The sequence below is a fragment of the Longispora urticae genome (assembly GCF_053902585.1).
The window spans coordinates 1-57671 of the sequence record NZ_JAQZSH010000004.1; the positions used below are offsets into that span (position 1 = coordinate 1).

General features: G+C 70.2%; 45 protein-coding genes, 1 tRNA gene, 2 rRNA genes and 5 pseudogenes. 46 read left to right on the plus strand and 7 right to left on the minus strand.

Going from position 1 to position 57671, the window contains the following annotated elements; translation table 11 throughout:
- The 4 genes and pseudogenes from PT931_RS02490 to PT931_RS02505 form a co-directional block, all read left to right on the plus strand.
- A 23S ribosomal RNA gene (locus PT931_RS02490) occupies positions 1-146 on the plus strand; the annotation flags it as partial.
- 108 nt (positions 147-254) lie between these two features.
- Positions 255-371, plus strand: a 5S ribosomal RNA gene (rrf, locus tag PT931_RS02495).
- Between the two features lie 1974 nt (positions 372-2345).
- Positions 2346-3476, plus strand: coding sequence for a hypothetical protein (locus PT931_RS02500; RefSeq protein ID WP_456244073.1), 1131 nt, complete (start codon positions 2346-2348; stop codon positions 3474-3476).
- Positions 3473-4255, plus strand: a pseudogene (locus PT931_RS02505) (HAD-IIA family hydrolase); the annotation flags it as partial. The gene PT931_RS02500 and the pseudogene PT931_RS02505, both read left to right, overlap by 4 nt.
- A gap of 11 nt (positions 4256-4266) precedes the next feature.
- Here the strand turns inward: PT931_RS02505 and PT931_RS02510 are convergent.
- Positions 4267-4605, minus strand: coding sequence for an SCP2 sterol-binding domain-containing protein (locus tag PT931_RS02510; protein ID WP_363732906.1), 339 nt, complete (start codon positions 4603-4605; stop codon positions 4267-4269).
- A 103-nt stretch (positions 4606-4708) separates the two neighbouring features.
- Here PT931_RS02510 and PT931_RS02515 point away from each other — a divergent pair, with 103 nt between their 5' ends.
- From PT931_RS02515 to PT931_RS02585, 15 genes and pseudogenes are all read left to right on the plus strand, one after another.
- The gene (locus PT931_RS02515; RefSeq protein WP_456244074.1) at positions 4709-5368 is read left to right on the plus strand and encodes a phasin family protein; all 660 of its coding nucleotides are present in this window, start codon (positions 4709-4711) and stop codon (positions 5366-5368) included.
- Positions 5361-5510, plus strand: a complete 150-nt coding sequence (locus PT931_RS02520) for a hypothetical protein (RefSeq protein WP_456244075.1) — start codon at positions 5361-5363, stop codon at positions 5508-5510. Before PT931_RS02515 ends, PT931_RS02520 begins: the two co-directional genes overlap by 8 nt.
- A complete protein-coding gene (locus PT931_RS02525) occupies positions 5510-6418 on the plus strand; it encodes a TlyA family RNA methyltransferase (protein ID WP_456244076.1) in 909 nt (302 codons plus the stop codon). The genes PT931_RS02520 and PT931_RS02525 overlap by 1 nt, the downstream gene beginning before the upstream one ends.
- The gene (locus PT931_RS02530; RefSeq protein ID WP_456244077.1) at positions 6415-7308 is read left to right on the plus strand and encodes an NAD kinase; all 894 of its coding nucleotides are present in this window, start codon (positions 6415-6417) and stop codon (positions 7306-7308) included. The genes PT931_RS02525 and PT931_RS02530 overlap by 4 nt, the downstream gene beginning before the upstream one ends.
- Positions 7309-7545: 237 nt before the next feature.
- Positions 7546-9303 (plus strand): DNA repair protein RecN, encoded by a 1758-nt coding sequence (recN, locus tag PT931_RS02535; RefSeq protein ID WP_456244078.1) that lies wholly within the window; start codon positions 7546-7548, stop codon positions 9301-9303.
- A 368-nt stretch (positions 9304-9671) separates the two neighbouring features.
- A complete protein-coding gene (gene steA / locus PT931_RS02540) occupies positions 9672-10853 on the plus strand; it encodes a putative cytokinetic ring protein SteA (protein ID WP_456244079.1) in 1182 nt (393 codons plus the stop codon).
- A complete protein-coding gene (locus PT931_RS02545) occupies positions 10850-11779 on the plus strand; it encodes a copper transporter (RefSeq protein WP_456244080.1) in 930 nt (309 codons plus the stop codon). The genes steA and PT931_RS02545 overlap by 4 nt, the downstream gene beginning before the upstream one ends.
- A gap of 21 nt (positions 11780-11800) precedes the next feature.
- Positions 11801-12670: pseudogene (locus PT931_RS02550) on the plus strand (hypothetical protein); the annotation flags it as partial.
- 603 nt (positions 12671-13273) lie between these two features.
- Positions 13274-14317: a glycosyltransferase family 4 protein gene (locus PT931_RS02555; RefSeq protein WP_456244081.1), complete on the plus strand. Its 1044-nt coding sequence runs from the start codon at positions 13274-13276 to the stop codon at positions 14315-14317.
- Complete coding sequence (locus PT931_RS02560; protein WP_456244082.1) at positions 14317-16482, plus strand: hypothetical protein; 2166 nt, start codon at positions 14317-14319, stop codon at positions 16480-16482. The genes PT931_RS02555 and PT931_RS02560 overlap by 1 nt, the downstream gene beginning before the upstream one ends.
- A 79-nt stretch (positions 16483-16561) precedes the next feature.
- Positions 16562-18256 (plus strand): CTP synthase, encoded by a 1695-nt coding sequence (locus PT931_RS02565; RefSeq protein ID WP_456244083.1) that lies wholly within the window; start codon positions 16562-16564, stop codon positions 18254-18256.
- On the plus strand, positions 18253-18828 hold the full coding sequence (locus tag PT931_RS02570; RefSeq protein ID WP_456244084.1) for an NUDIX domain-containing protein: 576 nt from the start codon (positions 18253-18255) through the stop codon (positions 18826-18828). The genes PT931_RS02565 and PT931_RS02570 overlap by 4 nt, the downstream gene beginning before the upstream one ends.
- 124 nt (positions 18829-18952) lie before the next feature.
- Positions 18953-19444 (plus strand): cysteine dioxygenase, encoded by a 492-nt coding sequence (locus PT931_RS02575; RefSeq protein ID WP_456244085.1) that lies wholly within the window; start codon positions 18953-18955, stop codon positions 19442-19444.
- Positions 19441-19848, plus strand: a complete 408-nt coding sequence (locus PT931_RS02580) for a rhodanese-like domain-containing protein (protein ID WP_456244086.1) — start codon at positions 19441-19443, stop codon at positions 19846-19848. Before PT931_RS02575 ends, PT931_RS02580 begins: the two co-directional genes overlap by 4 nt.
- Positions 19830-20393, plus strand: a complete 564-nt coding sequence (locus PT931_RS02585; RefSeq protein ID WP_456244087.1) for a GNAT family N-acetyltransferase — start codon at positions 19830-19832, stop codon at positions 20391-20393. Before PT931_RS02580 ends, PT931_RS02585 begins: the two co-directional genes overlap by 19 nt.
- Positions 20394-20409: 16 nt before the next feature.
- Here the strand turns inward: PT931_RS02585 and PT931_RS02590 are convergent, their stop codons facing one another.
- Positions 20410-20712, minus strand: a complete 303-nt coding sequence (locus tag PT931_RS02590) for a hypothetical protein (RefSeq protein WP_456244088.1) — start codon at positions 20710-20712, stop codon at positions 20410-20412.
- Positions 20713-20824: 112 nt separating this feature from the next.
- Positions 20825-21040 (minus strand): hypothetical protein, encoded by a 216-nt coding sequence (locus tag PT931_RS02595; protein ID WP_456244089.1) that lies wholly within the window; start codon positions 21038-21040, stop codon positions 20825-20827.
- 357 nt (positions 21041-21397) lie between these two features.
- Between PT931_RS02595 and ald the strand changes: the two genes are divergently transcribed.
- The 8 genes and pseudogenes from ald (at position 21398) to PT931_RS02635 (ending at position 28960) form a co-directional block, all read left to right on the plus strand.
- A complete protein-coding gene (gene ald / locus PT931_RS02600; protein ID WP_363731360.1) occupies positions 21398-22513 on the plus strand; it encodes an alanine dehydrogenase in 1116 nt (371 codons plus the stop codon).
- A gap of 151 nt (positions 22514-22664) precedes the next feature.
- The gene (gene xerD / locus PT931_RS02605; RefSeq protein WP_456244090.1) at positions 22665-23603 is read left to right on the plus strand and encodes a site-specific tyrosine recombinase XerD; all 939 of its coding nucleotides are present in this window, start codon (positions 22665-22667) and stop codon (positions 23601-23603) included.
- A 144-nt stretch (positions 23604-23747) separates the two neighbouring features.
- Entirely contained in the window at positions 23748-24656 is a 909-nt protein-coding gene (locus PT931_RS02610; RefSeq protein WP_456244091.1) for a ParA family protein, read from the plus strand.
- 91 nt (positions 24657-24747) lie between these two features.
- Positions 24748-25044: a YciI family protein gene (locus PT931_RS02615; RefSeq protein WP_456244092.1), complete on the plus strand. Its 297-nt coding sequence runs from the start codon at positions 24748-24750 to the stop codon at positions 25042-25044.
- 50 nt (positions 25045-25094) lie between these two features.
- Positions 25095-25625 (plus strand): NUDIX hydrolase, encoded by a 531-nt coding sequence (locus tag PT931_RS02620; protein ID WP_456244093.1) that lies wholly within the window; start codon positions 25095-25097, stop codon positions 25623-25625.
- Between the two features lie 171 nt (positions 25626-25796).
- Positions 25797-26621 (plus strand): annotated as a pseudogene (locus tag PT931_RS02625) (segregation and condensation protein A); the annotation flags it as partial.
- 358 nt (positions 26622-26979) lie between these two features.
- Positions 26980-27852, plus strand: a complete 873-nt coding sequence (gene scpB / locus PT931_RS02630) for an SMC-Scp complex subunit ScpB (RefSeq protein WP_456244094.1) — start codon at positions 26980-26982, stop codon at positions 27850-27852.
- 382 nt (positions 27853-28234) lie between these two features.
- Positions 28235-28960, plus strand: coding sequence for a pseudouridine synthase (locus PT931_RS02635; RefSeq protein ID WP_456244128.1), 726 nt, complete (start codon positions 28235-28237; stop codon positions 28958-28960).
- Here PT931_RS02635 and PT931_RS02640 read toward each other — a convergent pair.
- Positions 28937-29812: a serine hydrolase gene (locus PT931_RS02640; protein ID WP_456244095.1), complete on the minus strand. Its 876-nt coding sequence runs from the start codon at positions 29810-29812 to the stop codon at positions 28937-28939. The two genes, PT931_RS02635 and PT931_RS02640, sit on opposite strands and share 24 nt — an antisense overlap.
- A gap of 240 nt (positions 29813-30052) precedes the next feature.
- On the opposite strand from PT931_RS02640, the gene cmk reads away from it, so the two are divergent.
- The 7 genes and pseudogenes from cmk (at position 30053) to PT931_RS02675 (ending at position 35005) form a co-directional block, all read left to right on the plus strand.
- Positions 30053-30718 (plus strand): (d)CMP kinase, encoded by a 666-nt coding sequence (gene cmk, locus PT931_RS02645; RefSeq protein ID WP_456244096.1) that lies wholly within the window; start codon positions 30053-30055, stop codon positions 30716-30718.
- Positions 30715-32079, plus strand: coding sequence for a ribosome biogenesis GTPase Der (gene der / locus PT931_RS02650; RefSeq protein ID WP_456244097.1), 1365 nt, complete (start codon positions 30715-30717; stop codon positions 32077-32079). Before cmk ends, der begins: the two co-directional genes overlap by 4 nt.
- Before the next feature lie 340 nt (positions 32080-32419).
- Positions 32420-32493: transfer RNA gene (locus PT931_RS02655), tRNA-Pro, on the plus strand.
- Between the two features lie 187 nt (positions 32494-32680).
- A pseudogene (locus PT931_RS02660) lies at positions 32681-32836 on the plus strand (glycosyl transferase family 1); the annotation flags it as partial.
- A 214-nt stretch (positions 32837-33050) separates the two neighbouring features.
- The gene (locus PT931_RS02665) at positions 33051-33380 is read left to right on the plus strand and encodes a hypothetical protein (RefSeq protein WP_456244098.1); all 330 of its coding nucleotides are present in this window, start codon (positions 33051-33053) and stop codon (positions 33378-33380) included.
- 312 nt (positions 33381-33692) lie between these two features.
- On the plus strand, positions 33693-34094 hold the full coding sequence (locus tag PT931_RS02670) for a hypothetical protein (RefSeq protein WP_456244099.1): 402 nt from the start codon (positions 33693-33695) through the stop codon (positions 34092-34094).
- 338 nt (positions 34095-34432) lie between these two features.
- Positions 34433-35005, plus strand: a complete 573-nt coding sequence (locus tag PT931_RS02675) for a hypothetical protein (RefSeq protein ID WP_456244100.1) — start codon at positions 34433-34435, stop codon at positions 35003-35005.
- Positions 35006-35195: 190 nt separating this feature from the next.
- Here the strand turns inward: PT931_RS02675 and PT931_RS02680 are convergent, their stop codons facing one another.
- The gene (locus tag PT931_RS02680; RefSeq protein WP_456244101.1) at positions 35196-36347 is read right to left on the minus strand and encodes a hypothetical protein; all 1152 of its coding nucleotides are present in this window, start codon (positions 36345-36347) and stop codon (positions 35196-35198) included.
- Between the two features lie 392 nt (positions 36348-36739).
- On the opposite strand from PT931_RS02680, the gene PT931_RS02685 reads away from it, so the two are divergent.
- From PT931_RS02685 to PT931_RS02695, 3 genes are all read left to right on the plus strand, one after another.
- On the plus strand, positions 36740-37267 hold the full coding sequence (locus tag PT931_RS02685) for a hypothetical protein (protein ID WP_456244102.1): 528 nt from the start codon (positions 36740-36742) through the stop codon (positions 37265-37267).
- Between the two features lie 123 nt (positions 37268-37390).
- Complete coding sequence (locus tag PT931_RS02690) at positions 37391-37804, plus strand: OB-fold nucleic acid binding domain-containing protein (protein WP_456244103.1); 414 nt, start codon at positions 37391-37393, stop codon at positions 37802-37804.
- A 1080-nt stretch (positions 37805-38884) separates the two neighbouring features.
- Positions 38885-40864 (plus strand): hypothetical protein, encoded by a 1980-nt coding sequence (locus PT931_RS02695; protein ID WP_456244104.1) that lies wholly within the window; start codon positions 38885-38887, stop codon positions 40862-40864.
- A 1888-nt stretch (positions 40865-42752) separates the two neighbouring features.
- Here PT931_RS02695 and PT931_RS02700 read toward each other — a convergent pair.
- Together PT931_RS02700 and PT931_RS02705 are read right to left on the minus strand one after the other, a co-directional pair.
- Positions 42753-43619 (minus strand): substrate-binding domain-containing protein, encoded by an 867-nt coding sequence (locus tag PT931_RS02700; RefSeq protein ID WP_456244129.1) that lies wholly within the window; start codon positions 43617-43619, stop codon positions 42753-42755.
- A 93-nt stretch (positions 43620-43712) separates the two neighbouring features.
- Positions 43713-43904, minus strand: a pseudogene (locus tag PT931_RS02705) (DeoR family transcriptional regulator); the annotation flags it as partial.
- 116 nt (positions 43905-44020) lie between these two features.
- Between PT931_RS02705 and PT931_RS02710 the strand changes: the two are divergent.
- The 9 genes from PT931_RS02710 to PT931_RS02750 all read left to right on the plus strand — a co-directional run bounded on the left by PT931_RS02710 (position 44021) and on the right by PT931_RS02750 (position 57269).
- Entirely contained in the window at positions 44021-45328 is a 1308-nt protein-coding gene (locus PT931_RS02710; RefSeq protein ID WP_456244105.1) for an ABC transporter substrate-binding protein, read from the plus strand.
- Positions 45325-46212, plus strand: coding sequence for a carbohydrate ABC transporter permease (locus PT931_RS02715; protein WP_456244106.1), 888 nt, complete (start codon positions 45325-45327; stop codon positions 46210-46212). The genes PT931_RS02710 and PT931_RS02715 overlap by 4 nt, the downstream gene beginning before the upstream one ends.
- Complete coding sequence (locus PT931_RS02720; RefSeq protein ID WP_456244107.1) at positions 46209-47141, plus strand: carbohydrate ABC transporter permease; 933 nt, start codon at positions 46209-46211, stop codon at positions 47139-47141. Before PT931_RS02715 ends, PT931_RS02720 begins: the two co-directional genes overlap by 4 nt.
- A 23-nt stretch (positions 47142-47164) precedes the next feature.
- A complete protein-coding gene (locus tag PT931_RS02725; RefSeq protein WP_456244108.1) occupies positions 47165-48133 on the plus strand; it encodes a hydroxyacid dehydrogenase in 969 nt (322 codons plus the stop codon).
- Positions 48134-48167: 34 nt separating this feature from the next.
- The gene (locus PT931_RS02730) at positions 48168-50183 is read left to right on the plus strand and encodes an outer membrane protein assembly factor BamB family protein (protein ID WP_456244109.1); all 2016 of its coding nucleotides are present in this window, start codon (positions 48168-48170) and stop codon (positions 50181-50183) included.
- A 17-nt stretch (positions 50184-50200) separates the two neighbouring features.
- Positions 50201-50872 carry a sugar phosphate isomerase/epimerase family protein gene (locus tag PT931_RS02735; protein ID WP_456244110.1) on the plus strand — a complete coding sequence of 224 codons (672 nt, stop codon included), beginning with the start codon at positions 50201-50203 and terminating at the stop codon, positions 50870-50872.
- Positions 50873-50903: 31 nt separating this feature from the next.
- Positions 50904-51269 (plus strand): hypothetical protein, encoded by a 366-nt coding sequence (locus PT931_RS02740; protein ID WP_456244111.1) that lies wholly within the window; start codon positions 50904-50906, stop codon positions 51267-51269.
- A 591-nt stretch (positions 51270-51860) separates the two neighbouring features.
- Positions 51861-54659: a M4 family metallopeptidase gene (locus PT931_RS02745; RefSeq protein WP_456244112.1), complete on the plus strand. Its 2799-nt coding sequence runs from the start codon at positions 51861-51863 to the stop codon at positions 54657-54659.
- A 222-nt stretch (positions 54660-54881) separates the two neighbouring features.
- Positions 54882-57269 carry a DUF4365 domain-containing protein gene (locus tag PT931_RS02750; RefSeq protein WP_456244113.1) on the plus strand — a complete coding sequence of 796 codons (2388 nt, stop codon included), beginning with the start codon at positions 54882-54884 and terminating at the stop codon, positions 57267-57269.
- The last annotated feature ends 402 nt before the right edge of the window (positions 57270-57671 follow it).

Below are 57671 nucleotides of genomic sequence, written 5' to 3' on the forward strand. Positions count from 1 at the left end.
TCTAAGCGGGAAGCCTGCTTCAAGATGAGGTATCCCACCCCTAGAGGGTTAAGGCCCCCAGCTAGACGACTGGGTTGATAGGCCAGAAATGTAAGCCCGGTAACGGGTTCAGTTGACTGGTACTAATAGGCCGAGGACTTCACCACCAACATTCCTAAAGTAATGTCGCGTCCACTATACGGTTCACAGAAAACAACACCCACCATTCTCATCCCCGGATGAGAACAGTGCGGGTGCTGTTGTTCTGAGAGAGTTACGGCGGTCATAGCGAAGGGGAAACGCCCGGTCACATTCCGAACCCGGAAGCTAAGCCCTTCAGCGCCGATGGTACTGCCCTGGGGACGGGGTGGGAGAGTAGGACGCCGCCGGACAATTTTTCCCAACAGGGGCTGCCTTCGGGCAGCCCCTGTTGGCGTTTCTGGACAGCTCACCTGGCGATCGATGCAGGCCAGGTAGGGTTGTTCACTGGATTGGCAAGTGAACAGTGACTGCCACGGAGCCGCCCGCGGGCGGCTGAGGTGGATACGCAGGTCGACGCGAACCGCGTCGGGAAGGACATACCAGTGAGCTCCGAGTCTCCGAACCAACGCGACGATCGCGGCAATGACCGACGGGGTGGGGCCGCTGGCCGACCCGACAGGACCGGGGGCGGACGCCCGGAGCGCCGCGACGGCGGCGGTGGCCGTTTCGAGCACGGCAGCTCCGGTGGGCACCAGTCCCGCCCGCCGGCCGGTGACCGCCCGGGGTGGCAGGACCGTGGCCGTCCGAGCCAGGGTGGGGACCGTCCGCCGTTCCGTGGCGGCGATGACCGTCCGCGTCGTGATTCCGGTGACCGGCCCACTGGCGGTGGCTTCCGTGGCGGTCAGCAGGGTGGGGACCGTCCGGGTTGGCAGGATCGTGGGCGCCCCAGTGGCGACCGGCCTGGCTTCCAGGACCGGGGACGCCCGAGTGGGGACCGTCCGCCGTTCCGCGGTGGAGACGACCGTCCGCCGTTCCGTGGGGGCGATGACCGTCCGCGTCGTGACTTCGGTGACCGGCCCTCCGGTGGCGGCTACCAGGGCCGTCCCAGTGGCGACCGGCCCGGCTTCCAGGACCGTGGGCGCCCCAGTGGGGACCGTCCGCCGTTCCGTGGTGGGGACGACCGTCCGCGTCGGGACGGCGACCGGCCGACCGGTGGCGGGTTCCGTGGTGGTCAGCAGGGTGGGGACCGTCCGGGTTGGCAGGACCGTGGGCGCCCGAGCGGCGACCGGCCCGGCTTCCAGGACCGGGGACGCCCCAGCGGCGACCGCCCGCCGTTCCGTGGCGGCGATGACCGTCCGCGTCGTGACTTCGGTGACCGGCCGACCGGTGACCGTCCGCCGTTCCGGGGTGGGGACGACCGGCCCCGTCGTGACTTTGGTGACCGGCCCTCCGGTGGCGGCTACCAGGGCCGTCCGAGCGGTGACCGTCCGGGCTTCCAGGACCGGGGCCGGCCGACGGGTGACCGTCCGCCGTTCCGGGGGGGCGATGACCGGCCGCGCCGGGACGACCGTCCGGGTGGGGACCGTCCGCCGTTCCGTGGCGGGGACGACCGTCCGCGTCGGGACTTCGGTGACCGGCCCTCCGGTGGCGGCTACCAGGGTCGTCCCAGTGGCGACCGTCCCGGGTTCCAGGACCGTGGGCGCCCCAGCGGCGGCCAGGGTGGGGACCGTCCGGGTTGGCAGGACCGGGGGCGCCCCAGCGGCGACCGGCCCGGCTTCCAGGACCGGGGGCGCCCCAGTGGCGACCGCCCGCCGTTCCGGGGTGGAGATGACCGGCCCCCGTTCCGTGGCGGTGATGACCGTCCGCGTCGGGACTTCGGCGACCGTCCGACTGGTGGCGGCGACCGTGGCGGCTACCAGGGCCGTCCGAGCGGTGACCGTCCGGGCTTCCAGGACCGGGGCCGGCCGACGGGTGACCGTCCGCCGTTCCGTGGTGGGGACGACCGTCCGCGCCGCGAGGGTGACCGGCCGGGTGGGGACCGCGGCGGCTTCGGCAACCGCGAGGACCGTCCGCGTCGGGACTTCGGTGACCGGCCGACCGGTGGCGGCGACCGTGGCGGCTACCAGGGCCGTCCCAGTGGCGACCGGCCCGGGTTCCAGGACCGTGGGCGCCCGAGTGGCCCCGGTGGCGAGCGTGGCTTCCGTGGCGGGGACGACCGTCCGCGTCGCGACGGTGACCGGCCCGCCGGTGCGGGGTACCGGGGTGGCGACGACCGTCGTCCGACCGGCGACCGTGGCGGCTTCGGTAGCCGGGACGACCGGGCGCCGCGGCGTGACGACCGGCCCGCTGGCGACCGTCCGGCGTACAACAACGCGCAGGGTGCCGTGCCGCGCACCGAGCGCCGGTACGACGGGGATGACGGCCCCAAGGCGGAGACGCTGCCGTTGCCCGAGGGCATCGACCCGGCGGACCTCGACGACGAGGTGCGCGACGAGCTGAAGTCGCTCGGCAAGGGGCTCGCCGACGCCGTCGCCGCCCGTCTGGTCGCCACCGGCGAGCTGGTGGACGTGGACGCGAAGCAGGCGCTGGAGCACGCCCTCGTGGCCCGGCGGCTGGCCGCCCGGATCCCGGCGGTGCGCGAGGCGGTCGGCATCGCGGCGTACCTGTGCGCGGAGTGGCAGTTGGCGATCGCCGAGCTGCGGACGTACCACCGGTTGAGTGGCAAGCAGACGCACATCGCGATGATCGCGGACTGCGAGCGGGCCCAGGGCCGGCCGGAGCGCGCGATCGACCTGTACCGCAACACCGACCAGTCGGTGCTGGACCGCAGCGAGCAGATCGAGCTGCTGATCGTGGCGGCCGGCGCGCGGCTGGACATGGAGCAGGCCGACGCGGCGCTCGCGATGCTGCGGGTGCCCGAGCTCGACGGCGCGGACGACGCGCTGGAGGCGGGCCCGCTGCGGTACGCGTACGCGGACATCCTGCTGGCCACGGGCGAGCGGGACCAGGCGTACGAGTGGTTCGCGAAGGCGGCGGTGGCCGACACCGAGGGCGAGACCGACGCGGCCGACCGGCTGCTCGAACTCGACGGGGTCGAGCTGAACGACGACGAGGACGACGACTTCGACCCGGACGGCCCCGAGGCGCTGTCCGACGCGGAGATCGCCGAGCAGGAGGAGCTCCTCGCCGACGACGAGGACCTCGACGATGTCGCGGGCTCCGACGAGGACGAGGCCGACGAGGACGACGACGAGCTCGACGACGTCGCCGGCCAGGACGCCGACGGGGCCGGGGACGACGAGGAGGCCGACGAGGAGGCCGCCGAGCAGGTCGAGGCGCCGGCCGCGGTGAAGAAGCCGGTCGCCGAGGTCTCCGCGCAGAAGCCGTTCGCCGGTGGGGAGGAGGAGCCCGTGGAGGCTCCCCGCGCCAGCGGCCCGCCCAGCACGTCGCCGTTCCTGGCCCCCGAGGTGGTCGCGGACCCGACGGATGAGGTGAAGAAGCCCGAGTCGCGGTGACGACTCTGGTGGAGGGGTACGACGCCGTCCTGCTGGACCTGGACGGCGTCGTGTACCTGGGGGAACAGCCCGTACCGGGCGCGGCCGAGGCGATCGCCCGGCTGCGCGCGGCGGGGGTGCCCGTCGGGTACGTGACGAACAACGCGTCGCGCGCGGCCGCCGAGGTGGCCGCGCTCCTCAACCGGCTCGGGGTCGCCGCCGACGTGGACGAGGTCGTCACCTCGGCGCAGGCGGCGGCGCGGCTGTTGGCGGAGCGCTTCCCGCCCGGTACCCCCGTGCTGGTCGTGGGTTCCGCGGCGCTGCGCGCCGAGGTGGCGGCCGTGGACCTGGTGCCCGTCCTGGAGGCGGGACTGGCCGAGGCGGTCGTGCAGGGCTACGCGCTGACGGTCGGGTGGACCGACCTGGCCGAGGCGAGCGTGGCGATCCGGGGCGGCGCGCTGTGGGTGGCCACGAACACCGACGCCACCCTGCCGTCGCCGAGGGGACCTCTGCCCGGCAACGGCGCGCTGGTCGCCGCGCTGGCCACGGCTCTCGGTCGGGGGCCGGACGTGGTGGTGGGCAAGCCCGAGCCGACGCTGCTGCTCGCGGCCGCCGCGGCCCGGGGCGCCCGCCGGCCGCTGTTCGTCGGCGACCGGCTGGACACCGATATCGCGGGTGCGCACCGGGTCGGCTTCGACAGTCTGCTCGTGCTGACCGGGGTGCACGGTCGGGCGGATGTGGAGAGCGCGCCGGCAGATCAGCGTCCGACGTACGTGGGCGAGGATCTGGGCGCGCTGTTCTCCAGTACCCGTTAGAGCAGTGTCCTGAGTTTGAGCAGGTCGGTGAAGCTCGCCTTCACCGAGAGCCGGTTGCTGGCCCAGGCGCTGGCGAACGGGAGCTCGCCGTCGACCAGGGCGATCAGGTCGTCGCTGGTCGCGGTGAGCCGGATCTTGGCGTTCGGGTCGTCGCCGTCGGCGATGTCGTGCAGCCGGCCCTCGGCCAGCCGGCAGTGGAACGAGACCCCCAGGTCCTTGATCGTGCAGGCCATCGGGCGGTCGAGCGCGACCTTCTGCGCCACCTTCTCCGCGTTGGCCGCCAGCTTGGCGTCGAGCCGCCCCAGTGCCGCGCGGCACTCGTCCACGGTCGCCATGAAACCCCCCTTGATCCGACAACTCACCGATCGGTGACGCTACCGGAATGACTCTTCGGTAGCGTGGCGGGTGATGACCCGAGACTTGAGGGAGGTGGCCGCTGTGCAGGATGCTGTGCGTGCGTACCTGGAACTGGCGCTCGGCTTGACCGAGGCGTCCAAGAAGAAGGCGACGAAGATCGCCAAGAAGCTTGTCGCGGAGAGTGGCGCGAAGGCCGGTGCGGCCCAGTCGGTCGCGGAGGAGCTGATCTCCACCAGTCTGGCGAACCGGGAGGCTGTCGGGAAGCTGGTCCGGTACGAGCTGGACCGGGCCCTCGGCCGGGTGGGGCTGGCGACGGCCGAGGAGGTCGCGGAGCTGACCGACCGGGTGCAGGAGCTGGAGCGGAAGTTGCGGGCGGCGACGGCCGGTGGCGGGGCCGCGGCTTCGGAGGCTCCGGTGGCCGCTGCTCCGGTCGCGGCTCCCGTGAGGAAGGCCGCTGTGGCGAAGAAGGCTCCGGCCGCGAAGAAGGTTTCCGCCGCGAAGAAGGCGCCCGCTGCCAAGACGGGTCTGGCGGCCGCGAAGAAGTCCGCGACGGGTCCGGTGAAGCCGGCCGCGGTGAAGCCGTCCGCCGAGACGAAGGCCGCGGCGAAGAAGGCCGGGCCGGCTCCGGTGGCCGCGTCTGCCGCTGCGAACGGCTCCGCTGCCGCGCCGGCCAAGAAGGTCGCCAAGAAGACCGTGGCCAGGAAGACCGTCGCGAAGAAGGCCGCTGCCGCCGATGTCTGAGAGCACGGGTGACGCGCGCGTCGACCAGGCGTTGACACTGCTCGACGACGCGGCCACCCAGCCGCTCGCCGAGCAGGTCACCGCGTTCGAGGCCGTGCACCGGGCGCTGCAGGACACCCTCGCCAGCGTCGACGAGAGCTGATGGCCAGGCGCGCGCGGCTCGACGCCGAGCTGGTCCGCCGGGGCCTGGCCCGGTCCCGGGAGCACGCCGCCGAGCTGGTGGCGGCCGGTCGGGTCGAGGTGCGGGGCGGGGCGGCGACCAAGCCGGCGACGTCCGTGGACCCGGCCGACGCGATCCGGGTTTTGGAGGGCGGCGGGGTGGAGTACGCCTCGCGGGGCGGGCACAAGTTGGCCGGCGCCCTGGCGGCGTTCCCGGCGTTGACGGTCGAGGGGAAGCGCTGCCTGGACGCGGGCGCCTCCACGGGCGGGTTCACCGACGTGCTGCTGCGGTCGGGGGCGGCCCGGGTGGTGGCCGTGGACGTCGGGTACGGGCAGCTGGTGTGGGCGCTGCGCACCGACGACCGGGTGCAGGTGCACGACCGGACCAATGTGCGGACCCTGACGCCGGAGGACATCGGGGGGCAGGTGGACCTCACGGTCGCCGACCTGTCCTTCATCTCCCTGCGACTGGTACTGCCGGCGCTGGCCGCCTGCACCCTGCCCGACGGCGACCTGGTGCCGATGGTCAAGCCGCAGTTCGAGGTGGGCAAGGACCGGGTCGGCCCGGGCGGTGTGGTGCGGGACCCGAAGCTGCACGCGGAGGTGGTGCTCGACGTCGCGGCGTCGGCGGCCGCGTTGGGGCTGGGGGTGGCCGGGGTCGGGCGGAGTCCGCTGCCGGGGCCTTCGGGGAATATCGAGTTCTTCCTGTGGTTGCGTAGGGGGGCGCCTCCGGTGGATCCGGAGGAGGTGGCGCGGGTCGTGGGGCTGGTCGGGCCGGAGGAGGCCGGGGCCGGTGCGGCTGGTTCTGGTGCCGGGGCCGGCGGCGGGCCTGGTGGCGCGGCCGACGGGTCCGTGGACGGTTCGGGGTCGATCGAGGGCGGGGAGTCATGAGAGAAGCGCTGCTCGTCACGCACACCGGCAAACGGACCAACACCGAACACGCCCGGACGGTGGCGCAGGACCTGGGCGCGGCCGGATTCCGGGTCCGGGTCCTGGTCGAGGAGGCCGGGGACCTGGAGCTGCCGGGTACGGTCGCGGTGCCGGCGGACGCGGGGGCCGCCGACGGGGTGGAGATCGTGTTCGCGCTCGGCGGGGACGGAACCCTGTTGCGGGGCGCGGAACTGGCCCGGCCGGTGGGCGCGCCACTGATGGGGATCAACCTGGGCAAGGTGGGCTTCCTCGCGGAGGCCGAGATCGGGGACATCGACCAGGCGGTCAAGGACGTGGTGACCCGGTCGTACACGGTGGACGAGCGGATGACCATCGACGTCACCGCGAGCCTGCACGGGAAGGTGATCGCCGAGTCCTGGGCGCTCAACGAGGTCAGCGTGGAGAAGGGCGACCGCGCGCGGATGCTCGAGGTCATGCTGTCGGTGGAGGGCCGGGCGCTGTCGCGGTACGGCTGCGACGGGATGGTGGTGGCCACGCCGACGGGTTCGACGGCGTACGCGCTGTCGGCGGGCGGGCCGGTCGTGTGGCCGGACGTGGAGGCGATCATCGTGTGCCCGATCAGCGCGCACGCCCTGTTCAGCCGGCCGTTGGTGGTCGCGCCGACGTCGACGATCGGGATCGGCGTGGAGCCGTACACCACGTTCGCTGTGTTGTGTTGCGACGGTCGGCGGGTGTGGGACCTGCCGCCGGGCAGTGAGGTGACGGTGCGGCGGGGTGCGTTGCCGGTGCGGGTGGCGCGGTTGCGGCCGGGGTCGTTCACGGACCGCCTGGTGGCGAAGTTCGGGTTGCCGGTGGACGGGTGGCGGGGCGCGGGGCACGCCAAGCACTGACCCGCCGGACGGCGGGTGCCCGGCTGGGGCGGCGCGTCCTGGTGACGTCGGGCGGTCGGTGTCGCCGTCGCGGGCGGCTCTTCGGGCCAGCTGCCGGGTGTCCGCGGCCGTCCCGGTGCCCGTGTTCCGGGGTAGCTGGTGCCGGCGTGGGCGGAATGCTCCGGGTCGGCCGGGCGATTCCCGCTGGTGGGGCGGACTGATTCTTCTTTGTCGTACCGACGGGCTAGGGTTCTCGGTGTGCTGGAGGAGCTTCGCATCACCGGACTGGGCGTCATCCACGACGCCGTGCTGCCCTTGTCGGCGGGCCTGACGGTCATCACCGGCGAGACCGGGGCGGGTAAGACGATGGTGGTGGCGGGCCTCGGCCTGCTGCTGGGTGGCCGGGCCGACGCCGGTCGGGTGCGTTCCGACGCGGGCCGGGCCGTCGTGGAAGGACGGTTGCGCCTGACCGGGGCGGTCGCGAAGGCGGTCGCGGCCCGGGTGGCCGACGCGGGTTCCGAGTGTGACGACGACGGCAGTCTGCTGCTGTCGCGGTCGGTGACGGCCGAGGGCCGGTCCCGGGCGCACGTCGGCGGGCGCAGTGTGCCGGCGACGCTGCTCGGGGAGATCGGCGAGCAGGTGGTGGCGGTGCACGGCCAGTCCGACCAGCTGCGGTTGCTGCGGCCGGCGGAGCAGCGCGCGTCCCTGGACCGGTATGCGGGGGCCGACCACGACAAGCTCCTCGCGGAGTACCGGGAGGTGTTCGCCGCCTGGCGGCGCGCCGACGAGCAGTTGGCGGACCTGCGCCGGTCGACCCGCGAGCGCGCCCAGGAGGCGGATCTGCTGCGCCTGGGCCTGACCGAGGTGACGGCCGTGGCCCCGGAGCCCGGCGAGGACGAGGAGCTGCTGGTCGAGGGCCGGCGGTTGGAGCATGCCGAGGGTTTGCGGACGGCGGCGACGACGGCGCACATGGCCCTGACGGGTACGGAGGACGTGGAGTCCTTCGACGCGGCCACGATGCTGGGTGAGGCGCTGCGCGCCCTGGAGGGCCAGTCCGAGGTCGATCCCCGGTTGGCGGAGCTGGCGGCCCGGGTGGCCGAGGCGCACACCCTGGTGCGGGACGTGGCGGGCGAGCTGGGCACGTACGTGTCGCTGCTCGACGCGGACCCGACCCGGTTGGCGGCGATCTACGAGCGGCGCAACGCGCTGCGGATGCTGACGCGGAAGTACGCGGAGGACATCGACGGCGTGCTGGCGTGGGCGGAGAAGGCGGCGGCCCGGCTGGGGGAGCTGGACGTGTCGGACGACGCGTTGGCGGCCCTCGCCGAGGAGCGCGACCGGCTCGGGGAACAGGCGGCGGAGCTGGCGGGCCGGTTGTCGGCGGCGCGGTCGGAGGCGGCCGGGCGGTTCGCGGCGGCGGTGACGGTGGAGCTGGCGGGGCTGGCGATGCCGCACGCGCGGATCGAGGTCGTGGTGCTGCCCCGGCCGGCGGGTCGCGGCGAGGCGGTCCTGGTCGTGGCCGGTACGGAGATGGGCGCGGCCTCCGACGGGGTGGACGAGGTGGAGCTGCGGCTGGTGGCGCACCCGGGCGCTCCGGCGTTGCCGTTGCAGAAGGGCGCGTCCGGGGGTGAGCTGTCCCGGGTGATGCTGGCGGTCGAGGTGGTGTTCGCCGGTTCCGGTGGGCCGCCGACTTTGGTGTTCGACGAGGTCGACGCGGGGGTGGGTGGCCGGGCGGCGGTGGAGATCGGCAAGCGGCTGGCCCGGTTGGCGAGCCGGCACCAGGTGCTGGTGGTCACCCACCTGCCGCAGGTGGCGGCGTTCGCGGACCGGCACCTGATGGTGGCGAAGGACACGGGCGGCGTGGTCACGACGAGTGGCGTGCGGGTGGTGGAGGACAGCGAGCGGGCCCGGGAGCTGGCCCGGATGCTGGCCGGTATGCCGGACTCCGACCTGGGGATCGCGCACGCGGAGGAGCTGCTGGCGGTGGCGGCGGCGGAGAAGGCGCTGCTGCGCTGAGGTGTTACGGCGTGTCCCTGGTCGCAGTCGAGAGGCGGAGACACCCTGGCCGTGGTCGGTGGGCGGGTGCGGGAGCCCTGGTCGCGTTTCGGGGGTGTTCTGGTGGTGTCGACCGTGCGGGTCGTCACTGCCTGCTGGCGATGCGGGGATGTCCCGGCTGAGGCGGGTCGTTCTGCCCGGGCCGTGTCGGGCCGCCCGGGCGGGCCGTTGCGGCGGGCTCGCGTTGATGCGCCGGGCAGGTGCTGGCCGCGTTGCGTTAACGTAGGTGCGATGTCCTCGTACGGTGGGTGAGGCATACATGATGATTTCGCCCATCTGCGCATGTCGCGGCCGGCAACGGTCGCCCTGAAGTGCCAAGATGGGTCTCAATGAGGCTACCCACGCTGCGGCGCACCCGTCCGGTCGAGGCGGGCGTGATTACCGGACCGGTGCGACTCGACCGTAGGACGAAGCGGCTCGCGGGCCGGCTCCGCCCGGGTGACATCGCGCTCATTGACCATGTCGACCTGGACCGGGTCGCCGCCGACTCGCTGGTGGAGTCCGGTGTGCTCGCCGTGCTCAACGCGAAGCCGTCGATCTCCGGCCGGTATCCGAACCTGGGCCCCGAGGTGCTGATCGCCGCCGGGGTCGCCCTGATCGACGACCTGGGCGAGGACGCGTTCCAGCGGCTGCGCGAGGGTGCGACGATCCGGATCGAGGACAACGTCGTCTTCCTCGGCGAGGACAAGATCTCCGTCGGGGTGCGCCACGACACCGAGTCGGTGGCCCGGGCGATGGCCGAGGCCCGCGAGGGGCTGTCGGTGCAGTTGGAGGCGTTCGCCGCCAACACGATGGAGTACCTGCGTCAGGAGCGGCACCTGCTGCTCGACGGCATGGGCGTGCCGGACGTGGCGACCCAGCTGTCCGGGCGGCACTGCCTGATCGTGGTGCGCGGGTACGACTACAAGGCCGACCTGGACGTGCTGCGGCCGTACATCCGCGAGTTCAAGCCGGTGCTGATCGGCGTGGACGGCGGGGCCGACGCGCTGGTCGAGGCCGGCTACACCCCCGACATGATCATCGGGGACATGGACTCGGTGTCCGACGACGTGCTGCGCTGCGGGGCGGAGGTCGTCGTGCACGCCTACCCCGACGGGCGGGCGCCCGGCATGGCCCGGGTGGAGCGGCTCAACGTGCCGGCGATCACGTTCCCGGCGGCGGCGACCAGCGAGGACATCGCGATGCTGCTCGCCGACGAGAAGGGCGCGACCCTGATCGTGGCCGTGGGTACGCACGCGACGCTCGTGGAGTTCCTCGACAAGGGTCGCGGCGGCATGGCGTCGACGTTCCTGACCCGGCTGAAGGTGGGGGGCAAGCTGGTCGACGCGAAGGGCGTCTCCCGGCTGTACCGGCAGAACATCTCCGCGTCCTCCCTGCTGCTGCTCATTCTCTCCGCGCTCGCGGCCATGGCTGCCGCGTTCGCCGTGTCCACGGTCGGCCGGACGTTCCTCAACGTCGTGGCAGAGTGGTGGGACAACCTGATCTTCTCGGTACAGAGGCTGTTCTCTTGATTAATTTCCGGTACCACGTGGTCTCCATGACCGCCGTCTTCCTGGCTCTGGCGATCGGTCTGGTGCTCGGCACCACCGCGCTCAACGGTCCGGTGGCCGACTCGCTCAGCGACCAGGTCAACTCCCTGTCGAAGAAGAACGAGAACCTCCGCGACCAGGTCGGGCACCTCGAGGAGGAGCTCAAGAAGCAGGAACAGTTCGTCGAGGAGCTGGCCCCGACCGTGCTCACCGGCAAGCTGGCCGGCAAGCGGGTCCTGGTCGTCGACATCTCCGGGGCGAAGACCGAGCAGGTCGACGGGGTACGGCGGATGCTGGAGATCGCCGGGGCCAAGGTCACCGGCCGGATCTCGATCACCGACGAGTTCACGAACCCGGCGAAGAACCCGCTGCTCGTCGACCAGGTCAGCAAGGTGCTCCCGAAGGAGATCACCGACCCGCTGACCAGCTCGTACGGGGCGGAGTCGGCGGCGGCGCTGCTCGCGGCGGTCCTGCTCGACCACAACCCGGTGGTGCCGAAGGAGGCCCGCTCGACGGTTCTGGCGGCGTTCAGTACCAACCGGTTCCTCACCGTCACGGGGGAGATCACCGAGACGGCCGAGGCCGTGGTGCTGGTCAGCGGCCCGCCGTCCACGGACCGGGAGGCCAGCAAGCGCAACGACGCCGTGGTGGCCGTGGCCGAACAGTTCGACAAGCCGGCCCCGATCGTGGTGGCCGCCCCCAACGCCAGCGGCGACGGCAACGTGATCGGCGTCCTGCGGGGCGACCCGGCGCTGTCGAAGTCCGTCTCCACCGTGGACAATGTGTCCGGTGCCGTGGGGCAGCTCGTGACGGTGATGGCTCTGGTGGAACAACTCGCCGGCCATCCCGGGCACTACGGCATCGCGGGCGGGGCCAGCGGCCTCGCACCGAAGACCGAGAAGAAGTAGCGACAGCACCGGGAGGTCACGATGGGGCGGGCGCGACGGATCGCCGGACGACTGGCACTGGCCGGGGCGGGAGCGGTCCTGGCCCAGGCCACGCTCCGCGCCCTGATGGCCTCCCCGGCCGGGCCCGGGCTCGACCGGACCAACCACCGCGGCCGCACCCTGAGCCTGGCCTCCGGCCCCGCGCTCGCGGTCGCGGCGGCCACCACCGCGGCGGTGGGGGCGGCGAGCGCCCCGGTGGCCGTGGCCGCCCTGACCGCGGGGCTGGGCGCGGGCGCCGTCGGCCTCTACGACGACATGGCGGGCGTCGACGCCGACCAGAAGGCCACGAAGGGCTTCCGGGGTCATCTGTCCGCCCTCAAGCAGGGCCGGGTCACCAGCGGCATGGTCAAGATCGGCGGGATCGGTGTCGCGGGGCTGGCCGCGTCCGCACTGTTGTCGAGGGGTACCGGTCCCGGCCGTGGCGTCGGGCCCCGCCGCTCGAAGCTGGGCGGCGCGGCGCACGTACTTCTCGGCGCCGGTGTCATCGCCGGTATGGCGAACCTGGTGAACCTGTTCGACCTGCGTCCCGGTCGGGCGTTGAAGGTCGGGCTGCTGGTCGGCGCGCCGCTGGCCGTGGGGCCGGCCGCCGGCCTGGTCGCCGGTCCGCTCGGCGCGGCCGGGGTGCTGCTGCCCGACGACCTGGACGAGCGGGTGATGCTCGGCGACTCGGGGGCCAACGCGCTGGGCGCCCTGCTGGGGTTGGCCATCGCGGCGCGCAGCGGGCCGTTGACCCGGGGGGTGCTGCTCGCGGGGATCGCCGGCCTGACCCTGGCCAGCGAGCGGATCAGCTTCACGAAGGTGATCGCGCGGACGCCGGCGTTGAACGCGGTGGACATGTGGGGCCGCCGCCCGGTCACCGACGTGCCGGCGGTGGATCCGGTGGTCGAGGAGACCGTGGTGGTCGACGACGGGGCGTCGTTGACCGGGGACCTGATCGTGGCGGTCGGGACGACGGCGAGGACGGAGCCGGTCGACACGGACGCGGCGTCGGAGCCGGTGGACGCGACCGCTGGTCCGGACGCGGTCGGTGCCGCGCCGAAGCAGGCCCGGGGCGCTGCGAAGCGGACCCGTGCGGCGAAGGCGGGTGCGGCCGGTACGCGGCGGACCGCTGACGGGTCGGCGTCGGACGCGGAGCACTCCGGGGTCTGACGGCTCGGGCCCCCTGCCGGGCCGGCACGACTTCACCGGGGTCGGGGATTCTGGCGGGACGAACGCGTGCGTTGGCCGGGGGAATGGGTGCCCGACCTGTTTCCTCCCGGCCGGTCGACGTTGCGGCGATCCGGTGGCCGAGCTGCTGGTTCGCGGCGCGCCGGGTCCCGGGTCGGCCGGGTTCCGGGCGCGTCGGGTGACCCCGGGACCTGAACAGGCGTCCGGACCGGGCATGCTGTTCGGCGGGGCTCCGTACCACCCCGGGCCGATATCAGGTCCCCATCGAACACGGAGGAGAAGTCCGTCGTGAAGATCGCGCTCGTGCTCGCGACCAGTACCGGCGGGGTGGGCAAGCACGTCGCCTCCCTCGTCGAAGGCCTCACCGCCGCCGGCCACCGCGTGGTCGTGTTCGGCCCGCGCGCCGTCGGGGAGCGGTTCGGGTTCCCGCTGTTCCGGCCGGTGGAGATCTCGGCCGGTCCGCACCCGAAGGACGCGGTGGCGGTGTGGAACCTGCGCGCGGAGCTGCGGGCGATGCGGCCGGACGTGGTGCACGCGCACGGGCTGCGGGCCGGGCTGGTCGCGGCGTTGGCGGGGGCGAAGCCGCTGGTGGTGTCGTGGCACAACCAGGTGCTGGACAAGACCGGTCCGAAGGCGAAGGTGCTGGCGGCCCTGGAGCGGGTGGTGGCCCGGCGGGCGACCATGACCCTAGGGGTGTCCGACGACCTGGTGGCCCGGGTGCTGGAGCTGGGCGGGCGCGATGTGCGGCTCGCGCCGGTGGGGGCGCCGCCGTTGCCGGTGGGGGAGGGTACTGCTCTGCGGAAGGAGTACCCGGAGAAGAATGTGATCTTGTCTGTGGGTCGGCTGCACCCGCAGAAGGGGTACGGGACGCTCATCGAGGCGGCCCGGCGCTGGCCCGACACCCGGGTGCTGATCGCGGGTTCCGGCCCGGCGGAGGCGGAACTGCGCGCGGCCATCGCCGAGGCGGGCGCGCCGGTGACGCTGCTCGGGCACCGTGGCGATGTGGCCGACCTGCTCGCGGCGGCCGACCTGGCCGTCGTGACGAGTGTGTGGGAGGCGCGGCAGCTGTTCGCCCAGGAGGCGCTGCGGGCGGGGGTGCCGCTGGTGGCGACGAACGTCGGCGGGCTGCCGGGGCTGCTCGGTGACGGGGCGACCCTGATCGCGCCGGGGGACGTCGACGCGCTCGACCGGGCCGTGACGGGGCTGCTGGGGGACGCGGACAAGGCCGGGCGGCAGGTGGAGCGCGGTCGGGTGCGGGCGGCGACCTGGCCGTCGGAGGCCGACACCGTCGCGCAGGCCGAGGCCTGCTACCGGGAGCTGACCGGCTCCTGATGACGCTGCCACGACCCTCCGGCCCGTTGCGCCGGCTCGCGCTGACCGTGCTCGCCGTCGTGGGCGTGCTGGTCGGTGTGCCGTCGCCGGCCGTCGCCGAACCCGCCGAGGTCGAGTACGCCGTCGTGATCGGCGCCGCCGGCCTGCGCTGGGACGACCTGAACCCGACGGACACCCCCACGTTGTGGAAGCTCGCGGAGGGCGGCTCCATCGGGGCGTTGTCGGCGCGGTCGGCCCGGTCGCTGACCTGCCCGTTGGACGGCTGGCTGACGCTGGGGGCGGGCAACTTCGCCGAACGGCCGCCGCTGTCGCCGGACAAGGCGGCCTGCCCGGCGTGGTCGGTGCCGCTGGAGGCGCAGGGCGAGGGCGCGTTCGTGGCGGACCAGATCGCGGTGGACGAGCACAACACGGGCCGGCCGTGGGGCGCGCGGCCGGGGGCGTTGGCGGAGTCGGTGCGGTGCAGTACGGCGATCGGGCCGGGGGCCGCGGTGGCGATGGCGCGGTCGGCGGGCCGGGTGGACCGGTACGCGGCGGAGCCGCCCGCCGACCTGAAGCGGGCCCTGGCCCAGTGCGTGCTGTCCGTGGTGGACGCGGGCACGGTCGCCGGTGAGGGCTCCGAACGGCAGGCCGCGGCGCGCCGGGTGGACGCGACGGCGGCGAAGGTGCTGGCGGCCCGGCCGGCGAAGTCCCTGGTGACGGTGGTGGGCGTGGCCGACACCCAGGCCCCGTCCCGGCTGCACGTGGCGATCGTGGACGGCCCGGGCTTCGGTGGTGGCTGGCTGGTGTCGCCGAGCACGAACCGGCCGGGTTACCTGCAGCTGGTGGACGTGGCGCCGACGGTGCTGCGGATGCTGGGCCGGGCGCGGCCGGCGACGTTGTTCATCGGGCAGCCGGTGGCGCGCGCGGGGGACGACCGGCCGGCGGCGTTGGCCGACGCGGTGCGCGACCTCGATGACGCGGACCGGGAGGCGGGGGCCCAGCGTCGGGTCGCCGACCGGTTCTTCCTGACGCTGGTGGGCGTGCAGCTGCTGCTCATGGTGGTGATGGTGCCGATTCTGCGGTGGTTGCGGCGGACCCGGCGCCGGCATCCGTCGCCGCCCCCGCCCGCCGGGCTGCTGCGGGTGCTGGAGGTGGCGCTGCTGGCGTCGGCGTTGGCGATCCCGGCGGCGTTGGTCGCGGACCTGGTGCCGTGGTGGCGGACGGCGAACCCGGACCGGTGGTTCGCGGCGATCGGCCTGGTGGTGCTGGCGGGGCTGACGGCGGCGGTGTGGTTCTCGAAGTGGGGCCGGCGGCCGTTGGGGCCGTTGGCGCTGGTCGCGGCGATCGCGGCGACGGTGGTCGGGGTGGACGTGCTCACCGGTTCGCGGTTGCAGCTCAACGGGGTGGCGGGCTATTCGACGCTGGCCGGGGTCCGTTACGCGGGGATCGGCACGATCGGGCTGGGCGTGTTCGCGGCCGGCCTGCTGCTGGGGGCGACGTGTCTGGCGCAGCGTCTGGTGCCCCGCCGCCGGCGGGCGTGGGTGGTGCTGGGCGTGGGGCTGGCGGGGGTACTGCTGGTCGGCGCACCCCCGCTGGGTTCGGACCCGGGTGGCGCGGTGGCCCTGATGGTCGGGGTGTGCGTGGCGGCGGCGCTGGCCCGGGGTGGTTGGTTGACGTTCTCCCGGCTGGCCGGGGCGGTGCTGGCCGGCTCGGTGGTGACGGTGCTGTTCGTGGCGGTGGACCTGTCGCGGCCGGCGGAGCAGCGCGGGAACGTGGGCCGGCTGCTCGCGGAGGCCGGCCAGGGCCAGGTGATCTTCCAGCGGCTCGGCAGCGCGAACGTGGTGGCGTTCGTCACCAGTCCGCTGACGGTGCTGGCGCTGGCGGCGGGGGTGTACGGCTACTTCGTCCTGCTGCGCCCGTGGGGTGGCCTCAGACGCGTGTACGGGCTCCATCCGGCCGTCCGGGGCGGCGTGTACGGGGCGATGGCCGCCGCGCTCCTGGGCAGCCTCCTGGACGGCGGGGGCGTGATGGCGGCCGGCGCGGCGGCGGCGACGGTCGTGCCGGTGCTCCTGTTGGCCGGGTTGCGCGTCGTTCGTCACGTCGAGGAGCCGCACACCGGCGAGCAACCTGCCGTTAAACCGGTGGAAATACCCCATCCGGCCGAGCGTCGACCACTCAGCCCCTGATCAGCGAGGTACTGCTAGGCTGAAACCCCGTGGGATGCGCGGATCCGAACCGCGCCCGATACGACCACGGGAGCAGGTCTTGGCCGCTACGGCTCGCACGCCCAAGCACATCTTCGTCACCGGGGGCGTCGCCTCTTCGCTCGGTAAGGGCCTCACCGCCTCGAGTCTCGGCAATCTCCTGACCGCCCGCGGACTGCGGGTCGTCATGCAGAAGCTGGACCCGTACCTGAACGTCGACCCCGGCACGATGAACCCCTTCCAGCACGGTGAGGTCTTCGTCACCGAGGACGGCGGGGAGACCGACCTCGACATCGGTCACTACGAGCGGTTCCTGGACCGTGACCTCTACCGTGGCGCGAACGTCACCACGGGTCAGGTCTACTCCGAGGTGATCGCCAAGGAGCGCCGCGGCGAGTACCTGGGCGACACCGTCCAGGTCATCCCGCACATCACCAACGAGATCAAGGCCCGGATCCGGGCCATGGCCGACCCGGACGAGACGGGTAGGGCCCCCGACGTGGTGATCACCGAGGTCGGCGGCACGGTCGGCGACATCGAGTCGCTGCCGTTCCTGGAGGCGATCCGGCAGATCCGGCACGACATCGGCCGGGACAACTGCTTCTACCTGCACGTCTCCCTGGTGCCGTACCTGGCGCCGTCGGGCGAGCTGAAGACCAAGCCGACCCAGCACTCGGTGGCGCAGCTGCGCAACATCGGTATCCAGCCGGACGCGATCGTGTGCCGCAGCGACCGGGAGATCCCGGAGAAGCTCAAGCACAAGATCAGCCTGTACTGCGACGTGGACCAGGAGGCGGTCGTCGCCGCCCCCGACGCGCCGAGCATCTACGACATCCCGAAGGTGCTGCACAAGGAGGGCCTCGACGCGTACGTGGTGCGCCGGCTCAACCTGTCGTTCCGGGACGTGAAGTGGAAGGCGTGGGACAACCTCCTCGACCGGGTGCACAACCCGAAGCACGAGGTCACGGTGGCACTCGTCGGTAAGTACATCGACCTGCCGGACGCGTACCTGTCGGTGTCCGAGGCCGTGCGGGCCGCCGGGTTCGCCAACTACGCGCGGGTGAACCTGCGCTGGGTGGCCTCGGATGACTGCGAGACCCCGGCGGGGGCGAAGAAGGCCCTGGCGGGCGTGCACGCCGTCCTGATCCCGGGTGGTTTCGGGGTCCGGGGCATCGAGGGCAAGCTCGGCGCGATCCGCTACGCCCGGGAGAACAGGGTCCCGACCCTGGGCCTGTGCCTGGGGCTGCAGTGCATGTCCATCGAGGTCGCCCGCGACATCGCCGGCCTGGCCGGGGCCAACTCGCTGGAGTTCGACGAGAACGCCACCGACCCGATCATCTCCACGATGGCAGACCAGGAGGACATCGTCGCGGGCAAGGGTGACCTGGGCGGCACGATGCGCCTGGGCGCGTACCCGGCGGTGCTGACCGAGGGTTCCCTCGTCGCCGAGGCGTACGGCACCACCGAGGTGTCCGAGCGGCACCGGCACCGCTACGAGGTGAACAACGCCTACCGCGACACCCTGGAGAAGGCGGGCCTGCGCATCTCGGGCACGTCGCCGGACGGCAAGCTGGTCGAGTTCGTCGAGCTGGACCGCGAGCTGCACCCGTTCTTCGTCGCGACCCAGGCGCACCCGGAGCTCAAGAGCCGGCCGACCCGGTCGCACCCGCTGTTCACGGCGTTCGTGTCGGCGGCGCTGGCCTACCAGGCCCCGGCACCGGTCGCCGCCCCGGCTGCGGCCAAGGGCAAGAAATGACCGATTTCGAGGTACTGGGTCAGGTCGAGCACTTCAAGGGCCGGATGTTCGACGTCGTCACCGACGAGGTCCGGATGCCCGGCGGCGGGGTGGCCCGGCGTGACTACATGCGCCACGTCGGCGCGGTCGGCGTCGTGGCCGTGGACGAGGAGGGCCGGGTCCTCCTGGTCCGCCAGTACCGGCACCCGGTCGCGAAGGTGCTCTGGGAGCTGCCGGCCGGGCTGATCGACGTGCCCGGCGAGCCCCTGGTGGACGCGGCGGCCCGCGAGCTCGCGGAGGAGGCCGACCTGGTCGCGGCGAACTACGCGCTGCTGGTCGACCTGAACCCGTCCCCGGGCTGCTCGGACGAGCGGATCCGGTTGTACCTGGCCCGGGGCCTGTCGGCCGTGCCCGAGTCCGAGCGGCACGTCCGCACGGACGAGGAGGCCGGGATGACGACGCACTGGATCGACCTGGACGAGGCGTGCGCGATGGCGCTGTCGGGGGAGATCACCAACGGCGCGTGCCTGGCGGGGGTGCTGGCCGCGGCCCGCGCCCGGGACCTGGACTGGAAGCCGTTGCGCGCGGTCTGACGTGTGGGGGGAGGGCCCGGTAGTGACCGGGCCCTCCCTCTTTCCGAGAGTTCCCTACTTCTTCGGTAGGGATTATGGGTTACTCTCTCTCGTACGGAGATCGTCGGCGGAAAGGGGCAGGTGGATGAGCACATCGGTACTCGACCTCGCGGAGCTCGCCCGCGCCTGTGCGGCGGACCCCGCCACCTGGCCGGTGACACCCCGCGTCGACCCCGACCAGCGCTGGTACTCCCGGATCGCCGCCGACGAGCACCACGAGGTGTGGCTGATCACCTGGGGCCCCGGGCAGGGCACGGACCTGCACGACCACGGCGGCGCGGCCGGCGCGTTCGCGGTGGTAGCCGGCACCCTGACCGAGGAGCTGCCCGAGGACGGCCCGACGTCCGGCCGGATCGAGCAGCACCCCGACGGCGGCCGGTTCGCCGTCGAGTCGCACAGCCGGGGCGCCACGGTCGACTTCGGCCCGCACCACGTGCACCGCCTCACCAACCGCGGCACCGAGCCGGCCCTGTCCGTGCACGTCTACGCCCCGCGCCTGACCACCATGACCCGCTACGAGCTCGACGGCGACGGCCTGCGGGTGCTCGGCGTCGACCGCGAGGGGGAGGCGTGGTGAGCATCGACGAGCTGCTGGAGGCCGCGCGGACCGACCTGCGCCGCCTGGACTCCGCCGCGACCGCCGACGCCGTGGAACGCGGCGCGCTGCTCGTGGACATCCGCCCGGTGGCCCAGCGCGCCGCCGAGGGCCACATCCCCGGCGCGCTGATCATCGAACGCAACGTCCTGGAGTGGCGCCTGGACCCCCAGAGCGACGCCCGGCTGCCGGAGGCGTCCTACGAGCGCCCGGTGATCGTGTTCTGCTCCGGCGGGTACGCGTCCTCCCTGGCCGCGGCGAGCCTGCGCGCGCTGGGGCTCGACGCCACCGACCTGATCGGCGGTTTCCAGGACTGGGCGGCCCTCGGGTACCCCACGCGCGGTGGCCGCCGGGCTAGCCTGGTCGGATGCGTGGACCTGAGCTGACGACCGACCGGCTGCTGCTCCGGCGGTGGCGGGATGACGACCGGGGCCCGTTCGCGGCGCTCAACGCCGACCCGGAGGTGATGGAACACTTCGCGTCCGTGCAGGACCGGGCCACCAGCGACGCCATGGTGGACCGGATCGAGGGCGCCTTCGACGCGAACGGCTACGGGCTGTGGGCCGTGCAGCTGCGGGAGTCGGGGGAGTTCCTCGGCTTCACCGGCCTGCAACCGGCGACGTTCGCCGCCCCGTTCACCCCGGCGGTGGAGGTGGGCTGGCGGTTCGCCCGGCACGGCTGGGGCTTCGGGTACGCGACCGAGGCGGCCCGGGCGGCGCTGGCGTTCGGGTTCACCGAGGGCGGGCTGGCCGAGATCGTGTCCATGACGGCGTGGTCGAACGAGCGCTCGATGGCCGTGATGCGCCGGCTCGGGATGCGCCGGGACCCGGCGGAGGACTTCGAGCACCCGATGGTGCCGGAGGGCAGCCGGGTCCGCCCGCACGTGCTGTACCGGCTGGGCGTCGGGGAGTGGCGCGCCGGGGCCGCGTGACGACCCCGTGTCGCGCTCAGTGGCGCCCCCGGGCCCGGCCCGGCAGCTCGATCGAGCGGACCAGTACCGGTTCGGTGTCCGGCCCGGGGGTGGCCTCGGTGTAGACGAGGATCCGTAGCTCGCCGCGCAGGTCGTCGAGCTCGTCCACGGCGTCGGTGAGGACCCGGGTGGCGAAGTCGACCACGGACCGGGTCGCCAGCCACGTGTTCGGGATCCGCTGCGGCCAGCCGGGTCCCAGCGGGTCGAACGACGCGGCGCCCTCGTCGCGCAGGCGCAGGTCGTACCAGTAGTTCTGCCAGTAGGGCTGCCTCGTGCGCACACGACTGTTGTACCAGCGGGAGCGGGCGGGTGGCGCGTGCGCGTGCCCTGGGTGCGGAAACGCCGGTGGCGGCGGCCCCGGGAGGGACCGCCGCCACCGGCGTCGTGTGTGACTAGCGGGAGACGGCGTAGATCAGGCCACCGATGAGGCCGATGACCGAGACGCCGATGGCGACGTAGCCGAGGGTCGGCGAGTTGCCGTTCTTCTTGGCCTGGTTCATCGACAGGACGCCGAGAACGATACCGGCCGGCGAGCAGCACAGCAGGCCGATGACGATGCCGAGGATGCCGAAGAGCTGGGTGTTGTCCTTGCCAGCGGGCTGAGTCACAGTGAATCCTTGAGGTCAGGTGTCGTCACTGAGTGTGACCTCGTGACGACCGAAGTGTGTGGTGATGTGTCCTCGTCCCCGAACGGAGGAACGGTCACGGGGGATGACCTTAGGGGATTTCTCCGGTCGGCGCTTCCACCGTACGTGTGATATCAGGGGGCACGGGCTCACCTAATATCCGACAAATCTGTTCAAGATATGCTGGAACCGCGAAGTTGATCTGGACGAGGGCTACACATCGACAAGCCCAACCCCAAGAAGGTTACGGTCTGTCACGGGTTACCGGGCCGCCTGCGTCCTAGACTCCGCAGTTACAGGCGGCAATGACGCCGTGTCCAAGATCGAAGGGGCTGTCAGGTGAAGGTCGGAATCCCGCGCGAGGTCAAGAACCACGAGTACCGGGTGGCTATCACTCCCGCCGGTGTGCACGAGTTCGTCCGCAACGGGCACGAGGTGTACATCGAGGCGGGCGCCGGGGCCGGTTCGTCGATCACGGACGCGGAGTACACGGGGGCGGGCGCCACGATCCTGCCCACCGCCGACGACGTGTGGGCCACCGGTGACCTGATCCTCAAGGTCAAGGAGCCCATCGCCGAGGAGTACCACCGGATGCGCGAGGGGCAGGTCCTCTTCACGTACCTGCACCTGGCCGCCTCCAAGGAGTGCACCGACGCCCTCGTGACCCAGAAGGTCACCGGCATCGCCTACGAGACGGTCGAGCTGCCCGACGGCTCGCTGCCGCTGCTCGCCCCGATGTCCGAGGTCGCGGGCCGGCTGGCCCCGCAGGTCGGCGCGTACCACCTGATGCGTCCGGCCGGCGGCCGCGGCGTCCTGATGGGCGGCGTCCCCGGCGTGCACGCGGCGAAGGTCGTCGTCATCGGCGCCGGCGTGTCCGGCAAGCACGCCGCGACGATCGCGCTGGGCATGCAGGCCGAGGTGTCCCTCCTCGACAAGAACATCGCGCGGCTGCGCCAGGCCGACGAGATCTACCGCGGTCACCTGCAGACCGTCGCGTCCAACGCGTTCGAGATCGAGAAGGCCGTCCTGGAGGCCGACCTGGTCATCGGCGCCGTGCTGGTGCCGGGCGCCAAGGCCCCGACCCTGATCTCCAACGAGCTGGTCAGCCGGATGAAGCCGGGCTCCGTGCTCGTCGACATCTCCATCGACCAGGGCGGCTGCTTCGAGGACTCCCGGGCCACCACGCACGCCGACCCGGTCTACCGCGTGCACGACTCGGTCTTCTACTGCGTCGCCAACATGCCCGGCTCGGTGCCGCACACCTCCACCTACGCGCTGACCAACGTCACGCTGCCCTACGCGGTGGAGCTGGCCAACAAGGGCTGGAAGCAGGCGCTCCGCGACGACCGCGCCCTCGCGCTGGGCCTCAACACCCACGCCGGCCACGTCACCTACGGCCCGGTCGCCGAGGCCACCGGCATGAGCCTGCTCACCCTCGAGGACGCCCTGGCCTAAGAGCCAGATCAACCACCTCATCGGGGTACCGGCACCACGCGCCCGGCCCGTCCACCTCGCTCCGGTGAGGCGGACGGGCCGGGCGCGCGTCATCCCCACCCCGTCCGGCGAGCACGGCGTGCGGGCACGGCGGATGACGTACCCTCGTCGCATGATCGAACCGACACCGCCCGGGGCACTGTCCCGGGCGGTGTCCGGCTATCTGGACCACCTCACCGTCGAGCGCGCCCTGGCCGCCAACACGCTGTCGTCCTACCGGCGCGACCTCACCCGCTACACCGCCTATCTGGACGCCGTCGGGGTCACCGACCTCGCCCAGGTCGCCGAGGCGCACATCACCGAGTTCCTGGCCCGGCTGCGCGAGGGTGACGCCGAGCACCCGAAGCTGTCGGCGTCCTCCGCCGCCCGGACTGTGAGCGCCGTGCGCGGCCTGCACCGGTTCGCCGTGCGCGACGGGCTGTCCGCCGTGGACCCGGCCCGCGACGTCAAGCCGCCCGGTACCCCCCGGCGGCTGCCGAAGGCGCTCCCGGTCGGCGACGTCGAACGCCTCCTCGCGGCGGCCGGCGACGACACCCCGCGGGGCCTGCGCGACCGGGCGCTCCTCGAACTCCTCTACGGCACCGGCGCCCGGATCTCCGAGATCGTGGGCTCCTGCGTGGATGACGTGGATCTGACAGCGGGCGTCGCGACCCTGCACGGCAAGGGCGGCCGGACCCGGCTCGTCCCCGTCGGCGGGTACGCGCGCCGGGCCCTGGAGGCCTACCTCGTCCGGGGCCGTCCGACCCTCGCGGCGGCCGGACGCGGAAATCCGACACTCTTCCTGAATGCCCGGGGGACTCCACTGTCGAGGCAGTCGGCGTGGACGATCCTGCGCAGGGCGGCGGAAAAAGCTGAAATCTCCTCCGATATCAGCCCCCACACGCTCCGGCACTCCTACGCCACCCACCTGCTCGACGGCGGGGCCGATGTCCGGGTCGTCCAGGAACTTCTCGGTCACGCCTCCGTGACCACCACACAGATCTACACTTTGGTCACCGTGGAGCGGCTCCGCGAGGTGTACGCCTCGGCGCATCCACGAGCACTCGCTTGATCTGTCCAGTACCGTGTCCGGGGCACGCTCGGCGTACGACACGCCGGAGTGCGCAGACATGGGCGCGTCGCAAGGGTGGGTTACAGTCGGGGCAGGTCCGCCCCGCTGCCCCGGCAGCGCCGATTTGGGGAAGGGCGTACGAGCATGGCGAACGACAGCGACAACTGGGGCTCCCTCGGTGGTGACACCACCCTGGGCACGGAACTCGGCGCCGTCGACCCTGCCACTCTGCTGGACCGCCGCCCCATCCCGCAGCCCGACCCTCTCGACCGGCACGGCCCCGCGCGCATCATCGCGATGGCCAACCAGAAGGGCGGCGTGGGCAAGACGACCACGACGATCAACCTGGGCGCCGCCCTCGCCGAGTACGGGCGCAAGGTGCTGATGGTCGACTTCGACCCGCAGGGCGCCCTGTCCGTGGGCTTCGGGGTCAACCCGCACGACCTCGAGCTGTCCGTCTACAACCTCCTCATGCAGGACGACGTCAGCATCGGCGACGTCACCTACAAGACGAACATCGACGGGCTGCACCTGCTGCCGGCCAACATCGACCTGTCGGCGGCCGAGATCCAGCTGGTCAACGAGGTCGCGCGCGAGATGACCCTCGCCCGCCTGTTACGCCCCGTCCTCAAGGACTACGACTACATCCTGATCGACTGCCAGCCCTCCCTGGGCCTGCTCACGATCAACGCGCTGACCGCGGCGCACAGCGTCCTGGTACCCCTGGAGTGCGAGTTCTTCAGTCTCCGCGGGGTGGCCCTGCTGCTGGACACCGTGGACAAGGTCCGCGAGCGCCTCAACTTCGACCTGGAGCTCGAGGGCATCCTCGCGACCATGTACGACAGCCGCACCACGCACTGCCGGCAGGTCCTGCAGCGCGTGGTCGAGGCCTTCGGCGACAAGGTGTACCAGACGGTGATCACCAAGACCGTCAAGTTCCCCGAGTCGACCGTGGCCGGCGTGCCCATCACGGTGATCGACCCGGCGTCGGCGGGCGCGCGCAACTACCGCCAGCTCGCCCGCGAGGTCATCTCCGCCCAGACCGACCGCTGACCCCACCCTCCGGGTACGCACCGCGCCGGGCCGCCGGACGGGCGCCGGGCGCGCGGATCAGCGGGTGCTGCGGCTCGCATAGGGTTGGGGCATGTTCGTGGTGTCCCTGACGTACCTGGTGCCGCTGGAGCGGGTCGACGCGCTGCTGGCCGAGCACGTGGCCTGGCTCGACCGGCACTACGACGCGGGTGTGTTCCTCGCCTCCGGGCGCAAGGAGCCCCGCACGGGTGGCGTGATCCTGGCGGTGGCCGGGTCGCTGGCCGAGGTCGAGGAGATCGTGGCGGCGGATCCGTTCGCGGTGCACGGGGTCGCCCGGCACGAGATCACCGAGGTCCTGGTGACCCGGGCCGCGCCGGCCCTGGCCCCGGTGCTGGTCACCGGCGCCTGAAAGACGCTGCCAGCAGGTACCCGTCGAAGTGTGAACTGGGGGTTCGTCGCATGGAATGGGTCGTGCACAGCGAGGGCACCGTCTACGCGAACCCGTGGCTGACGGTCAACCTCGCCGACGTGGAGCTCCCCGACGGCCGGCACCTCGACCACTACCTGCTCCGGCAGCGCCCGATCGGGGCGACGGCGATCCTCGACGACCGCGACCGGGTACTCATGATCTTCCGGCACCGGTTCATCACCGGCACCTGGGGCTGGGAGCTGCCCGCCGGGGTCGCCGAGGCCGGGGAGGAGCCGGTGGACACCGCCGCCCGCGAGGCCGAGGAGGAGACCGGCTGGCGGCCCGTGGACCTGCGGCCGCTGCTGTCCGTGACCATCGGCGCCGGGCTGACGGACTGCGTGCACCACCTGTTCTGGACCGATCAGGCCACCCGGGTCGGCGAGCCGGTCGATCCGCACGAGGCCGCGAAGATCGAGTGGATCGCGCTGGGGGACGTGCCGGAGTTGCTGGCGGCGGGGGAGCTGCACGAGGCGAGCACGGTGGCGGGGCTGCTGCGGCTGGCGGCGCTGCGCGCGGGCTGACGCCGGGTGGCGCGCCGCACTGTCGCGCGGGGCCGGGCGTCCGGGTCGGGCTCCTGTGGGCACCGTTCGAGACCCGGGCGGGTGCTGGTGACGGCGGGTGGTCGGCGTACCGCGACGGGGGATGGTTTTGATCCGGTCTGTCCCGGCCGAACGCTCAGGTAGTATCTTGCGGTGACCGTGACCGAGCAAGCTACCGCGCCTGATGCGGGCTTCCAGGTCAAGCTCACCAACTTCGAGGGCCCGTTCGACCTGCTGCTCCAGCTGATCGGCAAGCACAAGCTGGACGTCACCGAGGTCGCGTTGCACACTGTGACGGACGACTTCATCGCCTATATCCGGGCGATGGGTGACAAATGGGACCTCGATGAGGCCAGCGACTTCCTCCTGATCGCCGCCACCCTGCTCGACCTCAAGTGCGCCCGGCTGCTGCCCGCCGCCGAGGTCGAGGACGAGGAGGACCTGGCGCTGCTGGAGGCCCGGGACCTGCTGTTCGCCCGGCTGCTGCAATATCGGGCGTTCAAGCAGGCCGCCGCGCACATCGCCGGGCTGATCGTCGGCGGGGACAAGCGGTTCGCCCGCTCGGTGGGCCTGGAGGAGCGGTACGCCCAGGCCCTGCCCGAGCTGATCCTCGGCATCACCCCGGAGCGGTTCGCCCGCCTCGCCGCCCGGGCCATGACGCCCAAGATCCCGCCCACCGTGTCGATCACCCACGTGCACAACGTCAAGGTCAGCGTCCGCGAGCACGCCGCCTGGATCCGCGACCACCTGATGCGCGTCGGCACCGCGAGCTTCCGCGTCCTGACCGCCGACTGCGAGAGCACCCTCGAGGTGGTGGCGCGGTTCCTGGCGCTGCTGGAGCTGTACCGGGAGAACCTGATCGGCTTCGACCAGGTCCAGGCGCTCGGCGAGCTCAACGTGCGGTGGATCGCCGGGCAGGACGTGGCGGAGATCGAGGTGGAGGAGTACGAGGGCGCGGTCGAGGAGGACGAGGGCCCCCGGGCGCGGAAGAAGAAGTTCGTGCGCCGCATGCCGGGCGAGTCGACCCTGCCGGGCGTGGACGTCGCCACCCCGGTGGACGGGTCGGACCCGGATGACGATGACGACGACCCGGCCGAGACCCAGACCGAAGAACCACCCGACGGGTACGCGGCGGACGCTGCGGCCGGCGATGACCCGGACGGCTGGGACGCTCCGATCGGCTCCTCCTCCGACGGGGTGGCCGCGTCGGGTGACGGCGGTACGTCCGGTGCGCACGCGGGGGCCGGGGCTGACGAGGGTGACGTGGAGCTGCCGCGCGCCGCCGCCGGTAGCCGGTGGGAGACGGCGATTTTCGGGGACCGATCGAGGAGTGCGCGTGACGACGCCAGCTGAGCGCGAGTTCGCCGAGGGTGTGGCGGCCTGGACGCCGCCGTGGGCGCGCAGCCCCGAGTCCGAGGCGCCGGAGGACCCTTCCCCGGCTGCGGTCGATGACGAGGCGGGAACCGGCACTGGTGCCACCGCCTCCGCCTCCGATGCGGGGACCGGTGTCGGGCAGGCTGACGGGCTGGGACTGAGCGACGTGCCCGGGCCGGGTTTCGCCGTCGAGTCCGATGCCGGGGACCTGGCCGAGCTGGACGACGAGGACGGACCCGAGGGCGCGTCCGTCACCGAGGCCGATCCCGAGTTCGCCACCCTCGACCCCGTCGAGCTGCGGCCCGCGCTGGAGGCCATCCTTCTCGTGATCGACGAGCCGGTCGCCGACATCGTCCTCGCCCAGGTGCTGGAGCAGCCCACCCAGTTGATCACCGACACGCTGGTCGAGCTCGCGGCCTCCTACGCGGCCGAGCGGCGCGGTTTCGAGCTGCGCCGGGCGGCCGGTGGCTGGCGGCTGTACACCCGGGCGGACTTCGCGCCGTACGTGGAGAAGTTCGTGCTCGACGGGCAGCAGACGAAGCTGACCCAGGCCGCGTTGGAGACCCTCGCGGTGGTCGCCTACAAGCAACCGGTGACCCGGGGGCGGATCTCCGCCATCCGTGGTGTGAACTGTGACGGGGTGTTGCGCACCCTGTTGACCCGGGGACTGGTCGAGGAGTGCGGCAGCGAACCGGACTCCGGCGCGTACCTGTACCGCACGACCACCCTGTTCCTCGAGAAGCTCGGCATCAACTCCCCGGAGGACCTGCCGTCCCTCGCCCCTTACCTGCCCGACGACATAGAAGCTTTGGCGGATGCCCATGACCAGTCCTAACCCCCGACGCAACACGACCGGCAAGTCCGCCAATCCCGCGTCCGGCGCCCCGCGCAAGGCCGCCACGGGCAGTGCCGCCGCCGGCAAGACGGGCACCGGGAAGGCCGCTACGGGCCGGGCCGGCACCGCGAAGCCGGCGGCGGCGAAGGCCCCGAAGCCGGTGAAGGGCTTCAAGCCCGCTCCCGGCAAGACGGGTGCCGCGAAGGCCGGCACGTTCAAGCCCGCCGCGAAGCCCCGGGGCCGCCGCGAGGAGCCGGGCGCGGTCAGCCGCGACGGGGTCTCCCAGCGCGACGCGATCAGCGCCCTCGGTCGAATCGGCGGTCCGGACACCCGGGCCGGGCGGGGCAACTCGGCGGGCCGGGCCAAGACGGCGATCGCGGACATGTCCGGGGCCGAGCGGCTCCAGAAGATCCTCGCGGCGTCCGGGATCGGTTCGCGGCGCGACTGCGAGAACCTGATCTCCGAGGGTCGGGTCATGCTCAACGGCGAGCTCGCCAAGCTGGGCGACAAGGCCGACCCGGAGACCGCCGAGATCTATGTCGACGGCGAGCGCCTGGTTACCGACACCCGCCTGGTGTACCTGGCGATGAACAAGCCGCTCGGCGTGATGTCGACGATGAGCGACGAGAAGGGCCGGATCTCCCTCGCGGAGTACGTGGGCCGGTTCGCGCAGCGGGTCTACCACGTGGGCCGGCTCGACGCGGAGACCGAGGGCCTGCTGCTGCTCACCAACGACGGCGACCTGGCGCACAAGCTGACGCACCCGTCGTTCGAGGTGTCCAAGACGTACCTGGCGGAGGTCGCCGGTTCGATCCCGCAGGGTTTCAAGAAGCGGATCATGGCCGGGATCGAGCTGGAGGACGGCCTCGCGAAGGCCGACTCGTTCAAGGTCGTCACCAGCGCGGGTGGCCGCACGCTCGTGGAGCTGAGCCTGCACGAGGGGCGCAAGCACATCGTCCGCCGGCTGCTGGGCGAGATGGGGCACGAGGTGTTCCGGCTGGTGCGGGTCTCGATCGGCCCGATCCACCTCGGGGACACCAAGTCCGGGCGGATCCGCAAGCTCGGTCAGCCGGAGATCGCCGCGCTATTCAAGGCCGTGGAGCAGTAACTGTCGGGTGACGTCGCCACAGGTGGCGGCGCCGTAGTCCTGACCGAGTTCCCCCGGGTACCAGGTCAGGACCGACAGGGCCCAGTGGTCCCAGGTGGCCAGGCAGTTGACGTGCCAGAGGTCTTCTGACTCCTGGAGCGTCCAGCCGTTCTTGACGGCCACCGGGGTCCCGGCCGGCAACGCCTCGGGGATGCCGAACGCGTTGGAAGGGTCGACGGTGCGCATCTCGGCGACGAGCCTGGCGGTACCCGTCGAGGTCTTGGCCCTGTTGAGCACGCACTGCAGCATGGTGACCGCGTCGCCGGCCGTGATCTGGGTGTAGGACCACCACTCGGGGGACACGGCGGTGCCGGTCAGCCCGCACTCGACGATCAGGCGCTCGATGACCGCGTCGCCGCCCCGCGCTGCCCACAGGGACTCCGCGGCGTCGTCGTCGCTGTACCGGATCATGGCGCTGATCTCGGCCCACTCCTCGTCGGTGAGCGCGCGGCCCTCGGCCTCGGCCCCGGCGATGTAGTCCGCCCCGATCCAGATCTTGACCATGGACTCGGTGTTGTTGGTCTCGGTGACGCTGTTCGCGGAGCCCTTGCGTGCGCCGGTGTCGAGGTCGAGCAGGGTCCAGGAGTTCCAGCCCTCGCGGTCCACGACGACGCCGGCGCTGTCGGGAAGCGGCGCGGTGCTCCCCGGGCGGGGGACGGCGGCGGGTGCCCCGGTGCCGCCGGCCTGGGCGGGCGGCTCGGCACCGTCGGAGGCGGGCAGCAGCGCGAGCGCCACCAGGGTGACGACCGCGAGGATCCCGGCGACGAGGCCCGTGCGCCGCGTCGTGACCGCCCAGGATGGGGAAAGGGGCATATCATGAGAATGACTCTTAATCCTGTGAATGGGCTATGGGCCTTCGGGACGAGTCTCCCGACTGGTTTCCCCAGGTCACCGGCCCTTTCGGGCAGCTTTCCGCGCGCCGTGTGTGCCTTTTATCTGTTTCCGGCCCCGCTGGGGGGAGACCTGCGCCGCGCCATCAAGGGCTGCCCGAACCTGGATTCCACCCACCGGGCATGATTGACAGTTGAGTCATTCCAAAAATAGGAGCACACGTTGAGTACGTTTCAAGGGGTCGTCGCGGTAGACGGCCCGTCCGGCTCGGGGAAGTCGACGGTCTCCCGTCGCCTCGCCGAGGCACTGGACGCCGCCTATCTCGACACCGGCGCCATGTACCGCGCCGCGACCTGGGCAGTGCTCCAGGCCGGCGTCGACCCGCACGACGCCGACGGTGTCCTCAAGGTCGTCGAGGCCGCCCAGATCGAGATCGGCACCGACCCCCGTGCCCCCCACGTCAGCGTGGACGGCGTCGGGGTCGACGCCCCCATCCGGGGCCCCCAGGTCACCTCCGCCGTGTCGGCCGTCGCCGCCGTCCCCGGCGTGCGCACCCTGCTCGTCGACGCCCAGCGCACCCTGATCGCCGCGGCCGGCGGCATCGTCGTCGAGGGCCGCGACATCGGCACCGCCGTCGCCCCCGACGCCCGCCTCAAGGTGTACCTGACCGCCGACGTCACCGAACGCGCCCGCCGCCGCAGCCAGGAGACCGACGCCGACCACCACGCCACGGCCGCCGACCTGGTCCGCCGCGACGCGCACGACTCCGGCCGCAAGGCCGACCCGCTGCGGATGGCCGACGACGCCGTCGAGCTCGACACCACCGCGCTGTCCATCGACGAGGTCGTGGCCGCGCTCCTGAAGCTGCTGGCGGGGGAGAACCTGTGACCGAGTACCTGAGCGACTGGGTGGCCGAGGACGAGGTCCACGCGCCCGCCCCCGTCGTCGCCGTCGTCGGCCGCCCCAACGTGGGCAAGTCGACCCTCGTCAACCGCCTCATCGGCCGCCGCCAGGCCGTCGTCGAGGACATCCCCGGCGTCACCCGCGACCGGATCGCCTACGACGCGCAGTGGACCGGTCGCCGGTTCACCGTCGTGGACACCGGCGGCTGGGAGCCCGACGCCAAGGACCGCGCCGCCCGGATCGCCGCCCAGGCCGAGATCGCCACCCAGACCGCCGACGCGATCCTGTTCGTCGTCGACGCCCGGGTCGGAGCCACCGACGTGGACGAGGCCGCGGTACGGATGCTGCGCCGCACCGGCAAGCCCGTGCTCCTCGTCGCCAACAAGGCCGACGACGACCGGATCGAGGCCGACATCGTCGGACTGTGGGGCCTCGGTCTCGGGGAACCGTTCCCGGTGTCCGCGCTGCACGGACGTGGCGCCGGGGACCTGCTCGACAAGATCCTGTCGATGCTGCCCGAGCCCCCGGCGATCATCGAGGAGGCCCCGCGCGGGCCCCGACGGGTGGCACTCGTCGGTCGGCCGAACGTCGGCAAGTCCAGCCTGCTGAACAAGCTGTCGAAGGAGGACAGGGCACTCGTCGACGACGTCGCCGGAACCACCGTCGACCCCGTCGACAGCCTCGTCGAGATCGACGGCGAGATCTGGCAGCTCGTCGACACCGCCGGGCTGCGCAAGAAGGTCGGCCAGGCCAGCGGCACCGAGTACTACGCCAGCCTGCGCACCAGCGCCGCCATCGAGGCCGCCGAGGTCGTCGTGGTGCTGTTCGAGGCCAGCGAGATCATCAGCGAGCAGGACCAGCGGCTGCTCACCATGGTCACCGAGGCCGGACGCGCCCTGGTCATGGCGTTCAACAAGTGGGACCTGGTCGATGACGACCGGCGGTACTACCTGGAGAAGGAAGTCGAGCGCGAGCTCAAGCGGATTCCCTGGGCGCAGCGGGTCAACATCTCGGCGCTGACCGGGCGGGCCGTCGACAAGCTGGCTCCGGCCATGCGGGTGGCGTTGAACAGCTGGGAGCAGCGGATCCCCACCGGGCAGCTGAACCAGTTCGTGACCGCTCTGACCCAGGCCAACCCGCACCCGGTACGGAGCGGGAAGCAGCCGAAGATCCTGTTCGCCACGCAGGCCGGGGTGTGTCCGCCGAAGTTCGTGCTGTTCACGTCCGGGCAGCTGGATGCCGGGTATGTGCGGTATGTGGAGCGGCGGCTGCGGGAGGACTTCGGGTTCCCCGGGAGTCCGATCCATGTGACGGTGAAGGCTCGGAAGAAGAAGGGCGAGAAGTAGGTTCTTCTCGGGTGTGTGGGGGCGGGTCCGTGGGTGCGGGTTGCCTGCGGGCCCGCTGCTCGTTGTGGCTGAGCTTGCCGTCGGTGGATCTGTGGCGGGTGGTCGGGTGGCCCTGTTCGGCTGGGGTTTGTTGGGGCGGTGCCTCCCGGGGCTTCTGGTTGTGCCTGCCTGAGGTGGCGGGAGGGTTGGGGTGGCCACGTGCCGGTGGCCGGGGGCGTGCCCGAGTCTGTCTGGCGGTGGTGTGGGGTGTGGGGCGATGGGCGGATACCCGCGAGCGTGCCGGTCGGGGGGTGCGCTACGCTATGTCGGCTGCTCCGGGGTTGGTGCGGGGCGGTGGTAGCGGGCTGTGGCGCAGCTTGGTAGCGCACTTGACTGGGGGTCAAGGGGTCGCAGGTTCAAATCCTGTCAGCCCGACAGTATTTCAGCAGTTCAGGCCTGGTTTTCTGTAGATCAGAAAGCCAGGCCTTGATCATTTGACCCTCGTTTGACCCTGGACTGGTCGGCGCTAGGGGTCACGAAACATCAGGTCGAAGTGTCCTGGCGGATTTGTGCCACACCTGGCTTGTTCAAACGTGCGGAGATTCTGCCACCACAGTGGTGGCTGCCGTCGCCCTGGGTCGTGAAGACGGCGCACAAGCTGGGCGTGCCGGTGGTGCACAACTGCCGGCAGAGCTGCGCCAACGGCCCGTGCTTCCGCGACGGCCGGATCTGCAGGGACTGTCTGGGCAGGGCTTTTCCGTACCCGGCCGTGCAGCACTCCGGTTCCTGGTGGTGTTGCCTGTGTGGTGTCGGAAAGGTGAGACGGCCTTTGGGCGCGTCGGCGACCACCGCTTGATGCAGGGCTCGAAGACCCAGGTTGCAGGAGGTCCGTTCACAATTCGAACTCGGTGGCCGCCTAGGTATGTGCCTCACGAAGGAAAACGAAAAGTACCTTAGACTCCCGGCACGCTGAACTCGGCGACCCACACCTCGTGCCCCTCGCACGCCAACTCGCCACCGGCCAGCTCGCCCGCGACCTGGCGGTGCTCGACCGCCCGGCCGAGCCGTACGCCACGGTGCAAGACGCGCTCCTGCAGAACTACCTCGACTGCCGCGCCGACGTCCTCGACCGGCACCGTGGTCAGCTGGACTGGCGGGCCCGCAGCCGCCTCGACGAGACCGCCTGGCTCACCCGCCACGACGACGAGCACCTGCGGGTCTGCGCCGACTGCGGACTGCTGCTGCCCGCCGACGTCGAGCACGTCGACGCCTGCCCGGTGTGCGGAACCGAACGGCTCCTCGACCATGTCCACCGCGACTAGGCGCTCGGACTGCCCACGCTCCTGCAGCGGATCCGCGACCGAGTGATCGACCCGGAACTCCCGCTGGCCCGCCCGGACCGCTGACGACCCGCTGGTGCGGCCCGCCCGCACCAGGTGCGCGTACCCGGGGTAGGCGAATCATCTGGGAAGGAATCAGCGTTTTGTGATCTTCGATGGCTGGTGTCGTCTATCTGATCGATGTGTCGATCGGGCGGGCTCGGTAGTCGGGGGAGGATGTGGGGTTGGAGGTGGTGGGGGTTGTCCGCTGTGGAAGTGGTTGTCGCCGCGTTGGCCGCGGGTGCGTCGGCTGGTGTGGGTGATGTGGTCAAGGGTGAGATCGTCGAAGCGTGGAAGGGCCTGCGGGCGGGGGTGGCCGCGTGGCTGGGACGGGGCCGGGGCCAGCGGGTGTTGGAGGCTTTTGAGGCCGAGCCGGATCGGACCCGGGCCGAGCTGGAAGAACTTCTGACCGGTGCGGAGCTCGACGACCCGGCGCTGGTGGCCGTGGCGCGTCAGATCCTGGCGGTGACCGATCCGGAAGGCACCCGGGCCGGCCGGTACCAGTTCGTCGACGCGCGTGGCGCGGGTCATGTCACGGTCGGCGACACGAACGTGGACGTCGCCGGTGATGTCGGGGCGGCCGGCACGTTCAACGACAAGGTCGACGTCACGATGAAGGCGGTGGGGCTCCCCCCGACCCGGCCGGCAGCGGGCTGACCCCGACCGCTCCCGGTGCACCCGGCCCGGCGTCTGCCGCCGGCGCCGCAGGGACCTTTCACGCTCCCGTGACCGTCCAAGTCAACAACCTGCAAGGAGAGACGAAGGCGGCGCCGGTGGCGGTGGTCGTGCCGGTGGCGGCCGTGCGGGACGCGGGTCGCGGAGGTGTTCGTCGGCCGCGACGAGCAGGTCCGTGATCTGCTTGCCCGCCTTGACCCGCGGGTCGGTGGGCCTGGGGTGGCGGTGCGTTCGGCGGTGGCGGGGTCGGTAAGACCGCCCTCGCGCGGCACGCCGCGGCCGAGGCGGCGGGCCGGCGGTGGTTTCCGGGCGGGGCGTTCATGGTCGACCTGCACGGCTACGACCCCGAACGCCGCGTCGAGGCGGCCGGGGTGTTCGGGCCGGCGCTACGCGTGCTCGGCGTGGGCGGCGCTGACATCCCGCCGGACGCGGGTGGGCAGGGCACCGTCTATCACCAGCTCCTCGATGCCCTGGGCGTGCGCGGGCGGCCGGTGCTGTTGGTCCTGGACAACGCCTCCAGCGCCGGTCAGGTCGAAGACCTGCTGCCGCGTCATCCCGCGCACCGGGTGCTGGTCACCTCCCGGCACACCCTCGGCACCCTGCCCGGCGTGCCCCTCGATCCGGGCGTCGACGACGAAGCCCGCGCGCACCGCTACCACCTCCTGGGCGACCTCCTGGACGCCGAGGCCCGTCGCCGCGCAGGCGAGCGGCTCGACGCTCCCACCGGCGCACGCCTGGCCGCGTGGAAGGAGCGGCTGCGCGCCCAGCGCCTCGTCGTCGCCTACGACTTGACGACCGAGCAGGGCTATCACCTCGTGGCGGCCCGTATCGGCGTCGATGTCGACCTGGTGCGCGCCACCGACCCCGGCACGACGCTGGGCCTGGCGGCCTGAACGATGCGGCCCGGTCTCGCCCAACGGGCCCGGGCCGCAGTCCTTGACGAAAGACGATCCGCGCGCCAGGCATCTGGCGCGCGGATCCGTCATCGCAGTGTGGCTAACGCCCGCCTCGCACGCGGCCCACTCTGGAGGGGATTTAGCCCACCAGGCTGTGGTGTCTCCGCGAGAACGAGACGGTGAGCCGTCATTGCTGCTCGTCGGGCCTGAACCTGGAGGCCTCGTCGATCAGGCGTTGGAGCAGGTCGAGGTTGCTGCGGTTGATGTGCGGGTCGTTGGTGGGGTTCGGCGTGAACCCTCGTTCGAGGACTTGTTCATCGGTGAGGTGGTCCAGCCACGCCGTGACGTGTTGGCGGTCCGGGGCGCCGGGCATGTCACCGATCAGGTCGGACAGGTTGGCGCGGTCCGCGGCGGCGCTGAGCCGCTGCCGGTGGCGTTCGGCCGCCGGCAGCATCAGCCCCCCGACGAGGGCGTGGCGTTCGTCGGGGTGGCCGACGCTGATGTCGTAGCGGGCGGGCAGCGGCGGCTGTGAAGGTTCGGCTCCGGTGACCAGGCGCGGCACGGCCTGGGTGCGGACCCAGTCGGCGATGTGTCCGAGCTCGTTCATCAGCACGGGCCACTCGGCGGTGCCGGGCCGGTTGACCCCGATCATCGGGAACAACGTGACACCGGACTGTGTGCCGATGGGGGTCTCGGCGAGGACATCGCCCACGCGCAGCGGCCCTTCTGGCCGCGGCGCCAGGTCGCTCAAACCCTGTGGCACCTGGTCGTCGTGGTACATGGCCGCGATGCGCACGGCGGTGACTGCGGGCGTGCGGTGCTTGGCGTGGTTGGTGTGCGACGCCAGAAGGGCCAGGGGATGATCCTGTGGGTCACGTCGCCGGTGGTAGGGCTGCAAGCCGTCGATGCGCCGCACGAGTTCACTGCCCGCCCGCAAGGATGGCGGTCGGTGGGCAGGCGACTTGGCGGTCCACTTCTGGAAGTTCTCAAGGGTGTGGGCCGCGGGCATCTCGACGAGCCGGGCCGCTCTCTCCTCCAGCGGGGAGCCGTCGAGGTACTCGACCTCGGCGAACAAGGTGTGCTCCAACGCGGCCCGTAGCGCCACCAGGGCGTCGGCCGTCAGGAGGGCCACCTTGCGGGGGATCGGAGTAACGCCCACCACGGTGGTCTTGCTGACCGACCCCGCGCGGACCTCGCTCAGCTGCACGACGTCGCCGCATTGCGTCTGATAGACGAACAGCAGGTCACTGACCTGACCGATCAGCTCGTCCGCGTGCGCCAGGGTCGCGGCCACGCCGAGGTGGCGTTCCGGGAGCCAGCCGTACGCGGTGTCCGTCACACCATGATCCTACGTCCGGCCCCGCTGGCACATAGCCGACCACTGGCCTCCAAGCAGGTGTTTCAGGTGCTCTTGCGCGCGGCCTTGGCGGCCGGCTTCTTCGCCGACGGCGCTTGGCGGTGCTCTTGCGGGGGGAGGGCTTGGCGGCGGCGGGTTTGGCGTTGCGGGCCTTTGCCTCGGTCGGGGTGGCAGCGCGGGCGGCTGCGACTTCGACGGTGCGGGTGATCGCGCCGAGGTGATCGGGGAAGCGGGCGGCGAGTTCGTCGCCGCTGCGCAGGTGCACTGTCGGCGCGGGCGCGAGGTCCGGGTTGACCGCGTCCAGCGACGACCGGGCCCGCAAAGCGGCGCGGGCGGTGGCCACCCAGTGATCGGCCGGGGGGCATAATGGGTTCGTGCTGCGCATCGCGGACTTCGCCGCCCTGTCCGTGTCCTGCCGAGAGAACCACTCCGGATTCAGCGCTTTCCGAGGACACGCGGCAGGGCTCGGGCTGCAGTGGCCGGACGATGTGCTCGAGCAGGTTCTGTACGACCACGCGGACAACGACCACTTCCTGCACGACTACGGCGACGTCGACCTGACGGGCGTCGCCTGGAAGGTCGAGGCGCTCGCGACCGAAGATCTGATCGACCTACCGACCGGGCCTTCCGACGGCGACTGCATCGACGAGTACGCCGACAACCCCGATCACTGGATCAGCGTCCGGCGGCACGGGGTCCACAAGGGCGTGGCCCAGTGCTGGGAGACGCGCGGCACCTGGAAGCGCCGGCCCATCCTGATCGACCGCCAACTGTTGACCCCCGCCAGGTCCGGTTTGCAGGTCTGGGAGGGCAGGACGCGGGTGGGAATCCTGAAAGGCCGCCGCCACCAAGGAGACCTGGTGTCGCCCAGACACCTCGTGTGGGTCGGACGCCCCCACTGACCCACCCGGCACCGCGAGCCGGACTGACCGCGCCGCCGCCGCGAAGCCCTGTGGGCGGCGGGCCCGGCCGCCACCGATCGTACCGACGTCCTGCCCGGCACCACCGCCCCCATGCTCCCCGGCATGGACACCCTCGACCTCGCCACCGTCGACACCTGGGCCACCGGACAATCCGTCGACTACCACCCCGTCCAATTCGTCCGCGACCAACTCCACCGCTACGGCGCACACACCATCGCCAACCTCGAAGGCGTCCGCGACGGACGCCGAGTCCTCGTCGGCGGCATGGTCACCCACCGCCAACGGCCCGAGACCGCCGGGGGGATCATGTTTCTCAACCTCGAGGACGAGACTGGCCAGCTCAACGTCATCTGCTCCGTTGGCCTCCAAAGCCGCAATAAGAAGCTCCTGCGCACCGCCACTGGGCTGCTCATCCGTGGCCAGTTGCAGTCGGCGACCTCCGCGATCAACCTCGTCGCGGATAAGGTCGCAGTGTTGGCCGTGCCCATCAGTGTCCACTCGCGCGATTTTCGCTAGCCAAGCCCAGACGTGTGTGTCGCTGGTGGGATGAAGCGTTCAGCATAGCCGGGCGTGAGTATCTGGGTTGTGATCGACCGCTCTTCCGACTGACCGAGATCGCCCAGTGCCCAGGTCGCATCTTCGATCGCGCGATGGCCAGTGCTCGTGTGTCTGCGGGGCAGTGTTTGCGCAACGCGGCAATGCAGCCTCCCGACGCTGACTGATCCCAGGACGTCTGATGAGCGTGTCTACGCATACAATACAGATGGTGGTGACCTTAGAATCCGACTGTGGACATCCCGTCGTTGTGGCAACAACTGGAGGGCGACTGATGGCGGAGTGGGTGAATACAAAGTCCACTAAGTGAGCGGATGAGTCGAGTAGGAGTTCACCCTCGGGCTTAATTGGGTCATATCGACGTACGATATTGCAATCGATTCCTGCCGATTTAGAGTGCGGAGGGGGCCTTTGTTGGCGGCACGAATACGGCTTGGTCGACAAGGGAAAGCCCAATCAGTGGCGGCGTCGAGTCTCGCGGCAGTAATCGAAATCGCCGGCCGCGTTGCGGACTCCCTCAGTGAACTTTCGGGCAGGGCTGTCGTCTTGACAGGGGTAAGGCTGGCAGAAGCGGCGCCGATTTCATCTACCGAAATTGCCAACGCGGATGGGGGCGCATTTCGAGAGCCCGAGTGGTTGCGTGTCACGTTTGAGTGCGACCAAGTTGTCATTGAATTGACCCTTGGAGACTTCCCGTCCGTGGAGTTTATTGCCATCTTCCTCGCCGGCGAGATTAGTGACTATGCTTCGATGTATTGGTGGGGGGAGCCATTTCCGCGGTGCCGCGAGCACCCTAATCACCCGTTGAGGTTGGTGGAAGGTCGCCATGCCGTCCATTGGATCTGCCCCAATAGTCCAAATGTGGCGGTGGCAGTTCTATTGTCCGTATAGCAGGGCAAGCCTAATGGGGACGGCGGTTGCGCATGATTGAAATCACGCGCCCTCTCGCCATGATGCGAGGGATTGCTGTCCTAGTGGGCCAATTTTCCAAATAAATTGGCGTTGACGCCCCCGGCGCGAACGATGAAGAGTGCTTTCACTGTGGCCGAACTCGGCCATGCATTGCTTCACGCGGGGAATGGTCTGTCAATGAAAACAGCTAGGTCAATGAAAACGACTGCCATGAGTCGACTTCGGTGGGTCATCGCCGCCGCGCTGCTTATATCGCTCTTGTCAACGTTTTCGACTGGATCGACCGCATTCGCCTCCGGCCCACTGGTAAGTACGATCAGTCTCTCCGGCGAGGCCTCCAAACTCACCATAGCTTTCGACTCTCCTATGTCGAGCAGTGAAGCTGACGACATTAAGAACACGCTCGGCGGACCGGATTCGTCGGTACCCCCAAGTATTATGAGAGGGGAAGATCCAGGCGAGCAGTACGACGTCCTCGATTGTAATCCGGCGCCAAAGAAGTCGGTGGACCGCAATGGAAAACACTCTCTCAGATTCTATTGTGAGCACAGTCAGGTGGGCTGGAGTTTCCAACTCTCCGACGCATTGATCAGTATTGCCACATCCGATGTTCATGAGAGTGGCGCGCGCTGGTATCGCAGTGGCGGCAGCCAGTCGGTCGGGCAGAATAGCCAGCATGACGAGCCAGCGTGGTATTGGTTTCACGGCACGTTCAACCCGATCTACGGCAGTAATGTAGTGAGCTGGTTTGACGTCTACACATTCAATGTGAATGTCGGCGGAAAAAAGGGGATGGCCAAGTTATCCATTGGCGGAACGTTCCTGACGTCTTTGGACAACCGCTGGGATCCAACAACGCCTGCACCGACGGATCCTGACCCGTGGGAAACTGATGGACCTAATCAGCCGAGCCCGGACGGCAGCCACAGCGTCCGATCTAACGCGATCACGGTCGGTGCCAACGTGGCGGCCTGCCGAAATTGGCCGAGCGCCGCGAACTGCTCACCAGCTGTCGGCGTCATGAACATCCGCGACCGCATCTATCCGATATGTCAGCGATCCGGGCAGGCCGTTGGATCCAATCCCTGGTGGGTTTACGGCACCACCACCAACGGTTTGACCGGATGGATCCCTTCCTGGTGGATTGACTACCCTGCCGATTTCCTGTCCGGGGTGGCTATCTGCGAGGCGCAAGCACCGCCGCCGGCGTACAGCAAGAACACCGTTCGCACCGCCGACAACCATCTCGTCAACTTCGTGCGGACGACGAACAACGATCTGTACTCCTACGATCCGCTCGCCGGGGGATGGAAGCTGATCGGGATCGGCGTTGTCGGCGAGCCGCAGGCCATCATCCACCCGGTGACCGGCCGGGTGAACGTCTACGTCCGCGACACCCAGAACCAGCTCCTGGTCAACGACCTCGGTGGTACCGGCTGGTCGGTCATCGGCATCGGCATCGCCAGTAACCCCTCGGTGCTCGTGCACCCCGCCACGGGACGGGTGAACGTCTACGTCCGCACCACAAACAACGATCTGATGGTCCACGACCTTGGTGGTACGGGCTGGTCGACCATCGGCATCGGCGTGACCGGCAATCCCACCGCCGCCACGCACCCCGCCACGGGCCGGGTCAACGTGTACACCCGGGTCGGAACCAACCTGATGGTCCATGACCTCGGCGGTACCGGCTGGTCGACCATCGGCATCGGTATCGTCAGCGACCCCGTCGTGGCCGTGCACCCGTACAACAGCCGGGTGAACGTCTACGTCCGTAACGCCAACAACGATCTGCTGCTTCACGACCTCGGTGGTACGGGCTGGTCGACCATCGGCATCGGCGTCATCGGCACCCCGACCGTGGGGGTGCACCCCGACACGGGCCGCGTGAACGTCTACGTCCGCAACTCCAACAACGACCTGCTGCTCCACGACCTCGGTGGTACCGGCTGGTCCACGATCGGCATCGGCGTAGCCACTGACCCGACCTTGATCATGGGCGCCGACCGGCACCGCTTCCTCTTCGCGACCAGCACCGACCATGTCCTGCTCCGCAAGGACATGGACGGCCCCACCGGCTGGACCCGACACGGAATGGACATCGCCTAATCCGCAGCAGTAGGGCCTGGAACCTCTGCCTAGCGGGGGTTCCAGGCCGCACTGATGTTGGCCTGGGCTGTCCACGAAGTTGCTGGACGGCGGTGGTATGTCCAGGTCCGCATCTCTCACGAAACTCCCGGACCGCAAATGTGCTCCTCCAACGACTGGCTTCGACCAGAATTGCGTGGCCCCGTTGGAGCACGGCAACGCTGGCCGAATCGGGTGGAAGTATGCAGGGCAGCGCCCAGATCACCGCCGACTGGAACCGGCTACATCTGACCGCCTCCGCGCAGGGCATCCTCGCCCGCGCGGCAACCGCCGTCCTCGTGCTCTCGGGGTGAACGAGGAGAGGCCCCAGTGCGGGTATCCTCCTTGCCGCCGCACACTGTCGGCGCGACACTGCCCGCCCGCAACATCAGGCAAGGGGCCACCGGTCAGCTGGACCTCGCTCGGGCCGGTGATGACCGGTCCGCGCGGCTGTAGCCGCAACTCCCCTCCCGGCTCAGGTCACCCCACGCCGACCCATGTTGTGATCTGGGCCCTGTGGTGTTCGACGCGTGCGCCGGATCGGGTACGTCTTCCTGGCCACCTGGACTGCCACGCCGCCGGAGACGACCTTGCCCGCCACCGACGACTCACTCGCCCAGATGCTCGCAGGCATCGAGGAAGGGTTCGCCGCCAACGACGCCGCCCGCACCGCACGCCGCGTGGCACCCCAGCCGGCCGAGGTCATCGGCGACGACGTCGAGCGAGACGTGGGGCTGGCGATCCTGCGACGGCCACCGTCACCCGGCCCACCCAGACTGCCAGGTCCCGCTGATCGTGTCGGGGGTCGAGGCGCTGACTAGGCATCCGACAAGTAGGTCCGGACAGCTGAGCTTGGCCGGCAACTACTCCTCGACCATGCTGGCGTCCGCGGCCGGGGCGTCGTCGGTGTCATAGGTCAGGTTGCTGGAGCCGGGAGGCCCGCTGTCGGCGCGCTCGATGTTCCGGTCCACGGGGCCACGTCGGCGTCCAGAGTCGGATCGCCACTCTCTTTGATATGCGTGAACGACGCGTGCGTTCCAGAGGCGAGTTTCATGGGTTCACCCGGGAATATCCAGACTCGCCCGCACCAAGGTCACGTTCTATTTGGCTCTTCGCGCTGAGCATACCCGCCATCCATCGTTGTCGGCGGTGGCGAAAGTCCAGGTCTCGGTGTCCGTGGTCCCGGTGGAGGAGATTTGCAGGTCCGCATGGACTATGGACCTTCCTCCCGGCTCGCCGACCGTCTTAAAGCTGTCAGCTTGAACGGTGAAGTGCGTGTTGAATCGCTGCTCCCGTGGACATTGGTGGATGGAGTGGTGATTTGCGCTGGTAAGAACAGTCCGAGAAACCCGATGAGTGTGCTCAAAGCAAAGGTTGAGGTTAACCTGGCTGTGCAACACTAATGCCCTGCCGCTCTGTAGTAGGGCTCACCCGGCAAGGAAATTTGACCCCAATGAATAGGCTGAATGGCGGGCAGGGGTCGTCGCGAACGTGTTCGACGAGCCCTTCGGGTTCAACCTCGATGGTGGCGGTGGCCCTGGTGCGGTCCGGGGCCAGGGACTCGAACGTGACTACTCGGCGTGTCGTGGACGATCACCCCCGACGGACGGTTAGCAGCGAGCCGGTTCGTGCTGTAGGCGCCGTCGCTGGCTCGCGTCGCAGTTCTGGCCAGCCTTCGGGGCGTGTCCCGGCGTTTGGGGCACCGCAAGGGTGCCGGCCTGCGCCGCGCGAGGCGACTAATTGATCTTAGGTGGCACTAGAACACTGAGCACGGCGCAGAAGGCTCCACTCGAGAGGGGAACCGGTCCGGGTACGCGGGCGGGACGAGGTTACTCCACTGGGTCACGGTATTTCGGTGTTCCGAGCGAGGTCACCCTTTCACGCCGTCGCCCACTTCACCCGCCGAGGCCAGGGCGTTGGATCCGCAGCTGCCCCGGACGCGTAGCCGCGGTCGCAGCAGGAGGTGGCGCAGGGGGCGGTCTGGTTCGTCGAGGCGTTCGATGAGCATGGTGACGGCGGTTGCTCCGACTTCCGCGCGGGGTGGTGCCATGGCGGTGAGTGGGGGGTCGGCGAGTGCGGCGAGTTCGTCGTCGTAGGCGATGACGGCGAGGTCGTCGGGCACGGTGATGCCGGCCTGTCGTAACCGGCCCACGAGCGGGAGCGCCGCGATGTCGTGGTGGACGATGAGCGCGTCGAGTATTCCGTCGCGCACCGCGCGGATGATCGCCTCGGCGGTGGTCTTGAGTTCCTGGGGGCTGTCGTCGCGCAGTTCCGTGGGGATCTCCGGTGGCAGGGGCGACAGTCCGAGGGTGGTGAGCGCCGCGTCGTATCCGGTCCGCAGTCGGGGGGCGGTGATGGTGGCGAACCGCAATAACCCGATTTTCCGGTACCCGTTGCGGGCCAGGTGCGCCACGGCGTCGAACGCGCCCTGCTCGTGGTCGGTGGCGACGTGCTCCGCGGTCCCGGACTCCCAGCCGGCGCGGCGCTCGGCGAGGACGACGGGTACCGGGATGGTCCGCAGCCACTCCTGCGTCTCGGGGGAGCGTTGGGGGTCGAACCGACTCGCGATGACGAGTCCGTCGGCGCCGGACTCGAGGAGGCGGGTCACCAGCGCGCGTTCCTCGGCTACGTCGTTTTGGGACACCCCGAGCACGAGCCGCGCGCCGAGCGACTCCGCGGCGGCCCGGGCCCCGCTGACGACGGTCGGGTAGTAGTACGAGGCGTGCGGTACGACCACGCCGATCGTGTACGCCGGGTGCGCGGCGCCCCTCGTCTCGACCTTCGCCCGGCGGGCGGGTGCCTGGGTCGATCCCCGCTGTGCGACCCGCGTCGCCCCTCCGTGCACGCGGTTGACGAGGCCTCTTCGGGCTAGTTCCCGAACATCCACCCGAATGGTGACCGCCGCGACACCCAGAGAAATGGCCAGATCACGTACGGTCACCGAGCCCTGTGTCTCCACCAGTTCGAGGATCGCCTGGTGACGCTCTTCAGCCTGCATGGGTGGTTTCGTGTCCGCGCTCATGCCGAAACGATATCACTTCTAGGTCGACCTCTCGACCCTCTGACCAGGCAGCCCCTTGACAGTCCATCGTTTGACATCGAATGATGTCATCCGAACGTCAAAGCAGGGAGATGGATATGAACAACTGGCGGATCGGTGCGGCACTAGCCGCGGTCCTCACGCTCGGCGTGACGCTCTCGGCCTGCGGATCGAGCCCGGAACGCGCGGCGCCGAAGGCGAGCGGTGAGGTCACGTTCTGGTCCTTCGTCAAGGGCTCCGACGCCGTCGCCGCGGCGTTCAACGCGTCGCACCCGAACATCACGGTGAAGTTCGAGACGCAGGCCGGTGGCTCGGACTACTACGCGAAACTGTCGAACGCGGTGAAGTCGGGGGCCGTTCCCGACGCGGCCGTCGCCGAGTACACCCGGCTGCCCGAGCTCGTCAGCCTCGGCGCGGCCCAGGACCTGACCCCGACCGCGGGCAAGCTCGTCGACAAGACGTTCCCGCAGTCGATCAGGCAGCTGGTGACGCTCGACGGCAAGACCTGGGGCGTCCCGCGCGACGCGGCCCCGATGCTCTACTACTACCGCAAGGACTTCTTCGACCAGCACCAGCTGACGCCGGCCAAGACGTGGGACGAGTACCGGTCGCTGAGCACGAAGGTGAAGTCGCTCGACCCGAACGCGCGCGCCGGTGCCTTCCTCACCGGGGACGCCAACCTCCTGACCGGGCTGTCCTGGCAGGCGGGCGCCCGCTGGTTCGGCACCAAGGGCAACGCCTGGGCGGTCGACATCGACAGCGAACCCGCCGCGAAGGTCGCGAACTACTGGCAGGGCCTGGTGACCGACGGCCTGGTACGGACCTATCCGGCCTACGTGGACGAGTTCTGGCAGAGCGTGCAGAAGAACCAGACCGTCGGGTACCTCTGTGCGAGCTGGTGCGCGGGCGGGTTGAAGGCCACGGTCGGCGACCAGAGCGGGAAGTGGGCCGTGGCTGAACTTCCCAGCTGGGACGGTCAGCCGGCGTCGGCCATGTGGGGCGGGTCGTCGTTCATCGTCCCCAAGGGTGCCAAGAACGCCGCCGCGGCCACCGAGTTCATCACATGGATCACGACCGACCCGAAGGGCATCGCCGCCTGGTACGGCTCGGGAGCCAGCAGCATGTATCCCGCCTCGCCGGAACTGCTGCCGGTCGCGAAGCAGTCGTTCAACACGGCGTACTTCGGCGGGCAGGACATCTTCGACGTCGGCAGCCGCTCGTACGGGGCCGTGAGCGCGGACTGGACGTGGGGACCGGCCATGTCGGCGACCGACAAGGCCATCATCGACCGGCTGGGCAAGGTCGGTACGGGCTCCCTCCCCCAGATCCTCGCCGAGGTGCAGACCGACACGACCAAGGCCATGCGGGCCCGGGGCCTGACGGTCACGGACAGGGCCCAGCGATGACCATCTCCACCGCCCAGCGACAGCGACGCGCCGCCGGGGTCTTCCTGACACCATTCCTGACCTTGTTCATCGCCGTCACCCTCGCCCCGCTGGGGTACGCCATCTGGCTGAGCCTGTTCAGCGAACAGACCTCCGGCCTGGGGTTCGGCGGTGTCGAGCGGGTCTTCGTCGGACTGGGCAACTACGTCTCGGCGTTGTCTGACCCCGCCTTCCGGGGCGGTTTCGGCACCGTAGCCGCGTACGTGGCGATCTACGTTCCGCTGCTCATCGCCCTGGCGCTGGTCCTCGCGTTGATCCTGGACTCCGGCCTGGCGTGGGGGAGGCGGGCCTGTCAGCTCGTACTGTTCCTCCCGCACGCCGTGCCGGGCCTGATCGCGGCGCTGATCTGGCTCTACCTCTACACCCCCGGCCTGAGCCCTGTGATCGGGTGGCTCGGCGACACCAGCGCCGGCGGACCGGCGAGCACCCACCCGCTGCTGTCGGTCGTCAACATCGCCGTCTGGCAGTGGCTGGGCTACAACATCGTCATCTTCTACGCGGCCCTGCAGGCCGTACCGTCCGAGGTCCTCGACGCCGCCGCCCTCGACGGCGCCCAGCGGTGGCAGGTCGCCCTCCGGATCAAGCTGCCGCTGATTCGCCCGGCGGTCGTCATGGCGGCTCTGTTCACCGCGATCGGCGGCATCCAGCTGTTCACCGAGCCGAAGATCCTCGACCCGGCCTCGGCGTCCATCACCAGCACCTGGACGCCGAACATGTTCCTGCAGAGCGCGGCCTTCGACCGCAACGACTACGGCCTCGCCGCGGCCGCGTCCATCCTCATCGCGCTGGTGGCCGGAGGCCTGTCGTTCGTTCTCATGCGGCTCGGAAACAGGGGGCAGTCATGACCCGGAGTACCACCGCCCCGACACCGGCCCGGGTCGGGGCCGCGATACAGGACGGGAAGGGCGGGCGACGCCGACCCGGACACCGTCCGCCCTGGCTGTCGAGGACCGCGGCCAACATCGTCGTGCTCGTCGCCGTCGCCTATGCGCTGCTGCCCGCGCTGTGGCTCGTCCTGGCGTCGACCAAGAACCTCGCGGACCTGTTCGGCACCAACGGATTCGCCCCCGGTCGCAGCGTCAACCTCGGAGCGAACCTCAGTCACCTGTTCCAGGCCGAGGACGGCATCTACGTGCGGTGGCTGCTCAACACCGTCGTGTACGCCGGTGGCGGGGCGCTGCTCGCGGCGTTCGTCAGCGTGATGGCCGGCTACGCGTTCGACAAGTACCAGTTCCGGGGCAAGGAGAAGCTCTTCGGTCTGGTCCTCGTCGGCGTGATGATCCCCAGCACCGCCCTGGCGCTGCCCACCTTCCTCCTCGCGTCGAAGGTCGGACTGGCGAACTCGTTCCTCGGCGTCTTCCTCCCGGGGCTGGTGTTCCCGTTCGGCGTCTACCTGGCCCGGATCTTCAGCGCCTCCTCCGTGCCTGCGGCCGTGCTCGACGCCGGTCGCGTCGACGGAGCCGGTGAGTGGCGGACGTTCTGGTCGGTGTCGTTGCCGATGCTGCGCTCCGGCTTCGTCACCATCCTGCTCTTCCAGTTCACCGCCATCTGGAACAGCTTCTTCCTGCCGCTGGTGATGCTGTCCGACCCGAAGCTCTATCCGGTCAACCTGGGGCTCTACGTGTGGAACACCACCGCGCTCAGTCAGGGTCACCCGGAGGACTACCTGCTCGCGATCACCGGATCCCTCGTCTCGATCGTCCCGCTGATCCTGCTCTTCGTGTCGCTGCAACGCTTCTGGCGTTCCGGTGTGACCGCGGGGGCAGAGGATTGAGCCGCCCCAGAGCACTCATCGCGATGTCCCCGACGGTGTGGCACGACTTCCGCACCCCGGAGAACAGCCGGCGCCTCGCCGCTCTCGCCGACGTCGACCCGTCGCAGGCCGTCTGGGACTTCGGGTCCGTGGACCTCACGGACGTCGAGGTCCTCGTGACCGGCTGGGGCTGCCCGCCGATCGACGACGACGTGCTGCGCCGCGCGCCCCGGTTGCGCGCGATCATCCACACGGGCGGCTCGGTCAAACACCACGTCACCCGGGCATGCTGGGAGCGGGGGATCGCCGTGTCCTCGGCCGTGGAGGCGAACGCGCTGCCGGTGGCCGAGTACACCCTCGCGGCCATCCTGTTCGCCCAGAAGCGGGTGCTGGAGGTCAGCCGGCACTACCGGGAGCACCGCGACCAGCGGCCCTGGGCCGCCCCGTTCCCCTCGATGGGCAACTACCGCCGGGTCGTCGGCGTTGTCGGCGCCTCCCGGATCGGCCGCCGCGTCATCGAACTCCTTCGACCGTTCGACCTCGACGTCCTGTTGGCCGACCCCTATGTCGACGAGGCCGAGGCCGCACGGCTGGGCGTCACCCTGGTCGACCTGGACGACCTGATGCGCCGCTCCGACACGGTCTCCCTGCACGCCCCGAGCCTGCCCGAAACCGCCCACATGGTCGACCGACGACGGCTCGGCCTGATGCGCGACGGCACCGTGCTGATCAACACCGCCCGCGGCGCGCTGGTGGACGGGGCGGCCCTCACCGAGGAGCTCGTGTCCGGGCGGCTGCACGCCGTCATCGACGTCACCGAACCCGAGGTCCTGGCCGCAGACTCACCGCTCTACGACCTGCCCAACGTCCTGCTCACCCCACACATCGCCGGCTCGATGGGCGACGAGCTGACCCGGCTGGTCGACCACGCCCTCGACGAACTCGAACGCTGGACGGCCGGGCGCCCGTTCGCCTCGCCCGTCGACCGCACCCTGTTGGGCACCTCCGCCTGACCCTTCACCCCCCGCCACGACGAAGGAGAAAGCCATGACGAACACCCACCCGAGCAGGCGCGCGATACTCCAGGCGGGTGGTGCCCTCGGCCTCGCTGCCGCCCTGGCACCTGCGCTGAGCGGCACGGCACACGCCGCACCCGGCGGTACGCCGGTCACCGGGACGACGATCACCGACCTGGGACCCGCGCTCGTCCAGTTCTCACTGATGAGCTCCGTTGTCGTCGGTGACATCGCCTATATCGGTTCCCGCAACATCCTGCCCGCCCGGGTGGTGGCCTTCCATCTGCCGACCCGCAAGGTCATCGGCCACACCAACCTGACGACCGGCTACGCCATCCAGGCCATGGTGGCCGATCCGACGGGCCGCTACCTGTACCTGGGGGTACTGCAGAAGGGCGGCGGACCCCAGCCGAACCTGCACCGCTGGGACCTCACCACGCTCAACCAACTGGCCCAGCCCGTCGGCCGGATCGCCGACCGCGACGTCCGCGACATGGCGGTGGCCCCCGACGGGGTGGTCTTCGCGGTCGGCGGCGGCAGCCCCACCGCACCGGCCCTCTGGCAGTACGACCCCGTCACCGGCCAGGTGACCAACCTCGGCGTACCTGACGCGTCTGCGACGTTGGCACGCGCGGTTGCCGCCACCACGTCCGCCGTGTTCTTCGGGGCCGGCAGCACCCTCGGCGGCGGCGGCACCACGAGCCGGGCGTCCCTGTTCGCCTACGACCGCGCGGCCGGCGGGTTCACCAACATCACCCCGACGGAGATGCTCGCCGACCCGAGCATGCGCGAGCTCAGCGTGATCGGCGACCGGCTCGTCGCGGGCTCGGCCGGCGGCACGGAGCCGGCGAAGATCGCGATCATGGACCTCGCGGACACCTCCCGCTACGCACTCGCCCGCCTGTCCGGCAAGGTCACCAAGAACTACGCCGCCAACGGCGACTCCGTCTACTACGCCGCTGCAGGTGGGCTCGAGGCCATCTCGCTGTCCACCACAACGGTGTCGCAGGTGCCGTTCTCCGGACCCGGGCTCGGTGAGATATGGGGCCTCGACGTCCACGACGGCAGGATCGTCGTGGTCTCCGGGTACGGTTTCGTCGCTGAGATCGACCCCGCGACCGGTACCTGCGTGACCACCGACCTGGAGACGGCCGGCGCCCCTGCCGACCCGCAGGCCGTCATGGGCATCGCCGCCGGCGGTGGGTTCGCCTACGTCGGCGGCAACGGCAGCATCGCCCGGCACTCCCTCGGACCCGTCCGTGAGCGGACGTACTTGCAGATGCCCGGCGAGGCCAAGGACGCCGAGGTCATCAACGGTGTCCTCTACACCGGGCAGTACAGCTCTGGGGGGATCTGGCGGTACGACCCCAGTACAGACCATGTCCCGCGGCAGGTCGCGGCGTTCCCCGGGGTACAGAACCGCCCGCTGGACACCTGTTGGGACCCGGTCGACCGGCGTCTGCTCGTCGCGGTGCAGTCCGACACCGAGGGCGGCGGTGCGTTGTGGAGCTATGACCCCGCGACCGGGGCGTCGACGCACTTCGCCAACCCCATCGACTCCGTTCAACTCGTCCGGGCCGTCGCGACCCGCAACGGGACGGCCTTCCTCGGCGGCGACAACGCCCAGAAGACCGGACCGCGCGGCACGATCGTCGCCTTCGACGTGTGCCGCGGCCGGGAACTGTGGCGGATCGAGACCGCCATGGAGTACGGCGTCGGCTCCCTCGCGGTGCACGACAAGCACCTCTACGCGATGACCCTCAAGGGCGGCTTCCTCGTCATCGACCTGCGCACCCGCAAGATCGTGCACACCGCCGACCTGCGCGCGACCTGCCCCCAATGGTCGGCCATGCTCCTCAACCGCGGCAGGATCTACGCGGCCTCCGACACGACGCTGATGCGCTTCGACTGCAAGACGTTCGCCATGACCGTGGTCGCAGCGCAGCTCAACGGCGGCTGGTACAGCGGCTGCCACCTCAACAACGACGAACACGGCCTCCTGTACACGATGCGCGGCACCAACCTCGTCATGGTCGACGACCGGTGAGACGCGGGCACGCGCCGATGACCAACCTGCTGGGCCTGTCCACCCTTGGGTGCCCCGGCCTGCCGCTGACGGACGTCGTCGCGCTGGCCCGCCGGTACGGGATCGGGGCCGTCGAGCTGCGCTGCGCACCGACGGAACCGGTCCACCCCGGCATCTCCCGCACCGAGCGGGCAGTAGCCCGGGTGGACCTCGACGGGCTGGCGGTCTCGGGGCTGGCTACCTACATCACGTTGTCCGAGGGTATCGACGGGCTGGCCGAGCACGTCGAACTAGCCTACGACCTGGGCGCCGGCACGCTGCGCCTGTTCCCGGGGTCGGGCCCGGTGGGCGCGATCGTGGACCGGCTCGGGACGGCCGTCGAGGTTGCCGTCGGCTCAGGCGTGCGGCTGCTGGTGGAGACGCACGACGAGTTCCTCACCGGGGCATCACTCGCTCCGGTGCTGGCCGCGGTACCGGGCGTCGGGGCGATCTGGGACGCCCTGCACACCTGGCGGGCCGGGGAATCGCCAGCCGACGCCGCGGCGGCGCTCGCCCCGTGGCTGGTGGAGCTGCAGCTCAAGGACGCGGCCTCGCCAGCCGACCGGCGGCCACTCGTGCCGGGCACGGGGGCTCCGGCGAGGATATGTCGTAGGAGCCCATCCGGGCGTCAACTTCATCACGACCGACGAGACGACCATCGGAGAAACTGACGTCGTTCTGCTACTCGCGGACGGGGGACTCGTGCCCGTCGAAGTCAAACGCCGCCACGCGGGAATCGACGACAAGGCCATCGAACTCCTGGACAAGCTGTCGACCGCGATCGACGCACCCTATGACATCCTCGCGGTGACCGAACCCGCGCGCGACTGCACCGGACTGGACGCATTCGCCAGGGCACTGCCCGGGCGGCCTCGGTTCGTCATCACCGACGACCAGCTCATGGACGATCTTCCCTTCTGGTCCCTGGGTGCCAATCCGTTCGCGTGGAACCCGACCCCCCGCCGACCAAGACAAGGCCCGCGAGGACAAATTCGTCGCCACCCTGTCAGCCTCAGATCCGAGCGAGAACCTGGACTACATCAGCGAGGACCCCTGGCGGACAAGTGATGCGATGTCCTCGCAGTCGCGTTTCTTGATCGCCGGTCAACAAGAGCGCGGAGCGGGTTGGTCAGCCACCGAACCTTGCTGGAGCAGGGGTGTGCTGCGCGGCAGATCCAGCCGTGGGACTTCGGCCACGCCGAGTCCGTGGTCGCCGTTGGAGTCCGCCAGCGTGGCCGGGTGGCCGTGGGCCGTGAGGGTGCATGCGCTTGGGCACGGTCAGCAGGTGCTCGCGGTAGGCGCGCACTTTCCGGTCCCTGTACGACCTGCTCGTCGAGCACTGCGCTCGGGCTGGGAAGGCCCCGAATGCCAGTAGGACAGGGGCGACCGGGACAAGACCACGCCAGGTGAGAAAGCTTGGTGGCCAAAGTCCCTAGGGGCAGCCGTCGAACTCTACTTCGCCGCCATCCACCGGTTCGGCTAGTCGATGCTGTCGGAACGGGCTCCGACGAGGCTTTGTCGTCAGCCCAGACCGTCCATAGTGCTTTCTTTGCGCACCGTTCGGCTGCGGTACGCAGCCGTGAGGCGGGCGTGCGGGGGGCCCCGTCACCGTAGGGTTCTCCTCGGCGATAGTTCGCCATCGTCGGATGGAGTGCGTCAGTGAGAAGAATCCTGACCCTGGCCCTGGTCGTCGGGGCGTTGGCCGTGACCGAACCCCGCACGGCACAGGCGGGGCCCCCAGCGGGCGTGGCGGTCGAACGGGTCCGCGTCGACGTCGATCCCAGTGGCGCCACCCACGCCCGCCACCAGCGCACCTACCGTGGCATGGCGGTGCTCGGCGGCGACTTCATCGTGCACACCGCCTCTGACGGGCGACCCGACGGCGTCACCGACAACCTGCTTGGCCCGCTGTCCGTCGCTGACCGGCCCAGAGTCACCGCGGTCAGCGCGGCGGCACGGGCCGTGTCCATCGTCGGCGGCGCGGCCCAGCCGAAGGGCGAGTCCCGGCTGGTGGTGGACGCGGTGTCCGGTCGCGGCACGCTGGCGTGGCTGACCGCGGTCGCCATTCCTGGCACCGCCGACAACACCATCCAGGTGCTCACCGACGCCACGGACGGCACCCCGATCCGCTCCTGGTCGCAGCAGGTGGGCGTAGACGGGATCGGGCACTCGATCTACTCGGGCCAGGTCGCCCTGGACACCACCCGCCGGGGCCCGTTCCGCAGGATGACCGACCCTTACCGCGAGCACTCCACCTGCGACGCCAAGCACACCAAGTTCCTGTGCCTGTCGGTGACCGGCGTCGACGACGAGTGGGGCGACGGCACCAACCGCGACGAGCAGAGCGCGGCCGTGGACGCGCACTACGGGATCGCCGCGACCTACGACTACTACCACTATCTCTTCGGCCGCGACGGCTTCGCCGGCGACGGGCGAGCCCCAGACGTGCGGGTCCACTACGGCGACAAGTACAACGCGGGGTGGGATGAAGAGTCTCAACAGATCTGGGTCGGCGACGGCCGCGACAACGCACGTCCGGTCGCCCAGGTGGACGTGATGGCCCACGAGTTCACCCACGGCGTGACCCGTTCGGCGCTCAACGTCCGGTGGCCGGAGGAGATCCCGGCGGGAGAGGCAGCGGCGCTCGACGAGGCCACCAGCGACATCTTCGGAACCATGGTGGAGTTCCGCCAGGACAAGGCCGAGGACCCGCCGGACTACCTGATCGGCGAGAAGGTCGACCTGCCAGAGGGCGGCGGGCCGCTGCGGTACATGTTCGACCCCGCACGCGACAGGCAGTCCGACTCCTGCTGGACCGCCGGCACCCGGAACAAGAATCCGCACTACGGCTCCGGGGTCGGCGACCACTTCTTCTTCCTTCTGGCAGAGGGCAGCGGGCAGACCGCGTACGGCGACAGTCCGACCTGCGGTGGCGTGCCGCCCGTAGCGGGAATCGGCCGCAGCGCGGCGCAACGCATCTGGTACCAGGCGCTGACCCGCCACTTCCTGTCCACCACCCGGTACGTGCACCCGGCTGCGCCCAGTAACACGGCTCGCGCGGCCACCCTGCGCGCGGCGGCGGACCTCTTCGGCCGGTGCGGCACCGAGTACCGCGCCGTACAGGCCGCCTGGACGGCGGTGGCGGTCGGCGGCGTCGACCCGGCGTGCGACTTCGGTGCGACCATCGCGTGGAGCAGGCCCGTACCCAACTCGGGGGACATGGCCGTGCACGCGGACGGCGCGGTCACCTTCGCCGACTGCTTCCAGACGAACACGTACACCACCGTCAACAGGGCAGGAACCACGGACATCTCGGTGCGACCGCCGGACGCCGAGTGCTGGGGGCAGACCCGGGCCGGGGCCGACGGCGTCTTCTACGCCCAGCTGCACTACCGGTCTACCAACCAGCTGTACATCGCCGCTATGCGTGCCGACCAGCTGCTGTGGAGCGTCGACCTACCCGACTACGGCTGCGACCTTGGATACGGCTCTGGGGCCTACTGGCTCGCCCCGGCACCGGGCGGACGAGTATCCGTCCTGATCAACGCCCCGGAACCTGACTGCAGGCATCAACAGTTCCGCCTCCTCGGTCTGCGAGGCACGGACGGCGCTGTGCTGAGCGACGAACGGGTCGGGCCGTTCGAACAATTCTCCGCCTCCGTGGCGGCTCACACAGGTGGCGTGATCATCGCTGGCCAGGACACGATCTACCGCCTCGCGTACTCCGGGGCACCCCTCGGCACGACGCCGGTCGGCTCGCCCGACCTCACGTTCTCCTTGGCCTCAGCGACCGCGGCGGGTCGCTACCTGGCATTCCTCACCCCCGAATCCACCCAGATCTGCTCGATCGATGCAGCCGCGATCGCCGCCTACGACCCCGGCGGGCGCGCCTGGTCTACGCCGATCGCCGGGGATTGCGTCGAACCGGTCGACATCGACGCCACGCCCGAAGGCGGTGCGGTCACCGTCACCCGGACCGATGACCGGCTGCGGATCACCCGCTACGACTCGGCCGGCACGGCTGTGTTCACCACACTCTTCGCCGAGGACGTCCTCTCCGTGGAGGTCGACGTCGACCTCAGCGGTCGATTCGTGGTGCGCACCGGGATCGACACCGGGACGAGCCAGTACGTCGAGGTGATCGTGTACACGCCGACAAACGAAGCGGAGAGCAGACTGCGCATCGGCGGCTCGGGCGGGCAGGGGCGCGCCCCGATGAGTGTGCTGAGCTGGCCGCTGGTCGCTGGGCGCGTCTATGTGGCGGCGCTGCGCTGCGACCTGATCCAGTGGTGCAACGTCGACCCGCTGCTGTACGCCGTCGACGTGGCGAGCCTACTCGGCGACTACGCCCGACCTTCGATGCCAGTCAGCGCCGGGCTCCGAAGCTCTCGTCCACTGAAAGCCCCTACCGGCGAGGCGGAGCCGGCGCCCCCGCACGGCTACCCAACTGAGAGCTGACCGGTGGGCCGCGAGCTCGTCGGGAAGTAGGGCGGGCGCACGGCCGTGGCGGCGGAGCGGAGCGAGGCTGGGCGCCTGGATAGAGCTAGACACCGTGGCGGACATGGGTGGGCGGCGTACATCAGATAATGATGGTTGCCTGAAGTTTCGCTCGAAGGGTGCGCCGATGTTGGAATTGTTCGCCGATAGGGCTGCGATCCGGCGGCGGGTCCCTGTGGACCAGTGAAGGTCATCGACATAGACATGGTGAAACCTCGTGTGGAGCGTATGGGAGTCGCAGCTACTGAACTCACGTTCAGCGCGTGGGGCTGGCTGTTTCGAGGGCAGGATGTTGCCGACTACGGTATCGACGCGCATGTGGAGACGATGGTCGCTGACGGCGAGCCGTCAGGGCGGCTGATCGCGCTCCAGATCAAGGCGGGCTCCTCCTTTTCCAAAAGGAAGGTAGAGGGCGGTTGGACGTACCGGGGCAAGAATCGCCACCTGCGCTACTGGCTGGGGCATGTGCTGCCGGTGGTACTCGTCATCTACAACGAAGAGACCAAATCGCTGTACTGGCAACACGTCACGTCAGACAGGGTTGAATACACCGAGAAAGCGTGGACAATCCTTATCCCGGAGAAGCAGACTCTTGACGCTGCCACGATAGGCCAGCTCATGGAGATCGCAGACTCAGCTGCGGGAGCGATCGAGGATCCGATCGAGGCGACCATGCCTCGCCTGCCACCTACCGCACGAGATGTGTTGACCGCTACGAGAGGCAGCGAGCCCGACGGGGCCCTGCGGCTGACACAGCTGCTCGCAAGAGGCCGACTGCAGCCCCGATTGACCGTTGAAACGATTCTGTCCGGTCAGCCGAGCTGGTTGACGGGTGGCAGCGGCCAACTAGAAGCGGCACTCGGCGCCTACGCGAACGAGCATGGCTCCAAGGACCTGGCGGTCACCGCCTTCGTCCGAGCGGCCGAGCACGGCTCGCCCGATGCCGGACGGCTCTATGGCATCGCCGGGCTCCTGGCCATCGAGGCGGGTGACCCTCACCATGCTTCGACCCTGCTCGATCGCGCTGAGACCGTAGGCGGAGGCGGCCTGCTCGGATCAGTAGCACGGGCCTACCTCGACGCCGATCAAAATGGGGCTACCGGGATCGAGCAGGTCTTGTCCAACGCATCCCCCGAGCAACTCAACTCGGAACCGACCTGCCTGATGTTCCTGGCCGAGCAGTGCGCCCGTCGACGAAACTTCGACGCCGCCATCAGACACTTCGAGGCGGTGATCTCGTCACACCCGAACCTTGCCGGCGCGCGTCTCGGGCTCGCTCGAACACTGATCGGCAAGGTCGTCGAAGGCAAATCCGCCATTCCCCTGAACGACCAACGCCGCGCTCAACTCCTCGCAACTGAAGTCCGAGACGAAGTTCGTCAGTGGTCAGGCCCCAGCGAACGTGCGCTGGTCATGATGCTCCAAGACGCCATGGTGCGGGGGGCATACAACGAGATTCTTGAACTCGTGACACCCCAGGCGCTCGGAGGCTCCGCAGTCGAGCGCGAGGCGTCATCGGGTGAGGTGGTGATCTACGGCGCCCAAGCTGCCCTCGCGCTGGGCGACTCAGCACGCGCTGCCAGGTTCGCCGATGTCGTACGCGACGACGAGGCAGCGGCCACGTTCATACGAGCGCTGACGGCCGACAAGACACTTCCCCCAGACGACCGCATCGCCCTCTGGCGAGCAGGACTAGGAGCCGCCCGGACCCACGAACACGTCCGCCGTGCTCTGTACCAGCTGGCCGCACTCGGCGCGTCAACCATCAACGTCCTCGAGGAACACCGACGCAATGGTGTGATCGACGAGACGCAGCGAGACGTGTACCTCGCCCGCAGCGACGCCGCCCAGGGCAGAACCCAGCAGGCCGTCGAGGTACTGCGGCGAACATCCGGATCAGATCCGGCCACCGCCGAAGTACTCGTCGAGGTTCTCGCGCAAGCCGGCCTGATCGAGGAGGCGCTCGCCGAATGTGACCTCGGTGTCCGCAGATTCGGGGCAGCCAAGTTCGCCTACGACAAGCTCAACATCCTCGCGACCGCGGGCCGGCTTGATGAGGCAAATGAGCTTGCGAGGCAACTACTCGCATGCCCCGACCTCGCCGTTGAGCAACGTCTGGCTCTTCGACGGGAGCTTGTGAGCGCCCACGCTCAACAACAACGATGGGCCAGGGTCGAACAGGAGAGCAGAGAAGCGCTCGCCGAACAACTCGACACCCCCGATCTCGCATGGTGGATGATCGCCGCTCAGTTCAACCAGGGGCGGATCGAGACCGCATGGTCCACGCTGAAGGACCTGAACCCTGAGATAGATCGCCCCGGCTACGTGGGGCTGTGGATGGACCTTCACAACCGGTTCGGCTGGAGCGAGGTCGACGTACAAAGTGCCTTGGGGTTCATTTCAGAATGGCAGCGCCCGGAGTTCGTCGCCCAGGTACTCGGAACCCTCCTCAAATTCACCAGTCCGGCCGCGCCGGACCAATGCCCGGCTCTGACGGCGACGACCACCGCCTTGGTCCAATCCGCCGTGCGAACCTTCAAGGAGCACAATCCGGCAATCCAACTTGGTTGAGGCGGGTTGTCGAACGTCAACAGCCGCATCGGAGAACGCGTAGACACCTCGCCTGGCCCGACTCAACTGCCACGACGATCATCGCCCACGCCCCGGTGACGTCCGCGAAAAGGACGCGCTCAGACGGTTTCCTTGGCTACTCGTCTGTGCTGAGCAGTTGAGCCTTGGCCTCGATGTCGTCGGCGATGCCGAGCCAAGCGGTGCGGCTCTCGTTGGCGGTCGGAAACTGAAGTGCTGCGAGTCGAATTTCCGCGACGACAGCCCTCCACGAGCTGGACATCAAGGAGGACCAACCAGCGGCATCAAGCTTTGCCCGTAGTGCGGCGAGGAACGCAGCGGGCTCTCTGACGGTCGCCGACAACCGGGCCGCTGGACCGACCACGAGCTGGTTGTCGTCGACTT

What these genes read in the sequence shown, in the direction of transcription:
- PT931_RS02640 (WP_456244095.1), bottom strand. Translation starts at nt 29,812, where the DNA reads ATGCCCCTTTCCCCATCCTGGGCGGTCACGACGCGGCGCACGGGCCTC.
- PT931_RS02675 (WP_456244100.1), top strand. Translation starts at nt 34,433, where the DNA reads ATGGTCGACCTGCACGGCTACGACCCCGAACGCCGCGTCGAGGCGGCC.
- PT931_RS02520 (WP_456244075.1), top strand. Translation starts at nt 5,361, where the DNA reads ATGTCTGAGAGCACGGGTGACGCGCGCGTCGACCAGGCGTTGACACTG.
- PT931_RS02530 (WP_456244077.1), top strand. Translation starts at nt 6,415, where the DNA reads ATGAGAGAAGCGCTGCTCGTCACGCACACCGGCAAACGGACCAACACC.
- PT931_RS02720 (WP_456244107.1), top strand. Translation starts at nt 46,209, where the DNA reads ATGACCCGGAGTACCACCGCCCCGACACCGGCCCGGGTCGGGGCCGCG.
- PT931_RS02730 (WP_456244109.1), top strand. Translation starts at nt 48,168, where the DNA reads ATGACGAACACCCACCCGAGCAGGCGCGCGATACTCCAGGCGGGTGGT.
- PT931_RS02615 (WP_456244092.1), top strand. Translation starts at nt 24,748, where the DNA reads ATGTTCGTGGTGTCCCTGACGTACCTGGTGCCGCTGGAGCGGGTCGAC.
- PT931_RS02585 (WP_456244087.1), top strand. Translation starts at nt 19,830, where the DNA reads ATGCGTGGACCTGAGCTGACGACCGACCGGCTGCTGCTCCGGCGGTGG.
- PT931_RS02570 (WP_456244084.1), top strand. Translation starts at nt 18,253, where the DNA reads ATGACCGATTTCGAGGTACTGGGTCAGGTCGAGCACTTCAAGGGCCGG.
- PT931_RS02610 (WP_456244091.1), top strand. Translation starts at nt 23,748, where the DNA reads ATGGCGAACGACAGCGACAACTGGGGCTCCCTCGGTGGTGACACCACC.
- PT931_RS02710 (WP_456244105.1), top strand. Translation starts at nt 44,021, where the DNA reads ATGAACAACTGGCGGATCGGTGCGGCACTAGCCGCGGTCCTCACGCTC.
- PT931_RS02525 (WP_456244076.1), top strand. Translation starts at nt 5,510, where the DNA reads ATGGCCAGGCGCGCGCGGCTCGACGCCGAGCTGGTCCGCCGGGGCCTG.
- xerD (WP_456244090.1), top strand. Translation starts at nt 22,665, where the DNA reads ATGATCGAACCGACACCGCCCGGGGCACTGTCCCGGGCGGTGTCCGGC.
- steA (WP_456244079.1), top strand. Translation starts at nt 9,672, where the DNA reads ATGAGGCTACCCACGCTGCGGCGCACCCGTCCGGTCGAGGCGGGCGTG.
- PT931_RS02510 (WP_363732906.1), bottom strand. Translation starts at nt 4,605, where the DNA reads ATGGCGACCGTGGACGAGTGCCGCGCGGCACTGGGGCGGCTCGACGCC.
- PT931_RS02560 (WP_456244082.1), top strand. Translation starts at nt 14,317, where the DNA reads ATGACGCTGCCACGACCCTCCGGCCCGTTGCGCCGGCTCGCGCTGACC.
- PT931_RS02725 (WP_456244108.1), top strand. Translation starts at nt 47,165, where the DNA reads ATGTCCCCGACGGTGTGGCACGACTTCCGCACCCCGGAGAACAGCCGG.
- PT931_RS02735 (WP_456244110.1), top strand. Translation starts at nt 50,201, where the DNA reads ATGACCAACCTGCTGGGCCTGTCCACCCTTGGGTGCCCCGGCCTGCCG.
- PT931_RS02575 (WP_456244085.1), top strand. Translation starts at nt 18,953, where the DNA reads ATGAGCACATCGGTACTCGACCTCGCGGAGCTCGCCCGCGCCTGTGCG.
- PT931_RS02715 (WP_456244106.1), top strand. Translation starts at nt 45,325, where the DNA reads ATGACCATCTCCACCGCCCAGCGACAGCGACGCGCCGCCGGGGTCTTC.
- PT931_RS02620 (WP_456244093.1), top strand. Translation starts at nt 25,095, where the DNA reads ATGGAATGGGTCGTGCACAGCGAGGGCACCGTCTACGCGAACCCGTGG.
- PT931_RS02635 (WP_456244128.1), top strand. Translation starts at nt 28,235, where the DNA reads ATGTCCGGGGCCGAGCGGCTCCAGAAGATCCTCGCGGCGTCCGGGATC.
- PT931_RS02690 (WP_456244103.1), top strand. Translation starts at nt 37,391, where the DNA reads ATGGACACCCTCGACCTCGCCACCGTCGACACCTGGGCCACCGGACAA.